Annotated in this window: 48 protein-coding genes, 2 tRNA genes, 1 rRNA gene, 1 other RNA gene and 2 pseudogenes (1 of these 54 running past the window's edge); 23 read left to right on the top strand and 31 right to left on the bottom strand. The window is 72.3% G+C overall.

All coding sequences use genetic code 11. The features are described 5' to 3' along the window. On the top strand, positions 1–1,066 hold the 3' portion of the coding sequence (locus AB0K07_RS23295) for an MFS transporter (RefSeq protein ID WP_363757517.1). Its footprint begins 206 nt before the window's first position; the window shows 1,066 of its 1,272 coding nt (coding positions 207–1,272); its start codon lies off the left edge, out of view; the stop codon is at positions 1,064–1,066. A gap of 237 nt (positions 1,067–1,303) precedes the next feature. Next, on the top strand, positions 1,304–3,055 hold the full coding sequence (gene leuA / locus AB0K07_RS23290) for a 2-isopropylmalate synthase (RefSeq protein ID WP_363757516.1): 1,752 nt from the start codon (positions 1,304–1,306) through the stop codon (positions 3,053–3,055). A gap of 43 nt (positions 3,056–3,098) precedes the next feature. On the opposite strand, the gene AB0K07_RS23285 is transcribed toward leuA, so the two are convergent. Continuing rightward, entirely contained in the window at positions 3,099–4,595 is a 1,497-nt protein-coding gene (locus AB0K07_RS23285) for an MFS transporter (protein ID WP_363757515.1), read from the bottom strand. Positions 4,596–4,765: 170 nt separating this feature from the next. On the opposite strand from AB0K07_RS23285, the gene AB0K07_RS23280 reads away from it, so the two are divergent. Together AB0K07_RS23280 and AB0K07_RS23275 are read left to right on the top strand one after the other, a co-directional pair. Beyond that, positions 4,766–5,359, top strand: coding sequence for an HNH endonuclease family protein (locus AB0K07_RS23280; RefSeq protein ID WP_363757959.1), 594 nt, complete (start codon positions 4,766–4,768; stop codon positions 5,357–5,359). Beyond that, a complete protein-coding gene (locus AB0K07_RS23275; protein ID WP_363757514.1) occupies positions 5,341–5,835 on the top strand; it encodes a hypothetical protein in 495 nt (164 codons plus the stop codon). The genes AB0K07_RS23280 and AB0K07_RS23275 overlap by 19 nt, the downstream gene beginning before the upstream one ends. Before the next feature lie 70 nt (positions 5,836–5,905). Here AB0K07_RS23275 and AB0K07_RS23270 read toward each other — a convergent pair whose 3' ends face one another. The 7 genes from AB0K07_RS23270 to AB0K07_RS23240 form a co-directional block, all read right to left on the bottom strand. Continuing rightward, entirely contained in the window at positions 5,906–7,006 is a 1,101-nt protein-coding gene (locus tag AB0K07_RS23270) for an oligopeptide/dipeptide ABC transporter ATP-binding protein (RefSeq protein ID WP_363757513.1), read from the bottom strand. Then, positions 7,003–7,989 (bottom strand): ABC transporter ATP-binding protein, encoded by a 987-nt coding sequence (locus AB0K07_RS23265; RefSeq protein WP_363757512.1) that lies wholly within the window; start codon positions 7,987–7,989, stop codon positions 7,003–7,005. The genes AB0K07_RS23270 and AB0K07_RS23265 overlap by 4 nt, the downstream gene beginning before the upstream one ends. A gap of 112 nt (positions 7,990–8,101) precedes the next feature. Continuing rightward, entirely contained in the window at positions 8,102–9,061 is a 960-nt protein-coding gene (locus AB0K07_RS23260; protein WP_363757957.1) for an ABC transporter permease, read from the bottom strand. A gap of 65 nt (positions 9,062–9,126) precedes the next feature. Further along, positions 9,127–10,134 carry an ABC transporter permease gene (locus AB0K07_RS23255; RefSeq protein WP_363757511.1) on the bottom strand — a complete coding sequence of 336 codons (1,008 nt, stop codon included), beginning with the start codon at positions 10,132–10,134 and terminating at the stop codon, positions 9,127–9,129. A gap of 98 nt (positions 10,135–10,232) precedes the next feature. Further along, positions 10,233–11,906, bottom strand: coding sequence for an ABC transporter substrate-binding protein (locus AB0K07_RS23250; RefSeq protein WP_363757510.1), 1,674 nt, complete (start codon positions 11,904–11,906; stop codon positions 10,233–10,235). A 245-nt stretch (positions 11,907–12,151) separates the two neighbouring features. Then, positions 12,152–12,745, bottom strand: coding sequence for a recombination mediator RecR (gene recR, locus AB0K07_RS23245; protein ID WP_363757509.1), 594 nt, complete (start codon positions 12,743–12,745; stop codon positions 12,152–12,154). A gap of 8 nt (positions 12,746–12,753) precedes the next feature. Continuing rightward, positions 12,754–13,062: a YbaB/EbfC family nucleoid-associated protein gene (locus AB0K07_RS23240; protein WP_007466279.1), complete on the bottom strand. Its 309-nt coding sequence runs from the start codon at positions 13,060–13,062 to the stop codon at positions 12,754–12,756. Positions 13,063–13,264: 202 nt separating this feature from the next. Between AB0K07_RS23240 and AB0K07_RS23235 the strand changes: the two genes are divergently transcribed. Further along, a complete protein-coding gene (locus AB0K07_RS23235; protein WP_363757508.1) occupies positions 13,265–13,945 on the top strand; it encodes a DUF998 domain-containing protein in 681 nt (226 codons plus the stop codon). Here AB0K07_RS23235 and AB0K07_RS23230 read toward each other — a convergent pair. Continuing rightward, positions 13,942–16,617, bottom strand: coding sequence for a DNA polymerase III subunit gamma and tau (locus tag AB0K07_RS23230; RefSeq protein ID WP_363757507.1), 2,676 nt, complete (start codon positions 16,615–16,617; stop codon positions 13,942–13,944). The two genes, AB0K07_RS23235 and AB0K07_RS23230, sit on opposite strands and share 4 nt — an antisense overlap. Before the next feature lie 181 nt (positions 16,618–16,798). Further along, an RNA gene (gene ffs / locus AB0K07_RS23225) (signal recognition particle sRNA small type) lies at positions 16,799–16,888 on the bottom strand. An 82-nt stretch (positions 16,889–16,970) separates the two neighbouring features. Here ffs and AB0K07_RS23220 point away from each other — a divergent pair. Continuing rightward, a tRNA-Ser gene (locus AB0K07_RS23220) sits at positions 16,971–17,055 on the top strand. Between the two features lie 218 nt (positions 17,056–17,273). On the opposite strand, the gene AB0K07_RS23215 is transcribed toward AB0K07_RS23220, so the two are convergent. Together AB0K07_RS23215 and AB0K07_RS23210 are read right to left on the bottom strand one after the other, a co-directional pair. Continuing rightward, the gene (locus AB0K07_RS23215; RefSeq protein WP_363757506.1) at positions 17,274–18,263 is read right to left on the bottom strand and encodes a hypothetical protein; all 990 of its coding nucleotides are present in this window, start codon (positions 18,261–18,263) and stop codon (positions 17,274–17,276) included. Positions 18,264–18,265: 2 nt separating this feature from the next. Beyond that, positions 18,266–18,775, bottom strand: a complete 510-nt coding sequence (locus AB0K07_RS23210; protein ID WP_363757505.1) for a SigE family RNA polymerase sigma factor — start codon at positions 18,773–18,775, stop codon at positions 18,266–18,268. A 292-nt stretch (positions 18,776–19,067) separates the two neighbouring features. Here AB0K07_RS23210 and AB0K07_RS23205 point away from each other — a divergent pair, with 292 nt between their 5' ends. From AB0K07_RS23205 to AB0K07_RS23195, 3 genes and pseudogenes are all read left to right on the top strand, one after another. After that, positions 19,068–19,517: a hypothetical protein gene (locus AB0K07_RS23205; protein ID WP_363757504.1), complete on the top strand. Its 450-nt coding sequence runs from the start codon at positions 19,068–19,070 to the stop codon at positions 19,515–19,517. A gap of 178 nt (positions 19,518–19,695) precedes the next feature. Next, a pseudogene (locus AB0K07_RS23200) lies at positions 19,696–19,866 on the top strand (class I SAM-dependent methyltransferase); the annotation flags it as partial. 52 nt (positions 19,867–19,918) lie between these two features. After that, on the top strand, positions 19,919–20,449 hold the full coding sequence (locus AB0K07_RS23195; RefSeq protein WP_363757503.1) for a hypothetical protein: 531 nt from the start codon (positions 19,919–19,921) through the stop codon (positions 20,447–20,449). Here the strand turns inward: AB0K07_RS23195 and AB0K07_RS23190 are convergent, their stop codons facing one another. Together AB0K07_RS23190 and AB0K07_RS23185 are read right to left on the bottom strand one after the other, a co-directional pair. Next, a complete protein-coding gene (locus AB0K07_RS23190; RefSeq protein ID WP_363757502.1) occupies positions 20,450–20,692 on the bottom strand; it encodes a flavin reductase in 243 nt (80 codons plus the stop codon). Then, positions 20,689–20,955, bottom strand: a complete 267-nt coding sequence (locus AB0K07_RS23185; protein ID WP_363757955.1) for a hypothetical protein — start codon at positions 20,953–20,955, stop codon at positions 20,689–20,691. The genes AB0K07_RS23190 and AB0K07_RS23185 overlap by 4 nt, the downstream gene beginning before the upstream one ends. A gap of 216 nt (positions 20,956–21,171) precedes the next feature. Here AB0K07_RS23185 and AB0K07_RS23180 point away from each other — a divergent pair, with 216 nt between their 5' ends. The 3 genes from AB0K07_RS23180 to AB0K07_RS23170 all read left to right on the top strand — a co-directional run bounded on the left by AB0K07_RS23180 (position 21,172) and on the right by AB0K07_RS23170 (position 22,421). Further along, a complete protein-coding gene (locus AB0K07_RS23180) occupies positions 21,172–21,939 on the top strand; it encodes a helix-turn-helix transcriptional regulator (RefSeq protein WP_363757501.1) in 768 nt (255 codons plus the stop codon). Beyond that, positions 21,930–22,121 (top strand): DUF397 domain-containing protein, encoded by a 192-nt coding sequence (locus tag AB0K07_RS23175; RefSeq protein ID WP_363757500.1) that lies wholly within the window; start codon positions 21,930–21,932, stop codon positions 22,119–22,121. The genes AB0K07_RS23180 and AB0K07_RS23175 overlap by 10 nt, the downstream gene beginning before the upstream one ends. A gap of 108 nt (positions 22,122–22,229) precedes the next feature. Further along, positions 22,230–22,421 carry a DUF397 domain-containing protein gene (locus AB0K07_RS23170; protein WP_363757499.1) on the top strand — a complete coding sequence of 64 codons (192 nt, stop codon included), beginning with the start codon at positions 22,230–22,232 and terminating at the stop codon, positions 22,419–22,421. Here the strand turns inward: AB0K07_RS23170 and AB0K07_RS23165 are convergent. Next, complete coding sequence (locus AB0K07_RS23165; protein ID WP_363757498.1) at positions 22,396–23,631, bottom strand: MFS transporter; 1,236 nt, start codon at positions 23,629–23,631, stop codon at positions 22,396–22,398. The two genes, AB0K07_RS23170 and AB0K07_RS23165, sit on opposite strands and share 26 nt — an antisense overlap. 154 nt (positions 23,632–23,785) lie before the next feature. Here AB0K07_RS23165 and AB0K07_RS23160 point away from each other — a divergent pair, with 154 nt between their 5' ends. Beyond that, positions 23,786–24,340, top strand: coding sequence for a hypothetical protein (locus tag AB0K07_RS23160; protein WP_363757497.1), 555 nt, complete (start codon positions 23,786–23,788; stop codon positions 24,338–24,340). A gap of 140 nt (positions 24,341–24,480) precedes the next feature. Further along, positions 24,481–24,927 (top strand): hypothetical protein, encoded by a 447-nt coding sequence (locus AB0K07_RS23155; RefSeq protein ID WP_363757496.1) that lies wholly within the window; start codon positions 24,481–24,483, stop codon positions 24,925–24,927. Positions 24,928–24,993: 66 nt separating this feature from the next. On the opposite strand, the gene AB0K07_RS23150 is transcribed toward AB0K07_RS23155, so the two are convergent. Further along, positions 24,994–26,625, bottom strand: coding sequence for a carboxylesterase family protein (locus tag AB0K07_RS23150; RefSeq protein ID WP_363757495.1), 1,632 nt, complete (start codon positions 26,623–26,625; stop codon positions 24,994–24,996). Between the two features lie 194 nt (positions 26,626–26,819). Between AB0K07_RS23150 and AB0K07_RS23145 the strand changes: the two genes are divergently transcribed. Next, the gene (locus AB0K07_RS23145) at positions 26,820–27,755 is read left to right on the top strand and encodes a TetR/AcrR family transcriptional regulator C-terminal domain-containing protein (protein WP_363757494.1); all 936 of its coding nucleotides are present in this window, start codon (positions 26,820–26,822) and stop codon (positions 27,753–27,755) included. Between the two features lie 50 nt (positions 27,756–27,805). Here the strand turns inward: AB0K07_RS23145 and AB0K07_RS23140 are convergent. Further along, positions 27,806–27,892: transfer RNA gene (locus AB0K07_RS23140), tRNA-Ser, on the bottom strand. 75 nt (positions 27,893–27,967) lie between these two features. Here AB0K07_RS23140 and deoD point away from each other — a divergent pair. Continuing rightward, positions 27,968–28,675: a purine-nucleoside phosphorylase gene (gene deoD / locus AB0K07_RS23135; protein WP_030328147.1), complete on the top strand. Its 708-nt coding sequence runs from the start codon at positions 27,968–27,970 to the stop codon at positions 28,673–28,675. A gap of 72 nt (positions 28,676–28,747) precedes the next feature. Here deoD and AB0K07_RS23130 read toward each other — a convergent pair whose 3' ends face one another. The 3 genes from AB0K07_RS23130 to AB0K07_RS23120 form a co-directional block, all read right to left on the bottom strand. Then, complete coding sequence (locus AB0K07_RS23130; protein WP_363757953.1) at positions 28,748–29,194, bottom strand: nucleoside deaminase; 447 nt, start codon at positions 29,192–29,194, stop codon at positions 28,748–28,750. A gap of 196 nt (positions 29,195–29,390) precedes the next feature. Beyond that, entirely contained in the window at positions 29,391–29,918 is a 528-nt protein-coding gene (locus AB0K07_RS23125) for a tRNA adenosine deaminase-associated protein (RefSeq protein WP_363757493.1), read from the bottom strand. A 396-nt stretch (positions 29,919–30,314) separates the two neighbouring features. After that, on the bottom strand, positions 30,315–30,701 hold the full coding sequence (locus tag AB0K07_RS23120) for a hypothetical protein (RefSeq protein ID WP_363757951.1): 387 nt from the start codon (positions 30,699–30,701) through the stop codon (positions 30,315–30,317). A 69-nt stretch (positions 30,702–30,770) separates the two neighbouring features. Here AB0K07_RS23120 and AB0K07_RS23115 point away from each other — a divergent pair, with 69 nt between their 5' ends. Together AB0K07_RS23115 and AB0K07_RS23110 are read left to right on the top strand one after the other, a co-directional pair. Further along, entirely contained in the window at positions 30,771–31,526 is a 756-nt protein-coding gene (locus tag AB0K07_RS23115; protein ID WP_363757492.1) for a M23 family metallopeptidase, read from the top strand. Between the two features lie 29 nt (positions 31,527–31,555). Further along, positions 31,556–32,626, top strand: coding sequence for a PHP domain-containing protein (locus AB0K07_RS23110; protein ID WP_363757491.1), 1,071 nt, complete (start codon positions 31,556–31,558; stop codon positions 32,624–32,626). 23 nt (positions 32,627–32,649) lie between these two features. Here the strand turns inward: AB0K07_RS23110 and AB0K07_RS23105 are convergent, their stop codons facing one another. After that, positions 32,650–33,630 carry a DMT family transporter gene (locus AB0K07_RS23105; protein ID WP_363757490.1) on the bottom strand — a complete coding sequence of 327 codons (981 nt, stop codon included), beginning with the start codon at positions 33,628–33,630 and terminating at the stop codon, positions 32,650–32,652. Between the two features lie 141 nt (positions 33,631–33,771). On the opposite strand from AB0K07_RS23105, the gene AB0K07_RS23100 reads away from it, so the two are divergent. Beyond that, positions 33,772–35,442, top strand: coding sequence for a DUF885 domain-containing protein (locus tag AB0K07_RS23100; RefSeq protein WP_363757489.1), 1,671 nt, complete (start codon positions 33,772–33,774; stop codon positions 35,440–35,442). Between the two features lie 63 nt (positions 35,443–35,505). Here the strand turns inward: AB0K07_RS23100 and AB0K07_RS23095 are convergent, their stop codons facing one another. The 6 genes from AB0K07_RS23095 to AB0K07_RS23070 form a co-directional block, all read right to left on the bottom strand. Further along, positions 35,506–36,972, bottom strand: coding sequence for a DUF6114 domain-containing protein (locus tag AB0K07_RS23095; RefSeq protein ID WP_363757488.1), 1,467 nt, complete (start codon positions 36,970–36,972; stop codon positions 35,506–35,508). Positions 36,973–37,049: 77 nt separating this feature from the next. Then, complete coding sequence (locus AB0K07_RS23090) at positions 37,050–37,673, bottom strand: DUF6230 family protein (protein WP_363757487.1); 624 nt, start codon at positions 37,671–37,673, stop codon at positions 37,050–37,052. Between the two features lie 408 nt (positions 37,674–38,081). Then, positions 38,082–39,248, bottom strand: coding sequence for a DUF3068 domain-containing protein (locus tag AB0K07_RS23085; protein WP_363757486.1), 1,167 nt, complete (start codon positions 39,246–39,248; stop codon positions 38,082–38,084). A gap of 68 nt (positions 39,249–39,316) precedes the next feature. After that, positions 39,317–40,138: a class I SAM-dependent methyltransferase gene (locus AB0K07_RS23080; RefSeq protein WP_363757485.1), complete on the bottom strand. Its 822-nt coding sequence runs from the start codon at positions 40,136–40,138 to the stop codon at positions 39,317–39,319. Then, positions 40,135–44,409 (bottom strand): alpha-(1->3)-arabinofuranosyltransferase, encoded by a 4,275-nt coding sequence (locus tag AB0K07_RS23075; protein ID WP_363757484.1) that lies wholly within the window; start codon positions 44,407–44,409, stop codon positions 40,135–40,137. The genes AB0K07_RS23080 and AB0K07_RS23075 overlap by 4 nt, the downstream gene beginning before the upstream one ends. After that, positions 44,406–46,076: a substrate-binding domain-containing protein gene (locus tag AB0K07_RS23070; RefSeq protein ID WP_363757483.1), complete on the bottom strand. Its 1,671-nt coding sequence runs from the start codon at positions 46,074–46,076 to the stop codon at positions 44,406–44,408. Before AB0K07_RS23070 ends, AB0K07_RS23075 begins: the two co-directional genes overlap by 4 nt. 258 nt (positions 46,077–46,334) lie before the next feature. Here AB0K07_RS23070 and AB0K07_RS23065 point away from each other — a divergent pair, with 258 nt between their 5' ends. Then, the gene (locus tag AB0K07_RS23065; RefSeq protein ID WP_363757482.1) at positions 46,335–47,489 is read left to right on the top strand and encodes a glycosyltransferase family 4 protein; all 1,155 of its coding nucleotides are present in this window, start codon (positions 46,335–46,337) and stop codon (positions 47,487–47,489) included. Between the two features lie 55 nt (positions 47,490–47,544). Here the strand turns inward: AB0K07_RS23065 and AB0K07_RS23060 are convergent, their stop codons facing one another. Next, positions 47,545–47,712: a hypothetical protein gene (locus AB0K07_RS23060; protein ID WP_158609830.1), complete on the bottom strand. Its 168-nt coding sequence runs from the start codon at positions 47,710–47,712 to the stop codon at positions 47,545–47,547. After that, a complete protein-coding gene (locus AB0K07_RS23055) occupies positions 47,709–49,427 on the bottom strand; it encodes a hypothetical protein (RefSeq protein WP_363757481.1) in 1,719 nt (572 codons plus the stop codon). The genes AB0K07_RS23060 and AB0K07_RS23055 overlap by 4 nt, the downstream gene beginning before the upstream one ends. A gap of 137 nt (positions 49,428–49,564) precedes the next feature. Here AB0K07_RS23055 and AB0K07_RS23050 point away from each other — a divergent pair, with 137 nt between their 5' ends. Beyond that, complete coding sequence (locus AB0K07_RS23050) at positions 49,565–51,787, top strand: hypothetical protein (protein WP_363757480.1); 2,223 nt, start codon at positions 49,565–49,567, stop codon at positions 51,785–51,787. Further along, positions 51,784–53,195, top strand: a pseudogene (locus AB0K07_RS23045) (polysaccharide biosynthesis protein). Before AB0K07_RS23050 ends, AB0K07_RS23045 begins: the two are co-directional and overlap by 4 nt. On the opposite strand, the gene nudC reads toward AB0K07_RS23045, so the two are convergent. Further along, the gene (nudC, locus tag AB0K07_RS23040; protein ID WP_363757479.1) at positions 53,089–54,018 is read right to left on the bottom strand and encodes an NAD(+) diphosphatase; all 930 of its coding nucleotides are present in this window, start codon (positions 54,016–54,018) and stop codon (positions 53,089–53,091) included. The pseudogene AB0K07_RS23045 and the gene nudC overlap by 107 nt on opposite strands. A gap of 182 nt (positions 54,019–54,200) precedes the next feature. On the opposite strand from nudC, the gene AB0K07_RS23035 reads away from it, so the two are divergent. Next, entirely contained in the window at positions 54,201–56,021 is a 1,821-nt protein-coding gene (locus AB0K07_RS23035; RefSeq protein ID WP_363757478.1) for a VanW family protein, read from the top strand. Between the two features lie 428 nt (positions 56,022–56,449). Here the strand turns inward: AB0K07_RS23035 and rrf are convergent. Beyond that, positions 56,450–56,566 (bottom strand): 5S ribosomal RNA (gene rrf, locus AB0K07_RS23030). Positions 56,567–56,711: the final 145 nt, after the last annotated feature.

The raw sequence follows: 56,711 nt of genomic DNA, 5'->3' as shown, positions 1-56,711 counted from the left end.
GCTGGGCACGGTGCCACTGGGCGGGCTCACCGACCGGTACGGACCGCAGCGGGTCTGGGTGGTCGGGCTGGTACTGAACGCGGCCCTGTTCGCGACCTACCCGTTCGTGGGCGGCTTCGCCGGGTTCCTCGCCGTGGTGGTGGCGCTGGCCGCCGTCGACGCCGCTGTGGGCGTGGCCCGGCAGGTCTACTCGATCAATGCGCTCCCGCCGGCCGAACGGGTCACCGCGATGGCGTACCAGCGCTCGTCGCTGAACGTCGGCTTCGGGCTCGGCGCGGTGATCAGCGGTCTGGTGCTGGCGGTGGACACGATCACGGCGTACCGGGGAATGGTCTGGTTCATCTCGACGGTCTTCCTGGTGACAGCCCTCTTCGTGCGGCGGCTGCCCCGGCTGCCGCAGGTGGCCCGACGGGCGGAGCCGATGGGTAGGCTCGCCGTGCTCCGGGACCGCCCGTTCATGGTGGTGTCGCTGCTGTCCGGGCTGCTCACCGCGCACGGGGTGCTCTACCTGACGGTGATGCCGCTGTGGATCCTCACCCACACCGACGCCCCGAAGACGGTGATCGCCGGGCTGGTGCTGCTCAACACGATCCTGATCGTGCTGCTCCAGGTACGCGTCAGCCGGGGCGCGGACACCGCGGCGGGCGCGGCGCGGGCCTCCCGCCGGGGTGGGCTGCTGGTCGCCCTGGCCTGCCTGGTCCTGCCGCTCTCAGGGATGACCCGGGGCCCGCTCACCGTCGTGGTGCTGGTGGCCGCCGCGTTGCTGCTGATCCTGGCCGAGCTGATCGAGTCGGCGGGCACCTGGGGGCTCACCGCCACCCTGCCGCCGGCCGGCGAGCGCGGCGCGTACGTGGGGGCGCTCGGACTCGGCGTGCAGCTGCAGTACCTGGTCGCCCCGGCCGGACTGACCGCGCTCGGGGTAACCATCGGCGGATGGGGTTGGTTACCGACGGCAGCGATCTTCGTGCTGGTAGCGGTGGCGATCGTGCCCGCGGTGGCCTGGGCGCAACGGACGCCGAGGCTGGGTGCCGAGGCCCCGGAGCCGGACATGACCCCGGTCCCATAGTCCGGACCAGCCTTTCCACCCCTAGTTCCATCACGTAGGGTGACCTGGTCATGTGGCGGGCGCTTCTCCTCCTTAGCCGCCGCGACGAGGCCTGACCGGCCGGCACCTCGTCGCGGAGTCGCATCGCGCCGTCCAGCACATCCGAACTTCCTCTCGGCACCGCCGCGCACCGTCGCCCGGCACCTCGCCGACACCTTCCGATCTGCTGACGCCACATGTTCCAGGGAGCACTCTGAGATGGCTCAACCTGTCACCGACGCTGAGACCGATCCGATCGCCCGGCAGCGCCCCAGCCGGATGCCGTACCACCGCTACCAGCCCTACCGCGAGCAGTACCGGGTGGACCTGCCGGACCGCGTATGGCCCACCCGGCACGTCGACGCCGCCCCCCGCTGGTGTGCGGTGGACCTCCGCGACGGCAACCAGGCGCTGATCGACCCGATGTCGCCGGAGCGCAAGCGCCGGATGTTCCAGCTGCTGGTGCAGATGGGCTACAAGGAGATCGAGGTCGGCTTCCCGTCGGCCAGCCAGACCGACTTCGACTTCGTCCGGCAGCTCATCGAACAGGACATGATCCCGGACGACGTCACCATCCAGGTGCTCACGCAGTGCCGGGAGCACCTGATCGACCGGACGTTCGAGTCGCTGCGCGGTGCGAAGCGGGCGATCGTGCACTTCTACAACTCGACCTCCACCCTCCAGCGCCGGGTGGTCTTCGGCCTGGATCGGGACGGCATCACCGACATCGCCACCTCCGGCGCCCGGCTCTGCCAGAAGTACGCCGAGATCCACACCCCGGACACCGACATCTACTACGAGTACTCGCCGGAGTCGTACACGGGCACCGAACTGGAGTACGCGCTGGAGGTCTGCTCCCGGGTCATCGACGTCATCGACCCGACGCCCGACCGGCCGCTGATCATCAACCTGCCGGCCACCGTCGAGATGGCGACGCCGAACGTCTACGCCGACTCGATCGAGTGGATGCACCGGCACCTGCCGCGCCGGGACAGCCTGGTGCTCAGCCTGCACCCGCACAACGACCGGGGCACCGGCGTGGCCGCCGCCGAGCTGGGCCTGCTCGCCGGCGCGGACCGGATCGAGGGCTGCCTGTTCGGCAACGGCGAGCGCACCGGCAACGTGGACCTGGTGACGTTGGGGCTCAACCTCTTCTCCCAGGGCATCGACCCGATGATCGACTTCTCGAACATCGACGAGGTCCGGCGCGCCGTCGAGTACTGCAACCAGCTGCCGGTGCACGAACGCCACCCGTACGCCGGCGACCTGGTCTACACCGCCTTCTCCGGCTCCCACCAGGACGCCATCAAGAAGGGCTTCGACGCCCTCACCGCCGACGCCAAGGCTGCCGGCGTACCGGTGGACGAGCACGCCTGGGCGGTGCCCTACCTGCCGATCGACCCGAAGGACCTGGGCCGCACCTACGAGGCCGTCATCCGGGTCAACTCGCAGTCCGGCAAGGGCGGCGTCGCGTACATCATGAAGAGCGAGCACCAGCTGGACCTGCCGCGCCGGCTCCAGATCGAGTTCTCCGGCGTGGTGCAGCAGGTCACCGACCACGACGGCGGCGAGGTCGACCCGGCCGCCATGTGGGAGATCTTCGCGACGCACTACCTGCTCGACCACCAGCCCGACCCGGCGGTCCGGCTGGCCGGCTACACGATCCGTACCACCGACGGCAAGGTCGAGATCGACGCCGAGGTCGGTGTGGGCGCCGAGCAGCGGTCCCTCGCCGCGGTCGGCAACGGCCCGATCGACGCGTACGTCAACGCGCTCCAGTCGGTCGGGGTGGGCGTCCGGGTGCTCGACTACCACGAGCACGCGCTCTCCTCCGGCGGTGACGCGCAGGCCGCCGCGTACGTGGAGTGCGAGGTGGACGGGCGGGCGGTCTGGGGTGTCGGCACCGACGCCAACATCGTCACCGCCTCGATCAAGGCGGTCACCAGCGCCGTCAACCGCGCCCGCAGCTGAGCCGACTGCCTCAAGGGAAGGGCCCCCGGTCGGGGGCCCTTCCTCATTTCTTCGGGGGTGTCGCGGCGGGTAGGGAGTGGCAGGGCTGCGACGGCGGGGCCGCCCGGGCCGGCCGGTGGACCAGGACGAGGGCCAGCACCCCGCCGGCCAGCAGCAGGCCGGCGCACCAGACCATGGCGCCCCGGAACGCGTCGGTCAGCTCGGCCTTCTGCTCGTACCCTCCGCCGGAGAGACCGACCAGCAGCGGCAGTGCCGCCACCGCGAGCAGGCCGCCGGCCCGGGACGCGGCGTTGTTAAAGCCGCTGGCCACCCCGGAGAACCGGTCCTCCACGGCGGCCAGCACCGATGCGGTCAGCGGCGCCACCACCAGGGTCAGCCCGAGGCCGAAGAGCAGCACCCCGGGCAGCACGTCCCGCCAGTACGACGCGCCCGGGCCGACGCCGCGCAGCAGCAGCAGGCCGGCGGCGGCCACCACGGGCCCGACGGTCAGCGGCAGCCGCGGGCCGATCCGCGCCGACAGCGCCCCGGCCCGGGCCGACCCGATCAGCAGCAGCACCGTCATCGGCAGCAGCGCGATCCCGGTGCGGAACGCGGACCACTGGACCACGTTCTGCAGGAAGACGGCGAAGAAGAAGGTGAAGCCGCCGAGCGCGGCGTAGACCACCACGGTGAAGATGTTCAGCACCGAGAAGAGCCGGCTGCGGAACAACCCGGTGGGCAGCATCGCGGTGTCGCCGCGTCGCCGTTCCAGCAGCACGAAGGCGATCGCGGCCAGCACCCCGACCAGCGCCGCCACCAGCACCGGGGCGGAGGCGAAGCCGCGCGCCGGCGCGTCGATCAGGGCGTACGTGACGCCGGCGAGCGCGAGCGCGCCGAGCAGCGCCCCGGCCACATCGAACCGGCGTCGGGTCCGGCCCGACCCCTCGGTCCGGGAGGCGTTCTCGTCCCGGCTCTCCGGCACCCAGCGCAGAGCGGCCAGCAGCACCAGCACGGCGATCGGCAGGTTGAGGAAGAAAATCCACCGCCAGGACAGCGCGTCGATCAGCCAGCCACCGATGAACGGACCCAGCGCGGTGGACACGCCGGAGAGCCCGGCCCAGGCGCCGATCGCCCGGCCCCGGTCGTCGGGGTGGAAGCTGGCCTGGAGCACCGAGAGCGACCCGGGGGTGAGCAGCGCGCCGCCGGCACCCTGAAGGAACCGGGCCGCGATCAGCCAGGTGGTGCCCTGGGCCAGTCCGCAGAGCACCGACGCGGCGGTGAACCAGACCACCCCGACAAGGAACACCCGTCGTCGGCCGAAGCGGTCGCCGAGTGCGCCACCGAGCAGCACGAACGCGGCGAGCATCAGCAGGTAGCCGTTGATGGTCCATTGCAGATCCGCGACGTTGGCGCCGAGGTCCTGGCCGAGCTTCGGCAGCGCCACGTTGACGACCGTGCTGTCCAGGAAGACCATGCCGGAGGCGAGCACCGCGGCGAGCAGTGTCCCCCGGCCGGCGGCGGTGCCCATCCGCAGTGCCGGCGCCGGTACAGGTGCGGTCATCCCACCAATCTGCCTTGCAGCATGTGGGAGACGCCACGAAACGCCGAAACCATGCCCGGGTACTGTGCGCAATCGCCGGGAGACCGCAAGCTGGAGAGGTGTCGTCTGTGCGTACCAGATCAGGACCGCGCGCGGCGGTGGCCGCGCTCGCCGCGGCGCTGGCGCTCGGCATGGCCGGTTGCGTCCCGCAAGATGAGCCGGACACGCCGCCACCGAGTGCCGGTGGCAACGCCGCCGAACAGTTGGGCCAGCTGACGGTCGCCAGTGCCGGCTCGATGAAGGGCTACAGCCGGGAACACTTCCCGCACTGGCGGAACACCGGCAAGAACTGCGACGTGCGGGACACCATCCTCCAGCGCGACGGCAAGGACGTGAAGCTCTCCGGCTGCAACGTGGTCGGCGGGCGCTGGGAGAGCGTGTACGACGGCCGCAGCGCCACCGATCCCTCCGACGTGGACATCGACCACATGGTGCCGTTGGCCAACGCGTGGCGCTCGGGCGCCGACGAGTGGGACGACGCGAAGCGCGGCGATTTCGCCAACGACACCACGCGGCCTCAGCTCATCGCGGTTTCCGCGTCCTCCAACCGGGCAAAGGGTGACCAGGACCCGTCCCAGTGGAAACCGTCGAACCGGTCGTACTGGTGCAAGTACGCCGAGAGCTGGGTGACGGTCAAGCACCACTGGCGGCTGACGGTGACCAGTGCCGAGAAGGCCGCCCTGACCGACATGTTGGAGGGCTGCACATGGGCGAACAAGCCGTGACAGGCGTCGGGGCGACCCCGGCTCCGGAGAAGACGCCGGACGCGGGCGGCGACGACGCGGCGGCGGCGACCGGCAGCGCGCCGGCCGGGCCGTCGACCGCGGGCATGACCGTGGACGGCAGCACCGGCACCACCGCTACGGTGCCCGGCGCGGGGATGAGCGCGGACGGTCCCAACCCGGCCGACACCACGTCGCCGGGGGCCGGCATGGACGCGGACGCGGCCAGCGGCGCCACCCGCACGGCGGACATCGTGCCGGGGCCGGGCGGGGTGATGACGGACGAGGTGGGTGTGGTGACCGGGGAGCTGACTCTGCGCACCAGCTACGCCGACGGCCGGGTCACGTTGGGCGTGCAGTACAAGGACGCGGACGAGTGGTACGCGGTGACCGGCGGCTCGGTGCCGCTGCCCGACCCGGCCGGTCTGGACGCGGTGCACGCCGTCGCGGTGGCCCTGCTGCACCGCCCCGAGGGCTGAGCCGCCCACCGACGCTCGTCGAGCCGCACCGCCCAGGGGCCGTCCTCCGACAGGACGGCCCCTGGCGGCGTCACGGGGTGGGGATCAGCTCGCCCGGCGGGTCGACCGGGCCGGTGCCCTCGGTCGGGCGGACCAGTTCCACCTCGACCTCGTGCGGCCGGATCCGGCCGGCCGCGATGTCCTCGGCGAAGTGGCAGGCGACGCGGTGCCCGCCGACCACGTCGCGCAGCGCCGGACGCTCGTCGGCGCAGCGGGTCGGCTGCGCCCACGGGCACCGGGTGTGGAACCGGCAGCCCGACGGCGGGTTGGTCGGCGAGGGCAGGTCACCGGCGAGCAGGATCCGCTCCCGGCGGTCCTCCACCAGCGGGTCCGGCACCGGTACGGCGGACATCAGCGCCCGGGTGTACGGGTGCATCGGCTCGCGGTAGAGGTCGTCGCTGGACGCCTCCTCCACCAGCCCGCCGAGGTACATCACGCCCACCGTGTCGGCGATGTGCCGGACCACCGCCAGGTCGTGCGCGATGATCAGGTACGTCAGGCCGCGCTCGTTCTGGAGGTCCTCCAGCAGGTTGAGCACCTGGGCCTGGATCGACACGTCCAGTGCGGAGACCGGCTCGTCGGCGACGATCAGCTCCGGGTCTAGCACCAGTGCCCGGGCGATGCCGATGCGCTGGCGCTGGCCGCCGGAGAACTCGTGCGGGTACTTGCCCAACGCGGACGAGGGCAGGCCGACCGCCTCCAGCGTCTCGCGCAACCGCCGGTTCGTCTCCGCCTTGTCGCCGGCCAGCCCGTGCGCCTTGAGCCCCTCCACCAGCAGCGACTCCACCGACTGCCGGGGGTCGAGGCTGGAGAGTGGATCCTGGAAGATCATCTGCATCCGACGGCGGGCCTGCCGCATCGCCTCGCCCTTGAGCGAGCGGACGTCGGTGCCGTCGAAAATGATCTCGCCGTCGGTCGGTTCGACCAGCCGCAGCAGACCACGGCCCAGCGTGGACTTGCCACAGCCCGACTCGCCGACCAGGCCGTACGTCTCGCCCTTCCGGATGCTCAGCGACACGCCGTCCACCGCGTAGACGTACCCGACGGTGCGGTCGAAGAGCAGGCCGCTCTTGATCGGAAAGTGGACCTTGATGTCACGCAGTTCGACCAGAGGTCCGGTCTGTTCGGTCATCGGACCGCCACCTCCTCGGAGACGGGGTTGTTGCAGCGGAGGTCGCCGCCGGTGGCGGTGGGCTCGAGCGGCGGAGGCCCTTCCAGGCACGCGTCCACGACGTTGTCGCAGCGCGGTGCGAACGCGCACCCCTCGGCCCACGGAATGTTGTCGGACACGGATCCGCGGATCGCGTGCAGCCGCTCTCCACGGGGTGAGTCGAGCCGGGGCACCGAGTTGAGCAACCCGTGCGTGTACGGGTGCCGGGCGTGCGCGAACAGCTCGTGCCGTCGTGCCCGCTCGACCACCTTGCCGCCGTAGAGCACGTTGACCGTGTCGCAGAGCCCGGCCACCACGCCCAGATCGTGCGTGATCATGACGAGCGCGGTGCCGGTCTCGTCGACCAACTGCTTGAGCAGGGTGAGGATCTGCGCCTGGATGGTCACGTCGAGCGCGGTGGTCGGCTCGTCTGCGATCAGCAGCCGGGGCTTGCAGGCCAGCGCGATGGCGATCAGCGCGCGCTGCCGCATCCCGCCGGAGATCTGGTGCGGGTACTCCGTCAGCCGCCGCTGCGGATCCGGGATGCCGACCGCGTCGAGCAGGTCCCGGGCCTCCCGCAGCGCCTGCTTGCGATCCCGGCCCTGGTGGCGCTCCAGCACCTCCGCGACCTGGATGCCGATCGGGATGACCGGGTTCAGCGAGGAGAGCGGGTCCTGGAAGATCATGCTGATCTCGCGGCCGCGCCGGTCGCGCATGTCGTCCGGCCGCAGCTTCAGCAGATCGGTGCCCTCGAAGAGCACCTCCCCGGTGACCTTGTTGCCCCGCTTGGGCAGCAGGCCCATGATGGCCAGGCTGGTCACGCTCTTGCCGCAGCCGGACTCGCCGACCAGGCCGACGGTCTGCCCCGGCTCCACGGTGAAGCTGACCTTGTCGACGGCGGTGAAGGGCCGCTCGCCGCGTCGCTGGAACACCACGCTCAGGTCACGGACGTCGAGCAGGCTCATCGGGTCACTTCCTCACTGCACTGGTGCTTCGCCCGCGACTGCGGAGCTCGCACGCTCACTCCTCGCGCTCGCCGCTGGCGCTCGTTGGTCGTGCTGCTCGCTCGCACCGCCGTCACCGCCGGTTCTTCGGGTCGATCGCCTCGCGCATCGCCTCACCCAGCAGGGTGAAGCCGAGCGCGACCACGATGATCGCGAGCGCCGGGTAGTAGGCCAGTTCCGGACGGACCTCGAAGTAGCGCTGACCGTCCACGCCGAGCATCAGGCCCCACTCGGCGCGGTTGATGTCCGGGTCGCCGAGGCCCAGGAAGGAGAGAGCCGCAGCGTCCAGGATGGCCACCGCGAAGGTCAGCGTGGCCTGCACGATCACCGCGGTCAGCGAGTTGGGCAGCATGTGCCGCAGCACGATGTTGCGCTCCTTGACGCCGAGCGCGCGGGCGGCGAGCACGTGGTCGCTCTCCCGCTGGGCCAGCATCGAGCCGCGCAGCAGCCGGGCAAAGATCGGCACGCTCACGATGGCAACCGCGAAGATGACCGTCCACTGGCTCGACCGGCTGGCCATCGCGACCAGGGTGATCGCGAGCAGGAGGCTCGGCAGGGCCAGCATCACGTCGGTGAGCCGCATCAGCACCACGTCGACCCAGCCGCCGAAGGCCCCGGCGATCGCGCCGATCAGCACACCGAGCGCGAGGCCGATGAGGGTCGCCAGCACGCCGACGAAGAGCGTCTGCCGGGCGCCGTAGATCATCCGGGAGAGGAAGTCCCGGCCGAGCGGGTCGGAGCCGAGCGGGAACTCGCTGCTGGCGCCCGGGATCGTGTCGACGGTGAGGTTCTTCGTCAGCTCGTCGAAGCGCTGCACCGGGTCGTGTGGCGCGATCAGCGGAGCGAAGATCGCCATCAGGACGAACAGCGCCACGATGCTGGCGCCGACGATGGCGACCGGGTTTCGCCGCAGCCGGCGCACGGCGTCCCGGACGAGGCTGATCCCGCCCCGGTCGGCCGCGCTCGCTCGGGCCAGCTCGTCCAGTCGCGCCTTCTTACGGTCGCCGAGCAGGCCGATGCTGCGCTCGCTCATGCCGGGGCGTGGCTTGTCGTCCCCGCTGCGGGGAGCCGGCGTGCCGGCCTGGGTGATCGGGTCACTCATCGCACACGCACCCTCGGGTCGATGAAGGCGTAGGAGAGGTCGACCAGCAGGTTGACCACCACGAAGACCAGCGCGGCGAGCAGGATGATCGCCTGGAGCACCGGGTAGTCCCGGCCGCCGCTGATCGAGTCGGTGATCAGCGTGCCGAGGCCGCCCCAGTTGTAGACCTTCTCGGTGAGCACCGCGCCGGAGAGCAGTGCGCCGGTCTGCAACCCGATGGTGGTGACCACCGGCAGCAGCGCGTTGCGCAGAATGTGCCGGCCGCGGATGGTGCGGTGCCGCAGGCCCTTGGCCTCGGCGGTCCGTACGTAGTCCTCGTTGAGCACGTCGAGCACGCTGGCCCGGGTGATCCGCACGATCACCGCGAGCGGGATGGTGGCGAGCGTGATCGCCGGCAGGATCAGGTGCCACAATGCGTCGGCGCTGGCGTCGAACTCGCGGGTCAGCAGGCCGTCGAGGACGAAGAAGCCGGTGACGCTGGTGTTGTCCAGACCGGTCGTGAGTCGCCCGGACGGCGGGAACCAGTGGATGTTCTGCGTGAAGACGTCCTTGAGCAGGTAGCCCAGGAAGAAGATCGGGATCGAGATGCCGAGCAGGGTGCCGGCGATGGTGAGGTTGTCCAGGGACCGGCCCCGCCAGCGCGCGGCGAGGTAGCCCAGCGGCACTCCGAGGCCGACCGCGATGATCATCGCGGCGACGGCCAGCTCGATCGTGGCCGGGAACGCCCGGCTGATGACCTCGGTGACCGGGTCACCGGTCCGGATCGAGTTGCCGAAGTCGCCGGTCAGCACCCGCTGCATGAACTTGCCGTACTGCACCAGGATCGGCTGGTCGTAGCCGAGCGCCTTGGTCAGCAGGGCGCGGCGCTCGGGCGTGGCCCGCTCGCCGAGCAGCGCCTCGACCGGGCCACCGGGCAGGTTCCGCAGCCAGATGAAGATCAGCGCCGACAGCGCTATCAGGGTCACCACCAACTGCAACAGGCGGCGGACTATGACTCGCAACATCTCTCACACACCAGACTCTCGATGGTCGCGCGATCGGCCCGGGCCGGGAGGAGCCCCGGGCCCGGGCCGATCACGCCTGCGGCGTCAGCCGACAAACGTCACTTGCTGACGCTGACCGTGTTGAACCGCTCGTCGGTCAGCGGGCTGGCAACCAGACCCTTGACATCCTTCGTGACGACGATCGCCGGCGGGGCGTGCCAGACCGGCACGGCCGGCAGCCACTTGGCGGCGATGTCCTTGTTGACCTGCTCCCAGGCCGCCTTCTTGCCGGCGTCGTCGACCGTGGCGTCGGCCTTGGCGATGGCGTCGAACATCTCCGTCATCGCCTGGTCGCCGAACTCGGCCTTGCCGCGGCCGAAGAACGTGCCGACGAAGTTGCCCGGGTCGTTGTAGTCACCGGTCCAGCCGAGGATGTGCAGGTCGTGCTTGCCGAACTGCTGCACGTCGTCCTTGAAGCCACCGTTCCACGGGCGAGGAGTTCCGTTGACCTTGATGCCCACGGCCTGGAGGTCGTTGGCCAGGACGGTGAAGATCTCCTGCGGGTTCGGCATGTACGGCCGGGAGACGTCCGGCGGGTAGTAGAAGTTCAGCGTCAGACCCTCGGCGCCGGCCTCCTTGAGCAGCTGCTTGGCCTTCTCCGGGTTGTACTCGTACTTCTGCACGTCCGGGGCGTAGCCGAGCACGGTGTCCGGCATGAACTCGTCGGCGACCTTGGCGCCACCCGGGCCCTTGGTCTGCACCAGCTGCTGGCGGTTGAGCGCGTAGGCGATCGCCTGCCGCACCCGCAGGTCCTTCAGCTTCGGGTTCTTCTGGTTGATGCCCAGGTACAGGATGTTGAACGCCGGGCGGTTGATGACCTGGAAGCCCTCACCCTCGAGCGCCTTGCGGTCGGCCGGGGCCGGGAAGTCGATGCCCTGCACGGTGCCGGCACGGAGCTCCTGCTTGCGGGTGCTCTCGTCCTTGATGATCTTGATGATCATCTTGTCCACCTTGGCCTTCTCGCCAAAGTAGTCCGGGTTCCGGTTCAGGGTGATCTCGTTCTTGGCCTTGTCCCAGCCGCCGAAGGTGAACGGACCGGTGCCGACCGGGTGCTCGTTGGCGAACGCGCTGTACGAGAACGAGTCACCGCTCTGCGTGACCGTGTTGGCGTCGTACTTCTTGAGCGCCTCGGGGCTCGCGATCGACAGCGAGGTCAGCGCGAAGGCACCGGGGAAGGCGCCCTTGTACTTGTTCAGGGTCAGGACGGCGGTTCCGTCGTCCTTGGCCTCGCACTTGTTGTAGATCGACTCGCCGGCGCCCTCGGCCTCGTTCTTCGCGAACCCGCCGAAGGTGTCCATGTAGTAGATCATCTGGGACTGGGCGGCAGCGCCCTTCATGTTGTACCAGCGGTCGAAGTTGAAGCAGACCGCGGCGGCGTTGAAGGGCGTACCGTCGTGGAACTTCACGCCCTGGCGGAGCTTGAACGTCCAGACCTTGCCGTCGGGGTCGTGCTCCCAGCTCTCGGCCAGGCCGCCCTGAAGCTCGGCGGTGCCCGGCTTGTGGCTCACCAGGGTGTCGAACATCTGCCGGACCGGCCGGAACGACTCTCCGTCATCGTTGAAGATCGGATCGAAGTTCTTCGGGTCACCGGCACCCGCGAAGATGAAGGTGCCGCCAGTCTTGGCCTCGCCACTGCCGCCGTCGCGCTCGCTCTCCGCGCAGCCGGCCGCGCCGACCGCCAGAGCGGCAACGGCCGCGATGGCCACAGCCGTTTTAAGCCTTCTCGCCTGCATCTCTCACCTCTGTCATGCGCATGACCACGCCGAGTTGTGGCTCGGTCCGTGTGCGGGAGGCTATGACATGTCACACGAGAAGCGGAACGGGCGTCAGGCAATCGCTATCAAGCCGACACCTTGCGCGGGGGTCTGACAGTCGACGGCACGGTGAATGCATGGAGCGACACATCGATCCGCGGGGCTCTCGACACCGCGACGGGGGTGGCGCCGTCGACGACGACACCACCCCCCGGGGGTACGAATCAGACCGCCCGACGCCCCTCGAACGCCCGACCGAGGGTGATCTCGTCGGCGTACTCCAGGTCGCCGCCGACCGGCAGCCCGCTGGCCAGCCGGGTCACCGCGATCCCCATCGGCTTCACCATCAGCGCCAGGTACGTGGCGGTCGCCTCGCCCTCGGTGTTCGGGTCGGTGGCCAGGATCAGCTCCCGCACCGTGCCGCCACTCAGCCGGGTCATCAGCTCCCGGATGCGCAGATTGTCCGGACCGATCCCCTCCAGCGGATTGATCGCGCCGCCGAGCACGTGGTAGCGGCCGCGGAACTCACCGGTCCGCTCGATGGCCACCACGTCCTTGGGCTCCTCCACCACGCACAGCACCTCGTCGGTGCGGCGCGGGTCGCGGCAGATCCGGCACTGCTCCGACTCGGCCACGTTGTAGCAGGTCGTGCAGAAGCGCACCAGCTCCTTGACCTTGCGCAGCGCGCCGGCCAGCCGGTTGACGTCGGCCGGATCCGCCGAGAGGACGTGGAACGCGATCCGCTGAGCGCTCTTCGGGCCCACCCCCGGCAGCCGGCCCAGCTCGTCGATCAGATCCTGGATGGCACCTTCGTACATCTGCCGGCTCAGAAACCGGGCAGGCCGAGGCCGCCCATGCCACCGGCGACCGGGCCCATCTTGCGCTCGGTCAGCTCCCGGGCCGCCTCGGCGGCGTTGTGCACGGCCGCCACGACCAGGTCCTCCAGCGTCTCCACGTCATCCGGGTCGACGGCCTTCGGGTCGATCTTGATGGCCTTGAGCTCACCGGAGCCCGACACGGTCGCGGTGACCAGCCCACCGCCGGCGGTGCCGGTCAGCTCGGCCTCGGCCAGCTCCGCCTGGGCGGCGGCGATCTGCTGCTGCATCTTCTGCGCCTGCTTCAGCATCTGCTGCATGTTCGGCTGTCCACCTGGGCGCACGGATGGCTCCTTCTCGCACTCGTCTGTCGGCCGCCGCCCAGCCTATCCGCTGGGACCGACCCCGCCCCGCCCGGCGCGTCCGCCCACGCCGGAGCACCAGGGGTACGCCTACCACTACCCCGAACCGGCCATCTGCGGGTAGTGCGGCGAAGACCGCCGGCCTGGTCTGCTCGACGGCATGAACCTCAACCGCACCGGGCGGCTCGGCGCGCTGTGCTGGGTGGCGGCCCTACCGGTCTTCCTCGTCGCCAGCCTGGTCACCGGCCTGCGCTGGCGTCACCCGTCCTACAGCTGGGCCACCCACAACATCAGCGACCTCGGCAACGTCCACTGCGGCATCTGGGACAGCAGCCGGCCCCGCCACGTCTGCTCGCCCTGGCACCCGCTGATGAACGCCGCGGTGCTGGCCACCGCCGTGCTGCTCGCCGCCGGGCTCCTGCTGACCTGGCGGATGCTCGGCCGCGGGAGCCTGGTGCGGTCGGCCCAGACGCTCCTGCTGCTGGGCACCGCCGGGTACGCGCTCGCCGCCGCCTACCCGGCGGACGTCGACGAGAACCTGCACGTCCTCGGCGCCTTCCTGATCATGGGGCTGGGCAACCTCGGCCTGCTGCTCGCCGGGTTCGCGCCGGGCACCACGCTGCTCGGCCGCTGGCGGCGACTCACCCTCGCCGCCGGGCTGACCGCACTGGCCGGGACGGTGCTGTTCTTCGCCCAGCAGGGCGTCGGGATCGGGGTGGGCGGCATGGAACGGGTCGCCGTACTGCCGTTCCCGCTGTGGGCGTGCTGCCTCGGCGTCCTGCTCGCCGAGGCCCCCGCCAGCCGGCCGCGACGCACCCGGTCGGCAGCGCGGAGCGGCTAGCGGGCGTCGACCTCGTCGATCTTCTCGGCACCGAACGTCTCGCGGAGCAGCCGGACCGCCTGCTCCTCGCTCGACTCCCGGGCGGTCTTCTCGTCGATGACCTCGTCCAGCGGCTCGTCGCCGGGGTCGAAACCCTCGTAGGTCGACGTGGCCGCCGGCGCCGCGCCGCCGGCCCGGCCGCCGCGCACCGGACCGTCGAAGTCCGGGTCGTAGGGCGGTTCGCCGGCCCATTCCGCGTCCGCCGTGGGCCGGGCCGCCGCTCCGGTACGCGGACCGCGTCCCGCCGCCGCCGCTCGAGCCGCGGCGATGGCGCTGCTCACCGGGGCGCCACCGGCTGCCGCCGGCTGCCGGGCCGCCGGCGTCGGGTTGGCCGCCCGCGGGTTCGGTTGACCGCCACCGGCCACCGTGCCGGAGCCACCGCCGTTCGACCCGCCGCCGGGTCCGCCGGCCCTGCCCGGGGCGGTGCCGTTCGCACCGGTCGGAACGGACGGGCCGGTGCCGGTCCCGTCGGCCCCACCGCTGGTTGACGCGGTCGCCGAGCCGGAACCGCCCGGGGCGGCGCCGGAATCGCCCGCACCGCCCGGCCGGGCGGCCTCCGGCCAGTCGTCGTCTTCCGTCGATTCGGCGGCGGCGGCGGGGGCACTGCCGCCGGGGCGTGCCGCTTCCGGCCAGTCGTCGTCGGCGTCGGCCGGCGCGGCGGATCCGCCGGACTGGCCGCCGCCCTGCCGTCCCGCACCGTGGCCGCCGGACCCGTTCCCGCCGGGCAGGTCACCCCGGGCACCCGGGGCCGTCGCGTTCGTGGGGCTGGGCGAGGTGTCCGCCGGGGTGGGGGGCGCGGCGGGTCGGGCCGGCGCGGCGGCCTGCGTACGCGGCGGGCCGGACAGCGACACGCCACCCCGCTCGCCGGCCACCTCGCAGCGGATCTGCCAGCGTCCGCCCAACTCCTCGTAGAGCGCGTCGGTGAGCACCGCCGAGTGGTCGGCCATCATCTTGGCCAGCACGGTGGACTTGACCGTCAGCACCAGCGTGTCGCCGTCGAGGTCGCGTACCACCGCGTCGCGCATCAGGGCGGCGATCCGCTTGTTGGTCCGGTTGACCTTGCCAACCACGTCGGGCCAGACCCGGCGGACCGCGACCGCGTCCAGCGCCGCGCCCGGTGCACCGGGGCGGGGCGGCTCGGGCGTCGCCGGGTCGGGCAGCACCGCCGACGGCGGCACCACACGACGGGGGGCCGGCGAGAGGGGTGCGGCCCGTTCGGCGGTCGCGGACGCGCCGGGTGACGCCGGGATCGGCGAGTCGGCGGCCGGTGCGCTCGGGGCGGGAGCGGCCGGGACCGTGGTGCTCGTGGCCGGGGACGCCGCCGGGTCGACCGTCCACGGGGGCGCGGAGGTCGGGACGGCGGCGGGTGCCGGGGTGGCGGCAGCCGGGACCGGAGCGGGCTGCTGTGGGCGTACTCCCTGGTTGGTGGCCGGCGCGGAGCCGGCGGCGGCCGACGGCGCGTCGGTGCCGCTCAGGGTGAGCCGGCGTTCCATCCGCTCCAGGCGCTGGAGCAGGCCACCGGTGGAGTCGTCCGCGCCGGGCAGCAGCATCCGGGCGCAGATCAGCTCCAGCAGCAGCCGGGGCGCGGTGGTGCCGCGCATCTCCACCAGGCCGTCGTGCACGATGTCGGCGCAGCGGGACAGCGTGCCCGGGCCGAGCTGCGAGGCCTGGGCGGCCATCCGTTCGATCTGGTCGGCCGGCCCGTCGATCAGGCCCTTCGCGGCGGCGTCCGGCACCTGCTGGAGCACGATCAGGTCGCGCAGCCGCTCCAGCAGATCCGACGCGAACCGGCGCAGGTCGTGCCCAGCCTCGGCGACCCGGTCGACGGTGGCGTACGCGGCGGCGCCGTCCCCGGCGGCCAGCGCGTCGCACATCTCGTCGATCAACGCGGCGTCGGTGACCCCGAGCAGCGCGACGGCCCGGGCGTAGCTGACCCCCTCCGGACCGGCGCCCGCGATGAGCTGGTCGAGCACGGAGAGGCTGTCCCGCATGCTGCCCGCACCGGCGCGCACCACCAGCGGAAAGACCGCCGGCTCGACGGTGACCCCCTCCGCCTCGCAGAGCTGCTCCAGGTACGGCCGGACCACCTTCGGCGGGAACAGCCGGAACGGGTAGTGGTGGGTCCGCGACCGGATCGTGCCGAGGACCTTCTCCGGCTCGGTGGTGGCGAAGATGAACTTGACGTACTCCGGAGGCTCCTCGACCAGCTTGAGCAGGGCGTTGAAGCCCTGGGTCGAGACCATGTGCGCCTCGTCGATGATATAGATCTTGAAGCGGCTGCGGGCCGGCGCGAAGAACGCCTTCTCGCGCAGGTCCCGGGCGTCGTCGACGCCGCCGTGGCTGGCCGCGTCGATCTCGATCACGTCGATCGAACCGGCTCCGTCGGCGGTCAGCGAGCGACACGACTCACACTTGCCGCACGGCTCCGGGGTCGGCCCCTGCTCACAGTTGAGCGAGCGGGCCAGGATCCGGGCGCTGGAGGTCTTGCCGCAGCCGCGCGGGCCGGAGAAGAGGTAGGCGTGGTTGAGCCGCCCACTGCGCAGCGCCTGCGACAGCGGCTCGGTGACCTGCTCCTGGCCGATCATCTCGGCGAAGGTACGCGGCCGGTACTTGCGGTAGAGCGCCAGCGTCACTCGTCCCGCCTCCTCTCGACCGAGCCATTCTGCGCCGGTCGGGCGCGGGTGACCACCCACCCCGCCGGGGCGCAAGGGCCTTCGGGATTGATCGACTCGGCTTCCTGGAAACTGCGGCGTCCGCGTGATCGGAGCACCGCGACATCACGGATGCCGAGTGGATCAACCGGCCCACAGACAAAAAGGCCTCCCGTGCACCCGGCAGAGCTCGCTTATCCTTGCTGCCTTCCGGCCCTGGGGAGGTTCACGAGATACCGCCGCACGGGAGGTGCCGCCAAGCCTACCCGACCGTCCGTCGATCTTCAGGGGGTGGTGGGGTGGCCGGGCCGGCAGGGGCCTGTATCCTGGCTCGCGGAGGATTCGCCTAGAGGCCTAGGGCGCACGCTTGGAAAGCGTGTTGGGTTTACACCCTCACGAGTTCGAATCTCGTATCCTCCGCTCGCCTGAGCAGCACGAACGCCCGGCAGGTCCGCAAGGACCCGCCGGGCGTTCGTCTTGTGGTCTCAGTCCGCCGCCACGACCACTCCCGTCGCGCCGTCGTCAGGCTCCGTGTCCTGCTCGGTGGCGCCTCCAGTCGGTAGAGGCCGGCACCGGAGGGACGGCACGAGGACGCCAGGGCCGGCGGACGGACCGGCCCTGGCGTCGATGTGCAGGGGTCAGAACCTGCCGTTGGCCACGTCCGCCAGGGTCACCCGGGTCACCGTGTAGTTGACGGTCACGCCCACGCTCTCCCCGACGTACTTGATCGGCAGGCCGGTCTCGGCGTTGATGATCAGGCTGTCAATGCCGCCGCCGCTGATCGCCGGGCCGGCGGCAAGGGTGAGCACCGCCTGGCCGTCGACGGTGCCCCGCTCGACCCTGACGTCGGGCATCTGCCCCAGCAGCCGCAGCACCCCGGCGCGGACCGTCGGGCTGCCAGCGCCGGCCTTCAGCGCGTCCAGCGAGTTCCCCCACACCCAGTTGTCGGTCAGGTTCCCCGAGTTGGCCGGGTCCCCGCCGGTGATCTTGAGCTTCTTGTCGATCGCGGGACCGGACGGCTTGACGCCGGGCGCCGAGAGAGTTGGCGCGGTCTTCGGGTCCTTCACGTACGCGAGCGCCATCCTCTTGCGGGCCTCGTTGAGGTCGCCCTTGGCCGCGTACTCCGCCGCCGCGACCGCCTTCTTCCTCCCGGCCTCATCGTCGCCGCCCCCCTCGGCGTGCTTGCCCTGCACCCGGGCCGGGAGGGCACCGCGGGTCTTGGCGAAGTAGAGGTCGCCGTTGTCGGCGAACAGGTCCCAGACGTCGACCTTGAGGCCGTCCGTGTAGACCTGGTCACGCAGCACGAGCGTCGCGTCGCCCTCGGGCTGCGGGGCGGTGGTCAGATAGCCGACCAGATGCATCAGCGGGGCGTTCTCGGCGGTCGCACTGGTCGCCGCCGAGTTCGGGGCGGCGAGGTTGGGCGACGGGGCCTGGGTGCCGGTGGTGAGCACGGCGACCGCCGCGACCGCGGCGGCGAAGCCGGTGCCGGCGGTCGCGCGCCACGCCAGGCGGCGGTGCCGCAGCTTCCGCCCGCGGCTCTCGATCTGCTCGAGGTCGGGCGCGTACGGCCGGTCCCCGACGATGCCCTGCAGAGTCGCGCTCAGACGTGCCTCGGTGTCGTGTGGCATGGTCAGATGTCTCCTCGGTTCAGTACGGACTTGAGCTTGATCAACGCCCGGCTCGTCTGGCTCTTGACGGTGCCCTCGCCGCACCCGAGGGCCGCTGCGGTCTCCCGCTCGCTGAGCCCCTCGAGAAACCGCAGGACGACGGTCGCCCGCTGCCGCGCGGGCAGCGACTGCAACGCCTGGAGCAGTTCGGCGCGGTTCACGACCTCGTCGGACATGTCCGCGACGGTGCTGTCGATGTCGGGTTGCACCGTGGTGTTCCGGTTCCGGCGCCAGCCGCGTCGCGACTCGTTGATCAGGATGCGTCGCACGTACGCGGACGGGCTGTTGGCCCGCTGGACCCTGCGCCAATTGCTGTATGCCTTCGCCAGGGTCTCCTGGACAAGGTCGTCGGCCAGGTACCAGTCCCCGCACAGCAGGTACGCCGTGCGGTGCAACGATGCGGCGATCCCCTGGACGAAAACCCGAAAATCCTGCTCCGCGTCGCTCGCCGTCCCGGCTGGTCGGTGCTTCATTACGGTCGTCACATGGGGGGAGACACCCGTATGGGCGCGGACGTTGTCAAGGTGTCGGATCTTTCTCGGGCTCCGCACGTCTGGCGCTCTCGGCGAACCACGCCCGGCGCTCCGAAAGCCCAGGTCCCATGGTTTCCAGACGACCCGATCGGGGCTCGGCGGCCCATCCGACCCGCACCTGATCATGCATTCCAGGTTCGTCCAAGGTTTCGGCAAGGCGGCACCGCCAAGCTCGAGCCAACCGGCGCCCATCGAGGGGCCGGAGCAGGCGAAGCAGAGGAGTGCGACGGACATGACACGGACCCTTGCCAGGCGGGTACTGCTGCCGCTGGCAGCCGCACTGACCGCGATCCTGGTCACCACGAACCCGGCGGCCGCTGCCGGCAACGACGACTACACGGTCTACACCGACCCTTCCTGGCATGGCGGTGCCGTCGACTTCATCGACTACGGTCCCGGCGCGCCCGGCGGCGGCGACAACGACGACTACCTGGTGATCCGCGACATCGCCGCGGACGGCCACGGGGTGCAGGTCTGGGCGTGGCTGCACGGGAAGTACCTCGGCACGAAGTACAACGGCGGCGGCGCCTGGAGTTCGGTGATCTACGACCCGTACAGCATCTTCCCGAACAACGTCGCGAAGAACGAGGTCATCGGGATCAAGATCTGCCTGGTCGACGGAAAGGACAACCTGATCCAGCCGAGTTGTTCGAACGTGGAATGGCCCAGCATCGACGGCTGACAGCCCCACCAGGGGTCGAGGGGCCGGTGCCCTTCGGAGGTACGTGAGCAGCTCCGAGAGTGCCGGCTCCCGACCACCGCCCGGATCCTGTGGTCTCATCGACGTCGTGGCAGCGACAGCGTGGGCGTGGGACGAGACGTTGTACGCGGGCAGTGCTAGCCACTACAGCATCGGCCGCATGCCCTACCCGCCCCGGCTCGCCGAGACTGTCGGCAAGGAACTTGGCCTCGACGGCACCGGCCGACTGCTGGACGTCGGCTGTGGCCCTGGATCGGTCACGCTCCTGTTCGCGCCGCTGTTCGAGGCGGCGGTGGGTGTCGACGCCGACCAGGACATGCTCAGCGAGGCTCGACGCAGAGCAAGCGAGTTCGGGGCCACCAACATCGAGTGGCGGCACCTGCGTGCCGACCGACCTGGGCACGTTCCGAGTGGTCACGTTCGCCCAGTCGTTCCACTGGATGGACCGGCCACTCGTGGCCCGTCGCGTCCGCGACATGCTCGCACCGGACGGTGCCTGGGTCCACGTCGGCGCCAACACGCATCAGGGCGTGGCCGACGACGAGACGCTGCCGTACCCGCGTCCGCCGTGGCGGCAGATCGACGACCTGGTCGCCAGCTACCTGGGGCCGGTCCGCCGGGCGGGGCAGGGGTGGCTGCCCGCCGGCACCCCCGGCGGGGAGGAGGAGATCATGCGGCAGGCCGGCTTCACCGGCCCCACCCGCATCGAGGTCGCCGGAGGAACGGTCACGGAACGCGGCGTCGACGAGATCGTCTCGGCGGTGTTCTCCCTGTCCAGCTCGGCACCGCACCTGTTCGCCGAACGGCTCCCCGCCTTCGAGGCGGATCTGCGTCGCCTCCTGTCCGCAGCGACACGAGATGGCCGTTTCGCGGAGCGGAGACGAGCGGTCGCCGTGGTGATCTGGCGCCCCTGACTAGCCGCGAGCGCGGGCCCAGGAGAGGAAGCGTTCAGCCAGCCGTGCCGGGTCCGTACGGGTGAGCTGTTCGCCGGCCTCGGCCTGGAGCGTCGCCAGGTAGACCAGCAACGCCACCCGGTCGCGCCGGTACTCGGCGAGCAGCCGCAGCTTCGCCGCCGAGCAGGGCCAGGCGATGCCGCACGCCTGGCAACGCCAGGTCGGGCGGCTGGGCAGGTGGCCAGGCGAACGGCGGGCCCTCATCCGATCGTCACAGAGCCACGCCGTACCGGCCGCCGGGTGATAGTCGGGGGCGGCGGTGTGGCCATCCACTGCACCCCCTCAACCAGGACGTACAGCGACCGCCGCGCTACCGCGTCGCCCTTCGAGTCCAGCTCGTACGCGTCTATCCAGAGCCACCCTTGGTAGGTCGGCCAGTCGAGGACCCGAATCACGCGGACCACGATCGGCCGGACGTACTGCGGGCTTGCGGCGCGGGTCAGGCGCAGGAGATCGCCCGACCTCATCTGCGGCTCCGGCTCGTCCCGCACGTCTCCTCCTTCTCGCTGGGAGGGGCCGCCCCTGAGTGCTCGCCCACGAGGCGGCCCCGGCACGAACGCGTCCGCCGGGTTCAGTCCCTACCGGTCGCGCCGTCTACAAGCACCCTGCGAAGCGTGACGAGACATCAACAGCCCGTAGAAGATATGGTCGACAGACATTCGGAACATCCGACGGGAGACGCCGTGAACGACGCCTTGCGCGCCGCCCTTGGCGACACCGGGCACACGATCGAGTCACTCGCGGAGCAGGTCGGGGTAGATCCGAAGACCGTGGCGCGATGGGTGAACGAGGACCGCATTCCGCACCCCCGACATCGGGAGCTGGCGGCAGGTGCTCTCCGGCGGCCCATCGGGGACATATGGCCGGACACTGCGAGACGTCGGGACCTCATTTGGTTCCGACCCTGGCAGGAGATCGAGCGTGAGGCTGTCGCGCTGCGCTCGTATCAGTCGGTGGTGCTGCCAGGTCTACTCCAGACGGAGGCCTATGCCCGAGCCGTGCTCGCCGGCTCCGACGTCATCGCCCGGGGGGACGTCGAGCGTCACCTGGCCTCTCGGCTCGCCCGGCAAGGCATCTTGTCGCGCGACGACCCGCCGCTTTTCACCGCCGTGGTTGACGAAGCCGTGCTGCGGCGGCCGGTCGGCGGGCGGGCGACGATGCGTGAGCAGCTTCAGGCACTGCTCGTCGCGTGCGAGGCCCCACACGTCCGCATGCACATCGTGCCGTCGTCGGTCGGTGCGTACGCTGGGCTGAACGGTCCATTCGTGATCGCAGTGGGCCCGGAGCACCGGACCGCGGGCTACCTCGACAATCAGCTTCAGGGCCAAGTTGTCACCGACGCCGAAGACGTCGCGGCAATACTGACGGCCTGGGAGAACGTGCGCGGCGAGGCGCTGTCCCACTGGCAATCGGTGGACCTACTGACGGAGGTGGCGAAGACATGGAACTGACCGGCGCCCGGTGGCACAAGAGCAGCCGCAGCAGCGGCAACGGCGGCGACTGTGTTGAGGTCGCGGACAACCTGCCCGGCGTCGTCGCCGTCCGCGATTCGAAGAACCCTTCGGGGCCGGCGCTGACCTTCACCCCGGCTGCCTGGCGCGCGTTCGTCGCCCAGGTGGCCGAGCGGGCCTGACCGGCCACAGAAACCCTCAGTCCCACGCCCGAGGCGTGTGCTTCGCATCTGAGCCAGGCAGACGCAAGCCCGGGTGCGATCAGTCGATCTCACGGAAGTGGCGGAGACATGGAGCTGAACGGCGCCCGGTGGCGCAAGAGCAGCCGCAGCAGCGGCAACGGCGGCAACTGCGTCGAGGTCGCCGACAACCTGCCCGGTGTGGTGGCCGTGCGGGACTCCAAGGACCCGGCCGGGCCGGCCCTCACCTTCGCGCCGGCGGCCTGGCGCGCGTTCGTCACCCAGCTCGCTCGGCGGGCCTGACCGGGACCGACGCGTCCGGTCCGTCCGGCGGGGCGGGCGGGGCCCGCAGGGACCAGAGCGCAAGGGGTACGGCGGCGACCGCGGCGGTCAGCAGGATCAGGCGGTGGTCGACGACTTCGAGCAGGCTCGCGCCCGCCAGCAGAGCCACGGTGGACGGGCCGAACGTCAGCGTGTTGACCGTGGACGCCACGCGGCCGACCAGCTCGCCCGGCGTCTCCCGCTGGACCGCCGTCCAGACGGTGACCAGCACCAGCGGCACGCCCAGCCCCACCGCCAGCCCGCCGGCGACGACCAGCCCGACCGAGGTCGTGGCACGCAGGGCCAGCCCGACGGCGAAGACGGCGACCGCCCCGGCCACCACCCGCCGGTCGCCGAAGCGGCGCAGCAGCGACCCGGCGGCCAGGCCGCCGAGGAGGGACCCGACGCCCTGCACGGTGGCGAGCACGCCGTTGAACTCGGGCGGCCGTCCCAGGCCGGCGTCCACCACGGCGTACGCGACGGCGCCGTTGAGCCCCATCAGCACCATGGTGAGCGCGGCGCAGCCGACGACATGCCGCAGCGTGCGGTGCCGGCGCAGGTGCCCCCACCCGTCGGCGAGCTGCCGACTCCACCGCTTAGCGGGCCCGGGTGGCTGCTCGCGGACCCGCAACGACCAGAAGACGACGCCGGCCAGCACGAAGGTGGCCGCGTCCAGCAGGACCACGGGATGCGCGCCGTACGCGGCGAAGAGCCCCGCTCCGGCCAGCGGGGCGAGCAGCTTCATCCCCTCGTTGATCGTGGTCCGCAGTCCGTTGAAGTCGCCGAGCAGCGGGCCGGGAACCACCGCCGGCACCAGCGCGGCCTCGGCCGCGTCGGTCAGCACGAAGGTGATCCCGTACGCGGTCATCACCGCGAAGATCAGCCACACCCGGGTCGCCGAGTCGACCAGCAGCAGCACCGGCAGCAGCGCCGCCATCACCGCGTGCAGGACGATCAGCAGTGGCCGTCGGCGGAACCGGTCGGCGAGCAGCCCGAGCAGTGGCCCGACCAGGGTGGGCGCCCACACTCCCAGGGTCACCAGGGCGGCGAGGCTGCTCGACCCGCTCAGTTCCTTCACCCAGATGCCGGCCACCAGCAGCATCGCCGCGGTGCCGAAGCCGGACACCAGCACCCCGCCGAGGTAGCGGCCGGCGTCGCGGTCGGTCAGGACCCTGGCCGTACCCCAGCTCATCGCACCTCCCCCGCCAGCGGCAGATTCTGCCCGAGCGGTGGCCGCGGTGGGTGCCCGCGCCGGCCGGCGGGTACGGTCCGGGGATCGACGGCGGCGGGCCCGGATTCCGTCGTACACATGTTCTATCCACAGGCTGTGGACGGCGGAGGGTTCGATGGGTTACCAGCTCAGCGCGGTGGTCGCGGACGCGGACCTGCTCCGCGAGCACACCGCCGAGCTGGATCACGCGGTCCTCGGCGAGCTGCGCCAGGACTTCGCGTTGCTCCCGGTGACGCCGCAGCTGGTGGTGGAGCTGACCGGGTCGCTGCCGGATTTCGCGGTGGACGACCGGAGCGCCGAGCACCCGTTCGGCCTGATCCTGTCGCCGTCGCTGGTCGAGCTGGTGGCCCGCTGGTCGCGGTCGGGGCCGGTGGCGTACCTGGAGGCGGAGTTCGGCGGCGGCGCCGGCTACCAGTCGGCGGCGGTGTGGCTGGGTGGCGCGCTGTCCTGGGGTCCACGGTTCGACGACGTGCTCGACGCGCCGCGAGCACAGTGGCCGATCAACATGGCGCTCACCCGGCTCGGTGTCGAGCCGGGTACGTGGATCGACCCGTTCGCCGAACTGGGGTTGCACCTGGAACGAAACACCGACGGGTGGCTGGCGCACGGACGGCGTCGACTCAGCGCCGACTACTGGGACGAGCTGGTCGAGCAGTGGGAAAACCAGTAATCCGGCGGCCGGCAGCAACCTGAACGCCCGGGTTCCGTTGGGGACTGGGGGATTCCATGAAATTGCGGCAATTAGCGTTTATTGCCACGCTGCTGACGGCTGCCTCGATCGCCGGAAGCGGCGTGCCGCCATCCGGGCCGATGCCGGACGGCCGGCCCGCCGGCAGCGTGGAGGTCATCGACCTGAACGGCCTGCGCAACGTCGAGTTCGGTGACACCGAAGCCGAGCTGACCCGCCGGGGCATCCTGCGTACCGACCTGGACGCCTGCGGGCCGATGCTCGCCGGCCACGACACGGTCAGCCCGGTCTTCGTCGAGGACAGACTGGTGCTGCTCTGGGTCGGCGAGCCGATGCGGACACCGGAGGGCATCACGGCGGGCTCACCCGTCGACCAGGTCTGGGCCCGCTATCCGTCGGTCACCCGGCTGCGCGCTCCACACGGGACATTCCGGCTCGACGGGCTGCTCGCCCGCCGCGGCGACCGCGCGTACCTCTTCCTGCACGACGGACACACCGTCCGAAAAACCATCGCCGGGTACGCGGACTGGGCCCGCCGCCTCTTCGACGAGGGCGCCGGCCCCTGCTGAGCCCAGCGTCGAGCGGATCGGTCCGCAGTGGACCGACCCGCTCGACGCGCCGGAGCAACGACGGTGTCAGCCGCGGACCGACCGCCAGAAGTCGTACGAGTGGGTGGCCGCGAAGTCCGTCGCACCGGAGCCACCGACGCCGGCCAGCACCCGCACGTACGGCGAACCGCCGCGGAATCGGGGCCAGTCCACCCGGCCGGCCCGCGCGAAGTCGCTCCAGACCCGAACCATCTCGTCGGACAGCCGCCGCTGGGTGGGCGTGAGCGCCTCGGCGTAGTCGACGGTGAACAGGTACGGCAACTCGGCGCAGTGGTACGCGCCGGTGGGGAAGGTCGACTCGGGCCCGTCGGTGAAGAACGGCGCGTCGTCGTCGGCGAACTCGTAGGCGTACGTCGGCACCCGCCGGGAGAACATCAGCGCCGCGGAGTAGATCGGCTCCGCGTACTCGTGGTCGGTCAGCACGGCGGCCAACGTCTCGCTGGCGGATCGCGCGTCGTCGCCCGGATAGCGGGCCAGCACCTCTTCCGCCCGGTCACCGAAGGCCGCCCGGACCTGCCCGCGGTACTGCTCGTCGCTGAGCGGGCACGACTCGGGCTGCTGCTCCGGCTCCGGCGGCGTCGGGCAGTTCATCCCGCTGCCTTCCATCCCCCACACCAGGAGCCGGGACTCGTCCCGGTTCATCCCGGTCAACACCGGCACCGGGTGCAGTCGCCCGGTGGCCAGCGCGTCCGCCGGGTCCACCGGCAGCGTGCGGCCGTCGACGACCGGGCCGAGGTCGACACCGGCACCCGGAAAGCCGACCGCCTCGATCAGCCGGGCGGGGTCACGCCCGCGCAGGCAGGCGCCGACCGTACGGGAATCGTCGCACCCGACCGCGAGGGCGACCTCGTCGGCGGCGGCAGTTGCCGCGGCCCGCGTCTGCACCGGGTTGGCGCACGAGTTGCTCTGCATGATCGCCCGGTGGAAGAGGCCGGCGGAGGCCGGCGCGGCCAACTGCGCACAGACGCTGGTGGCCCCGGCGGACTGACCGAACAGGGTCACGTTGCCCGGGTCACCGCCGAAGGCCGCCGCGTTGCGCCGCACCCACCGCAGCGCCGCCTGCTGATCCTGGAGGCCGTAGTTGCCGACGGACCCACCCCGGTCGGCCAGCGCCGGATGCGCCAGGAAACCGAGCGCGCCGAGCCGGTAGTTCACCGTCACGACGATGACGTCACCGCCGGTCGCCAGCCGCTGCCCGCCGTACACGTCCCCCCTGCCGAACCGGAAGTCGCCGCCGTGCAGCCATACCAGCACCGGGCGGGGCTTCCGTGCGGAGGTGCGCGGCGTGGTGACGTTGAGGTAGAGGCAGTCCTCGGACTCCGAGGGCTCGTCCATCGGCAGCCCCTTGAGTTGGGCGCAGGCGTCGCCCGGGCGGCTCGCGTCCCGGACGCCGGTCCACACCGGACCGGGTCGCGGCGGGACCCAGCGCAGCGCGTCCAACGGCGGGCTCGCGTACGGGATGCCCTGGAAGGAACGGTGGTCCGCCGCGACGGTCCCCCGCACCACACCCTGGTCGGTCCGCACGAGGGCCCCGCTCCGGCCGCCCGCCTCGCCGGGGCCGGCGGCCACCGTCGGCGCGAGCAGCGCGACCGCGCCCAACGCGGCCACCCACCGGGACACCCGAGACCGGCGGGTGGGCCGGTACGGAATGCTGGTCATGGTCTCCCCCATTCGTCGTGGCCGGTACGGCGTACGCACCGTGCTGCGGCGAGCATGCCGACCTGGCGAACACTCGGCCAGAGAGCTCTAGTGCGCAGAGCCATGGGGATGTACGTGGCGACGTGACACCATTGGGGACGGCTCCGGGCGCTCTAGTGCGCTACGGTCACAGTCCGAGCGGCGGGGAGGCGACCGTGACGCAGATCGACGAGTCCGCGCCCCCGTATCTGCGCATCGTCGGGGAGCTGCGACGGCGCATCACGGCGGGCGAGCTGGGCCCCGGCGACCGGGTGCCGTCCACCCGGCAGATCGTCCGGGAGTGGGGGGTCGCCATGGCGACCGCCAGCCGCGCCCTCACCGTGCTCCGGCAGGACGACCTGGTCCGCGCGGTGCCCGGTGTGGGCATGGTGGTGACCGGCCCGGAGCCGACCACGGCCGTTCGGGGCGTACGGGCCGACGCCCGGCGAGGGCCCACCCGAGGGGTGACCCGCGACCAGGTGGTGCGGATCGCCACCCAGATCGCCGACTCCGAGGGGTTGGCGGCGCTGAGCATGCGGCGCATCGCGACCGAGCTGGATGTGCCGACCATGTCGCTGTACCGGCAGGTCCGCGGCAAGGAGCAGCTTCTGCTGCTGATGGCGGACGCGGCCTTCGCCGCCCATCGGCTGCCCCAGACGTTCCCGCCCGGGTGGCGAGCCCAACTGGAGTCGCTCTGCCGGCTCCAGTGGTCGATCTACCGGCGGCATCCCTGGCTGGCCCAGGTCATCTCGCTGACCCGTCCGCTGATGGCGCCGCACGCCGTCGCGCACACGGAACGGGCCCTGCGCGCCCTCGCCGGGCACGGTCTGGACCAGCACACCCAGCTCCACCTGGTGGCCGCGCTGGCCAACCACGTACGCGGAACGGCGGTCAACCTTCAACAGGGGGCCGAGGCGGAACAGGACACCGGCCTGACCGACGACGAGTGGATGGTGGCCCAGGCCGAGGTGTTGGCCGCGCTGCTGACCGCCGGCGAGTTTCCGCACCTGGCCCGGCTCGCCCGGTCGGAGATCGACCTCAACGCCGACAGCCTGTTCGAGTTCGGCCTGCAACGGCTGCTCGACGGGGTGGAGGAACTGCTCAAACGGTGAACGCCCGGCCGATCCTCGCGGACCGACCGGGCGTTTCTGCATTTCAGGAGCGGTGGCGGAGGGATTTGAACCCTCGGAGGGCGTTAACCCTCACACGCTTTCGAGGCGTGCTCCTTAGGCCGCTCGGACACGCCACCGCCGACGAGGGTACAGGACCACTGGTTCCCACTCCGAACCGGTATCGCCCGAGCCGGCCTGGCAGGATCTTTGCCATGAGTACGCACATCGGCGCGAAGCCGGGCGAGATCGCCGAGCGGGTCCTGATGCCGGGTGACCCCCTGCGGGCCAAGTGGATCGCGGAGACCTACCTCGAGGGCGCCACCTGCTACTCGACGGTCCGGGGCATGCTGGGCTTCACCGGCCGCTGGAACGGCGTCGAGGTCTCCGTCCAGGGCTCCGGCATGGGCATGCCGTCCGCCTCCATCTACGCCCACGAGCTGATCAACGAGTACGGCGTGAAGACGCTGATCCGGGTCGGCTCCTGTGGCGCCCTCAGCACCGACCTCCAGCTGCGCGACGTGGTCGCCGCGATCGGCTCGTCCACCGACTCGAACATGAACCGGATGCGCTTCGACGGCCTGATCGACTACGCGCCGGTGGCCGACTTCGGGTTGCTGCGTACCTCGGTCGAGGTGGCCGAGCGGCGCGGCATCAGCATGCACGTCGGGCCGATCCTGGCCGCGGACGCCTTCTACACCGACCGGCCGGACCTCTACGACACCCTCGCCGACTACGGCGTGCTGGCGGTGGAGATGGAGTCGGCGGCGCTCTACACGATCGCCGCCCGGTTCAAGGCCCGCGCGCTGACCGTGCTGACCGTCAGCGACCACATCAAGACCGGTGAGAAGACCACGTCGGAGGAGCGGGAGCAGACCTTCAGCCAGATGGTCGAGATCGCCCTGGACACCATCATCGCCTGACCCTTCGTCGTACACCCCCGCCCCGTCGTCCGTCCGGACGGCGGGGCGGCCTGGCCTACGTCTGCCTCCGGGTCAGCGGAAGAAGGCGCGCAGGACGGCTGCGGTCTCGGCCTCCAGGACGCCACCGTAGACCTCGGGGCGGTGGTTGAGCCGGCGGTCGCGCAGCACGTCCCACAGTGAGCCGGCCGCGCCGGTCTTCGGCTCCCAGGCGCCGAAGACGACGGTGGAGACCCGGGCCAGCACCAGTGCTCCCGCGCACATGGTGCACGGCTCCAGGGTGACGACCAGGGTGCAGCCGTCCAGCCGCCACCGACTGGCCCGCTCGGCGCCCCGGCGCAGCGCCAGCACCTCGGCGTGCCCGGTGGGGTCGCCGGTCAGCTCCCGCTCGTTGCGCCCGGTCGCCAGTTCGGTCCCGTCCGGGCCGTAGAGCACCGCACCCACCGGTACGTCGTCCACGTCGGCGGCGCCCGTGTCGCCGACGGCGGGGCCGGTGACGGCGACCTCCAGGGCCCGGCGCATCCACAGCTCGTGCCGCTGACGCCGGCCGACCTCGCCCGGGTCGGCCAACCCCTCGTGGGCGCCCGGTCCGGCGCGGCCCACCGCGCCGGGTGTCGGCTGCCCCGGCCGGATCGTCTCCAGCTGGGGATCGGTGGCGTCGGCGGGCTCCCCGCCGCCCGCGGGCGGCATCCCACCGTCCGTTCCCGATCCGGTGGGATCAGACCTCACGCAGGTCCTCGACCTCGTCGGCGCAGCCGAGCACCTGGCAGATCTCGGCGGTGACGTCGGCCGGCAGCATTCCCTCGTGCGTGCACAGGCTCAGCAGTCGCTGCGCCGGTATGCCCAGGTTGGCCAGCAGGTCGGCGTCGCCCACCGGGTCGGCCTCCGGGTCGACGGCGGGCTGCTCGCTCTCCTCGTCGCCGCCGGTCACCGGGCGCGACTCGTCGCCGTCGTCGAGCCCCGTGACCGAGGTCTTCAGGTCACCGACCAGCAGCGAACCCAGCCGGGACTCCTCGGCGTACGCGGAGTCCGATCCGAACACCCGCAGGTCCTCACCCTCGTCGAGGCGCAGGATCACCAGGTAGGCGTCGTCCGCCTCGACGAAGAGCAGCGAGATGTCGGCCTCCTGGTCGACGTCCCGCAGCCGGTCGGCGACCTCGTCGATGTCGGTGGCGCCGCGCAGGCTGACCTCGGCGGCGCTCCAGCCGCTGTCGTCGCGCACCACAGCCGCAGCGAAGTACGACACGGTCCCCCCAATAGCCCTCGGCACAGCGCCGACTCGTTACGCGTGCACGTTAGCCGGTCGGGTCGGCAGGCGACCGGTCAACGCCCCGAAGGGCCGGTCATTCCTGACAAAGTCGGATCAGCCGGCTACCCGACGGCGGGTGGCGATGAGTTGGCGCAGACGCTCGGTGCGCAACCTCTGGGGCCGGTTGCGCTGGCGTACCGCCCGGGCCCCCGCCAACTCGGCGAGAAGCTGCAGGCGGCGGCGGCTTCGATCGGGATCCTGCCGCGGGGTGGTCCAGGCCATAGTGCCGAGCGTGCCGAGTCTCGGCGGCCACGTCAAGACGGCGTTCGCTGCGCACTCAACCGGGCACGCGGCGCAGTCACCGGCGACCCGAACCGGGGCGTGGAAGCCCGGTCACCACAGGGGCCAGTCAGCACCGGTAGCCCAGCGGACCGCCACCACGGCGGCGGCGATGCTCCAGCCACCGGCGGTGACGATGGCCACCCCGGTGGCCACGCCCCGGTCACCGAAGCGGACGAGCACCAGGGCGGTCGACCAGGCCAGCAGCCCGGCCACCACCGTCCACCACGCGTAGCTGGCCACGTCGGTGCCGAGCAGACCGAAGAGCACCAGCCAGGCGGCGGCCGCGCCACCGCCGGCAGCGACACCGCCGCCGGTGACCGGGTGCGGTTCGCGGTAGGTGGGGCGGGTCGGTGGCCCGGCCGGAAAGAGCCCCGAGGGGGTACGCGAGGCAGGGCGTGCGGGGGCGCCGGGATCCGGGTCGGGACCGGGCCGGGCGATGGTCACCGTCGCTGCCCTCCCTCACGCGCGTCGCTCGTGCCCACGGTACCGGTCTGCCAGGATGACCGGATGCCCTCGCCGACGTTCGGCCGCCGCACGCGTCCGGCGTACCCGATCCTGCTGCTGCTCGCCCCGGTGCTCGCCGCCGGCTGCGCGACCACCCGGCCGGGAGTGCCGCCGGACGGCGCCGCGCCGACGCCGCCGGCGGCCTGGGCGACCGCCGATCAGCCGGCGGTCACACCGACGGCGAGCAGCCCCGCCCGCCCGGCGCCGTCGTCGGCCGGGCCGTCGGCGACCGCACCCCGCGTCGGGCTGCGGCACGTCTTCCCGGTACGCGCCGACGACGTCGCGTACCACCCGACGCACGGCGCGTACCCGGCGACGGACCTCTTCGCCGACTGTGGTGAGCCGTTCGTCGCGGTCACCGACGGGACGGTGCTCGAGGTGAGTCGCACCGACCGGTACACCAAGCGGGGGCCGCAGGGGCCGGAGAACGGCGGCCTGTCGGTCGCACTGCTCGGCGACGACGGGGTGCGCTACTACGGCTCGCACCTCAGCGTGGTGGCCAGCGGCGTCGACGCCGGGGTCCGGGTGCGCGCCGGGCAGCAGCTCGGCAAGGTGGGCCGCACCGGCAACGCGAACAACGTCTGCCACGTGCACTTCGGCATCTCCCCGCCGTGTACGGGCAGGGACGGCTGGTGGATCCGGCGCGGGGTGCTCTGGCCGGCGCGCTACCTGGACTCGTGGCGGCGTGGCGGCAATCGGGAACCGGCCGCCGAGGTGACCGCGTGGCAGCGCAGACACGGCTGCCCGAAGGCTCCCTGACAGACCCCGCAACGGCTAGGTTCGGTCAGATGACAGCCCGGGACCCCATTGCCGACCTGCGCCGGATCGCGTTCCTGTTGGAGCGGGCGAACGAGGCCACGTACCGGGTGCGGGCGTTCCGGTCCGCGGCGAAGGCGCTGGCCGGCCTGCCGGCGGCCGAGGTGGCCCAGCGCGCCGGCAACGGCACCCTCACCGAGCTGGCCGGGGTCGGTGACGTCACGGCCCGTTGCGTGGCGGAGTCGCTGGCCGGCGAGGAGCCGGTCTACCTGCGCCGGCTCGTGGCCACCGAGGGCAGCGACCTGGACGCCGAGGCGACGGCGCTGCGCACCGCGTTGCGCGGCGACTGTCACACCCACTCGGACTGGTCCGACGGCGGCTCGCCCATCGAGGAGATGGCGCTGGCCGCGGTGGAGCTGGGTCACGAGTACCTGGTGCTGACCGACCACTCGCCCCGGCTGAAGGTGGCGCGGGGGCTGACCGCCGACCGGCTGCGCCGTCAGCTCGACCATGTGGCGCAGGTCAACGCGGCACTGCCCGAGGGCTTCCGGATCCTGACCGGGATCGAGGTGGACATCCTGGCCGACGGCTCACTGGACCAGGACGAGGAGCTGCTGGCCCGGCTGGACGTGGTGGTCGGCTCGGTGCACAGCGGCCTGAACGACGAGCGGGCGAAGATGACCCGGCGGATGCTGACCGCGGTCGCCAACCCCCACCTGGACATCCTCGGTCACTGCACCGGTCGGATGGTGTCGTCCCGCCCGGTCGGGGTGACCGGGCCGGGCGACCGGGGGCACCGGGCCCGGACCCGGGGGGAGAGCGACTTCGACGCCGACGCGGTCTTCGCCGCGTGCGCGGAGCACGACACCGCCGTCGAGATCAACTCGCGGCCGGAGCGGCAGGACCCGCCGAAGCGACTGATCCGCCGCGCCCTGGAGGCCGGCTGCCGCTTTGCGATCAACACGGACGCGCACGCGCCCGGTCAGCTCGACTGGCAGCGGTTCGGCTGCGAGCGGGCCGCGCGCTGCGGCGTCCCCGCCGACCAGGTGATCAACACCTGGTCGGCGGAGCAGCTGGTGGCCTGGACCGGCAAGCGCTCCTGACCCGGCCCGCGAGCGGGCGAGCCTCAGCGGCTGACCGGCTCGGCAGCGGGGGCGGCGGGCGCGCCGACGCCGACCACCGGCCGGGGCTGCCGCCGACCGAGCACGCCCTGCGAGACCGCGACCCCCAGCAGCACGATCAGCGCGCCGACCGGCTGGTGCCAGTTGAGCCGCTCATCGAGCGCCACGGCCCCGATCAGCACCGCGAAGATGGGGATCAGGTAGGTGACGGTGGAGGCGGTGCTCGCACCGGCCACCCGGATGTTGCGCATGTTGATCACGAAGGCGAGCCCGGTGCCCAGCGCGCCGAGGGTCAGCACGCTGGCCACGACCTTCGGCGACAGGTCGGTGGGCAGCGGCGGCGCGCCCGCGACGAACGGGGTGACGACGGCCAGCTGGCCGGCGGCGAGCAGCAGCTGTGCCGCCGAGAGGGACAGGCCGGAGTGCGTGCTGCCGGCGACGAACCGCTTCTGGTACGGGATGGCGAGGCCATAGCAGGCGGCCGCGCCGAAGCACATCAACTGCCCGGTGAAGTGCGCCCCGCCGATGCCCTCCCAGACCCCGAGCACCACGAGCACGCCCAGGAAACCCAGCCCGAGCCCGACCGCGCGGCGCACGGTCAGCCGCTCGGTGCGGAAGACCAACACCGCCAGCGGCAGCACGATCAGCGGGGTGGTGGCGTTCCAGATGCCGGCGAGCATCGACTCGACCCGCTGCTCGCCGTAGCCGAAGAGGGTGAACGGCACGGCCACGCCGAACGCGGCGACCACGAAGAGATGCGCCCAGACCCGGGGCTCTCGGGGCAGCCGGTCGCGCAGCACCGCGAGCACCACCAGCAGGGTCAGCGCACCGGCGACGACCCGGTAGAGGGTGAGCTGGACGGGGTGCAGCTCGGCCACCCCGACCTTGATGAAGAGGAAGCTGGAACCCCAGATGGCGGCGAGTGCGATGAATCCCGGCAGCCAGGCACGCAGCGGTGCCTTGTCAGGAGTGATGTCGGTGTTCACCCCTGACACTCTGCCGCAGAGGTACGACAAAGTCGTGCGACTTTCGGACATCATCTCCGCCCACCACGGTGCGGCCACTCAGCGGCTGAACACGACAAACGTCGTCGACAACGGGGCGGGGTGGTCACGTAGGGTCGCAACGTGGGACGAATTGATGAACTCGCCAACCGCTACGTGGCCGAGTGGGCGCCGTTGAGCCCGACCGGCGCCACCTACGTCGGCATCGCCGGCCATGACGACCAACTGGACGACCTCTCGCCCGAGGGTTACCGGGCGCGCGCGGACCTGACCCGCCGGACGCTCTCCGAACTGGATGTGGCCGAGCCGGGCACCGAGGCGGAACGGACCGCCAAGGAGGCCATGCAGGAACGGCTCGGCCTCGACCTGGCCCGGTACGAGGCGGGCGAGGCCACCAGCGAGGTCAACGTGATCGCCAGCGGGCTGCACGACATCCGCATGGTGTTCGACCTGATGCCGACCGCGACGGCCGACCAACAGGCGAACATCGCCGCCCGGCTCAACGGCTTCGCCGGCGCGCTGGAGGGCTACAAGAGCACGCTGCGCGAGGCGCTCGCCGCCGGCCAGGTCAGCTCGAAGGTGCAGCTGGTCGAGGTGGCCAAGCAGTGCGACATCTGGGTCGACCCGAACGGGGACAACTTCTTCCACGGTCTGGTCGAACGGCTGGGCGCGGACGGGACGCTCGGTGCGGAGCTGCGCCGGGGCGCGGCGGCGGCCACCGCGGCGACCGCCGAGTTCGGCCAGTTCCTGCGTGCCGAGCTGGCCCCGCACGGGCGGGACAAGCAGGCCGCCGGCCGGGAGCGCTACGAGCTCGCGTCGCAGTACTTCCTCGGCGCGAAGGTCGACCTGGACGAGACGTACGCCTGGGGCTTCGCGGAGCTGGCCCGCCTGGAGGCGGAGATGCGAGTCGTCGCCGCGCGGATCGCGGGTCCCGGTGCCAGCGTCGACGACGCCGTGGCCGCGCTGGACTCCGACCCGGCGCGGACCATCCAGGGCAAGGAGGCGTTCCGGGACTGGATGCAGGCGCTCGCCGACAAGGCGATCAGCGAGCTGCACGGCACCCACTTCGACATTCCGGAGCAGGTCCGCCGGATCGAGTGCTGCCTCGCCCCGACCAGCGACGGCGCTATCTACTACACCGGGCCGAGCGAGGACTTCTCCCGCCCCGGCCGGATGTGGTGGGCCGTGCCGCAGGGCATCACCGACTTCTCCACCTGGCGGGAGGTGACCACGGTCTACCACGAGGGCGTGCCGGGTCACCACCTCCAGGTCGCGCAGACCGCGGTCCGCGCCGACCTGCTCAACCGCTGGCAGCGGCTGCTCTGCTGGGTCTCCGGGCACGGCGAGGGGTGGGCGCTCTACTCCGAGCGGCTGATGGACGATCTGGGCTACCTGGAGGACCCGGGCGACAAGCTGGGCATGCTCGACGGCCAGGCGATGCGCGCGGCCCGGGTGATCGTCGACATCGGCATGCACCTGGAACTGGAGATCCCGAAGGACAACCCGTTCGGCTTCCACCCCGGCGAGCGGTGGACGCCCGAGCTGGGCTGGGAGTTCATGCGGGCGCACTGCCGGGTGCCGGACGAGAACCTGCGCTTCGAGCTGAACCGCTACCTGGGCTGGCCGGGGCAGGCGCCCTCGTACAAGGTCGGTGAGCGGATCTGGCTCCAGGCCCGCGAGGACGCCAAGGCCCGCAAGGGCGCGGACTTCGACCTGCGGGAGTTCCACCGGCAGGCGTTGGACCTCGGCGCTCTGGGCCTCGACCCGCTGCGCAAGGCGCTGGCCCGGCTCTGAGCCGTACCGGCTCCGGACGCCGGCGGTACAACCCGTTCCGCCGGCGTCCGTGGCCGTGAGCGCTCAGCCGAGCGTCAGCGCCAACGACGGCCGGGCGGTCAGCGTGTCACTGGTGACGTACGCCAGGTCGATGACCGGCTCGGTGAACGTGACCGGGATGGGCAGGGTGACCGGTATGCCGTCCGGCAACGGCAGGTCCGGGGTCAGAGTGACCTTGACGCCGAGCAGCCGGCCGACGAACCGGGTGGCGTAGAAGGCCACGTCACCGCGCACGGTCAGCCGGTCGGTCGCGTACCGCTGGTTGCGCCCCTCGGGGCCGTCCGCGCGGAGCAGGAAGTCGTCGGTCACCGCCTCGCGCATGCTGAACTTCAGCACCTTGACGTCACCCTTCTCGGACCGCAGCTCGGTGGTGCCCTCGAAGCGCAGCCCGGTCATGGTGACCTTGGAGCCGGTGAGCTTGGACGGCTGCTGCGCGACCTTCGGCAGGGTCGGGTCGGCGGCGAGACGCGGCAGCGGCTTACCCGGCTCCACCCTGCCCGGCTTCGCGGGACGGGTCGGCGTCGGTGACGGGCAGTCCGTCGCCCCGGGGCCCGTGGCCGGCGGCAGCGTCGGCGTGCCGGTCGGCTTCGCCGACGGTGTGGCGGTCGGGCTCGCCGACGGCGTCGCGGTGTCCTCGCGATCTCCACCGGTGAGGAGATCGCCGAGCCCGTCCAGGATGTCGGTGATCAGGTTGCCGTCCTCGCTGCGCTCCGGCTCCGGGCTCGGGCTGGCCGTCGCCGAGGGCGCGCTGCGGCTGGGCGACGGGGTGACCGGCCGCGACGGGGTGGGGCAGACGGTCACGGCGGGTCGGCCGGGGGCGGCCTGCACGGGTCGGGGCTGGGTGGCCAGCCCGGCGGCGGCGACACCGAGCACCACCAGGACGATGCCGAAGGTACGCGGATCAGCCGAGCGTCCCGGCCACTCGGGCGGTGCGCCCGTGTCGGCCTGACCCGCTCGGGTCTCCGCGGCGTCGGCCTCGACCTCGGACCGCTCGGCGTCGGACCGCTCGGCGTCGAACCGCTCGGCGTCGGGCTGCTCGATGGTCGGCGGGTCGATGGCGGGCTGCTCGGCCTCGGGCGACTCGGTGGCCGGCGGCGCGGGCCGGGCGGGCGTCCAGGCGAAGGCGAGTGCGCTGCCGATCATGCCGAGCAGCAGACCGACGAAGAAGCCGCCGAGGTTGAGCCCGATCAGCGAGTAGACGGTGGTGACCGCCGCGACGATCGAGTAGAACAGCCGCTGCGCCGGGCTGAGCCAGAGCAGCAGGCCACAGGTCACCAGGATGACCGGGATCAGCAGCGAGAGCAGTCCGGTGGCTCCGCTGTGGAAGCTCAGTCCGTTGATCGTCATCCGGGTGGAGGCGAACATCTCCACCCCGGCCAGGGCGGTGAACAGACCGCCCCAGAACGGTCGGCTCCGCTGCCAGCGTCGGAAGGTCCGCCACGCCTGGGCCGGACCACCGGGCCGGGCGTGGGACGGGTTGGCGGTTGTCACGTACTCCTCCTGGCGGAGCGGGAACGGGGACACGGACGCGGCCCGCGGTGGTCGCCCACCACGGGCCACGGCTCATGTCAGAAGCACTCCTTGCCCTTGGCGTCGTCGCCCACGTTGACCTTCAGCCGGAGGCCGACCAGGTTGAAGGTGGCGGCGGTGGTGTACCGGGACACCTGCTGCAGGTTGGTGATGGTGACGTGGTCGGAGTTCTGGCCGAACGAACCCTTCTGCGCAGTCGGGTTCAGGTCCGTCGCGTCCCGGCCGATTTTGATGTTGGTGAAGGTCGCGTTGCCGTTCAGCGAGTCCATCGCGATCAGCAGGTCCTTCGCCCGGGCGGGTTCCTTGCCCTCACCGGCGTTGATGGTGAGCACCACCGGCAGGCCGGGCAGGTCGGCGCGGACGGACTGGCAGAGGCTGTACAGCTCGGCGGTGCTGATCTCGGAGAGGGCGATCGGGTGGACCTCGCCGGCCTTGCCGTCCTTGCCCTTCTCCCGAACGACGCCGCCGTACTGCTTGAAGCCGTCGCCTTCGAGGCGCTCGGCGCCGATCTTGAACGTCTGCCCGGACACGGTGATGTCGGAGGCGACCGCACCGGTCGACATCCCGAACAGGATGGCGCCGGCGGCGGCCGTGGCGGGCACCATCATGGCGGCGAACCGCCGCCACCGGGTGCGGCCCTGATTGTCAAACCGATCCTGCACGGGTTCCTCCTCAGGCGGATGCGCGCGGGTGGCCGGTTTCGGACTGGCGGCCCCGCACCGGGCCCGTCTCCTGTTACCGGCGGGTAACGATCGAGCCTGATCGTGCACCCGTTGCGGCGCGGCTCACAACCCCCTGATTACCCGGCGGTAACAGACTGGCGACCGGGCGGTGTCTCGCCGTCACGAAACGTGGAGACCATCGACCACAGGGGAATGTCAAAAGGCCACAAAACGGGAGATCATTACCGCCAGAGCAACGGAGAGTGACAATCATATAGACCGATTACAATCTGGTAACGGATGTAAAGTGCGCAGGTCGCGGGGGCAGCGTCGACACCCGCACCACATGACGAAGGGGTGGACCGCAGTGCGGCCCACCCCTTGGTCGTGCTTCCGGTCGTACGCGCGTCAGCGCTGCTCCACCCCGCCCGGCGCCGGGCGCTGGGTCGGGACCGTCGGATCCTCGGACTTCCAGTTCGTCGTTGCCGGCGGGATCTCGTCGGTCAGTGGACCGCCCTCCCGCTCGGGCTCGTCGTCCCGCACCGCCGGCTGGTCCACCCGGGTCGGCGTCGGGTCACCCGAGGGCACCGGGTCGGCCCGGTGACGCGCCTCGGCCGCCGGCGCGGTCCCGCCCCGGCGGGCCACCAGCAGACCGACGACGATCAGCACCAGACCCAGCACGGCCACGCCGATCGGGGCGTAGACGCCGAGGGTGGTGAGCTGGCCACGGCTCTCGTTGGCCCGCTTCACCGATGCCTCGATGGTGGCGTCGTTGTAGGTGAAGTCGGCCTTCAGCAGCGAGACCGGGGTGCCGACATCCGGCACCAGGGCCTTGCTCTGCACCTCACGCACCTTGACGTACGACCCGGTGACCGGGTCGACCCAGAGCGTCCGGGTGTTGCTGTAGGTCATCCTGCCCTGGGTCGCACCCGGAGCGAGGGCCCCCAACAGCAGCGCGACCCGGTCGGGGGCCAGGTTCAGCTGCTGGTCGGTGATCACCTGCTCGAACCGGTACGCCTCGAGCCCGTTGACGTCCTCCGTGCCCTTGAACTCGGCCGGCAGCGCCTTCCGCAGATCGCGGTCGAAGACGTCGTAGCTCCGCTTCTCGGTGTTGAACGGGAACTTGTAGACCTGGCCCGCGAAGTTCACCTTCTCCCGGGTGCCGGTGTCGTCGAGGTACTGACCGTCCCAGTTCACCGCCGCGCCGGAGACCCGGTCCAACGCCAGCGTGGCGCCGTACGCGTTCACCAGCTCCTTGGTGTCCGTGCGGTCGACGGTCTGACCGACCGTCCAGACCACCGTGTCGCCCTCGAGGTCGCCACTCAGCTCGGCGGTCTGCTCGCGGTTCGGCGTGACCAGGACGGTGGACTTGAGATCTCCCTGGTTGATCGCGATGGCGCCGTTGGCGATCTGAAGGAAGGTGGCACCCTTCGCCTCGGCGACGGACGTCGACGCCTCCAGATCGTAGGGCAGCTTGGTCATCGCGGGCTTGACGACGAACACCAATCCGGCGGCCAACGCCAGGAGCAGTACGCCGCCACCGAACAGCACGGCACCTATGGCGCGGTGCTTCATGTTTCCTCCCTGGAGGAGCTAATTTCGCCGCTATCGATCAGTGATGTGGCCGCGAGGTTACTACCTGGTCACATCGCAACGCGACCCCCGGTCAGCTCTGTTTTTTCCGCCGCCCCGCCCGGTTCCTGACCGGTTCGCCGCAGGACGAGCACGAAGTTCCAGGCCACGACCTCGCGTACGCCGGGCACCCGGACCACCCAGCGGGCCCACCACGGGTGGTAACGCGGCAGCGCGTCCAGCACCTCGACGTCACCGCTGCCGCGCGCCCAGCGCAGGGCGTCCGAGATGGACACCGGAAAGAGCGTCTCGCGGTAGCGGTTCTTCGGCGGCCGGCCCATCCTCCGCTGGTAACGCCGACGGGCCCGGTCGCCGCCGAGGTAGTGCCAGGGTGCCGTCTCGTGCCCGCCCCACGGCGACAGCCACGGGGTGAACGACACGAAGAGCACACCACCCGGCCGGGTCACCCGGGCCATCTCGTCCAGCATCCGGCTCGGCTCGGAGACATGTTCCAGCACGTTCGAGGAGAACGTCACGTCCACGCTGGCGGACCGGACCGGCAGCGCGGTGCCGCTGCCCCGCAACATGCCGGCGACCGAGTCCCCGGCGGCGGAGAAGTCGCCGACGTCCGGGTCGAGGCCCACGTACCGGGCACCGGCGGCGCGGAAGGCGGAGGCGAAGTACCCCGGCCCGCCTCCGACGTCCAGCACGGTCCGCCCGGCGAGCGCGGTGTAGCCCGCCACCTGACGTACCGAATCCCCGGCCAGCAGACCGTAGAAGTGGTCCGGGTCGGTCTGCTCGACCAGGAACGCCCGGAACAGCGTCACCGAGCGGCCCAGTGTGGCGAACCGCCGGCGGGCCGCCCGGTCGGCCACCCCGTCTGCTGTGGTCATCGCGCCATCGTCCCGTCCTCGTCCTCGTCCTGGTCCCTGGTCCCGGCCGCGCCGGGCCCACCGTCGTCCGCCGGCGGCGGCGGGTCCGTCGCCAGCTCGCCGCCGCCCGGCGACCCCGTTCGCGCGGCCGGTGTGCCGGGCGCCGGGATCACCGCCGCGGTGACCGCACCGATCGCGACCAGCATCGCCGCCTGCACCCACGGGCCGTACGCCCACTCCTGCCCGTGGCCCTGCAACCGGCCCGCCACCGCGGTCACCGTGGCGACCGCCAGCCCGCCGAGCACCACCACCGGCAACGCCCGGACGGCGAGCTGCCGCAGCAGCATCGCGGCCAGCACGATCGCCACCGGCAGCACCCCGCCCAGGGCGGCGAGCAGCACCACCAGCAGGACGCCGATCGCCCACGCCGGGCCTTCGGCCGGAATCGTCCGGTCCACCCCGGCGCGACGGCGGACCGGCCACGCGGCCAGCAGGAGCACCACGAGCGCGGAGAACGCACCCGCCGCCAGAGCGCCCCGGTACGTCCGGTCCGGCGCGAAGACCAGCCGGACGTCGGCGGCGTCGCCGGCGGGCAGCACCCACGCCTGTTGCCAGCCGTCCACCCGGGTCGTGGCCAGCTTCCGACCAGCCAGGGTGGCCGTCCAGCCGGCGTTGGCGTTCTCCGGCACCACCAGCAGCGCCGCGCCACCGGCGGCCACGCGGACCCGCCGGTCGGTCGGGTCCCAGTCGAGCACCGTCACCTCGCGGTGGCGGGCCGCCGGCACCGCCGCCTCCGGACGCAGGGTGGCGTCCTGCACCACGAAACCGGCCGACGGTACGGTCGCCAACTGGTGCCCTCCCGCCGGGAGGTCCACCACCACCCCCGTGGTGCCACAGATCGTGACCGGCGCCGGCCGGCCGGCCAGCACGTCGGCGAGGGTGGTGGCCACCGCGGTCTCGTAGCGGTAGCCGTCCAGTTCGACGGCCGGTCCGCTGCCGCACCTCTCGGTGATCCGGGTGCCGCCGGACACCGGTCGGAGCAGGTCGTCCAGCGCCGGGATCTCCACCTCGGCGATGCCGGCGGTGGCGGTCCAGCCGTTACCGCGCCGGTCCGCGACCCGCGCGGCGGTCTCCCGGACCACGATCTCGATCTGGTCCGTCCGCACAGCCGGGAAGCGGACCGTCCCGTCCGCGGCGACCGGCAGCACCCGGCTGCGGCCCGGGGTCCGCACCTCGACCTGGGTGGGCAGCGAGCCGACCGGCAGCTCCGCGGGCCGTAGCCGCACCTCGGCGAGGCGTCGCTGCCCGGGCCACCGCAGCCGCAGCGTGGGGCGGAGGTCGCCCGTGTCGGCCAGCCAGGCCGTCCCCGGGTCGCCGTCGACGGCCGCGTAGCCGGCGACGGCCGGATCGCCGGTCAGGTACGAGGAGACGGTGGCCACCACCGGAACCCCGCTCAGGGTGAGCTGACCGGCCGGTCGGGGCACGGCGGTGAGCGCCAGTCGGTAGTTGCCCGGGGTGGTGCTGCGGAACACCCGATCGACGCCGAGCGGTTCCTCGCCGGCACGCGCCAGGAAGCGGTCGCACCGCACGACCGAGCCGGCCGGTCGGGTTCCGGTACCACCCGCCGACCCGGTGCCCGCGTCCGAACCGGCGCCGGGAGCGGCGGCCGGGAAACAGGCGGGCCGGTCGGCCGGGCCTCGACTGAACGACCACGCGACCGGCCCGTCGAAGCCGTTGGGCAGGTCGTTCGGCGCCCGGAGGGCGCGGCGGGCGGTGGTGCCGGGAATGGTGAGTTCCCGGATGCCGACCCCGCCGTCGCGTCGTTCCCCGGCGACGCCCAGCACCGTGACCCGTACGCGGCTGGTGGATCCGGGCAGCGTGTAGTACGAGTGCCCACCGAGCGTGTCGGCCACCTCGTGGTCCACCGAGCCCCGATCGGTGGTGATCCGGAACCGGGTCACCGGCCAGCCCACCCCGAGGTCGTCGACGAACGCCAACGACACGGTGTCCACCGCGCGCGGGGTGTCCAGGTCCACCTGGAGCCACTGGCCGACCGGTCCGGCCAGCGGTGCCGAGTGCCACGCGGTGGCGTACTCGCCGTCCACGGCGGCGAACGGCAGGTGCGACGGGTCGGCGGGGGCGAGGTTGTCCACGAAGCTGGTCGCGGTGCTCGCGCTGACCTCCCGCACCCCCTGGTAGGTGGCGACGGTCTGGTGCCGCTTGCCCGGGAACGGCAGCAGGTCGAGGGCCACCCGACCCTGCCGGCCGGCTTCCGTGGCGGTCAGCGTCTGGCTGACGTTGTCCCGCACCCGGCCGATGTCACGCTCCCGGCGGCGCAGCCCGTCGGTGACGATCCAGCGCTCGTCTCCCACCTCGGCGCGGTCCCCGGCCAGCACCACCGGCCGGTCCCGCTCCACCAGCCCCTGTTCCAGCAGGGGCAGCAGGGACTCCGGACCGCCGCTGACGGTCGGCACGTCGTCGGTGAGCACCGCCGAGGCGGCCGGTACCGGGCGCTGCACCTCGTACACCTCGATGGCGGGCACCGGGCCGGCGTCGTCGTCCACCGGGCTGCCCGGCGTGGAACCGGCAGCGGTCGTGCTCCCGAAGGTCGCCACCCGTGCGATGCCCGGCGACCCGGTCAGCGCACGGCGCAGCACCGCGACCGGCGGAGCGTCCACCTGGCTCCGGTCGATGTCGTTGCGCAGCAGCACGTGCCGGAAGCCGGCACGGGCCAGGAAGTCGGCCAGCCCGGCCGACCCCCGGCCACCGGCCAGGACGGTCTCGACCGTGTCCATCACCCGGGTGTTGCCGGCCGAGCCGAGCGGAATCTGGTTCCGCACCGCCCAGGGTGCGCCGGCCAGCGCCTGGAGCGGCTCGTCGACCGTGCGCCCCCACTCGTACTGGCCGAAGCCGGACCCGGGCACCATCAACGTCCGGGCCAGCGCGTCCCGGTCCGCCAGCCAGGTGGCCGCGGACCGCCAGTGCGGCGGCAGGTCCGACCAGCCCGGCCCGGGTCGCAGCTGACCCAGCCAGGCCGGCGCGGCAGCGCCCAGGACCAGCAGCAGCACCGGTACGAGCACCAACGGTCGCAGCCGGATGCCGGGCCGGCGCCGGGCGGCGGCGTTGTGCAGCCGGGTGACCACCGCGTCCACGCCGTGCGCGAAGCCGAGCATCAGCGGCAGGCGCAGCACCGGGTCGAGTTTGTGCACGTTGCGGAACGGGGCCAGCGGGCCGTCCAGCAGCTCCCGGACCGGCCCCGAGAGCGGGCTGTCCAGGCTGCCGACGTAGCCCATGGTGAGCAGGGTCAGCCCGGCCAGGAAGCCGAGCACCAGGAAACGCCGTTCCGGCAGGAGGTTGCCGGCCAGCCCGGCCAGCCCGATCAACGCGACCAGCGCGGTCAGCGCCATCAGCACCGGGTGGTCGATCAGCAGCCAGCCCGCCGGCCACCACGGATCCCCCTGGACGATGTACGCCACCCACTGGTTGGTGCCCCGGACGGCCTGGAAGAGCGAGGCCACCCCGGTGGTCGTGGTGGACGACTCGATGTAGTCCAGGAACGGCAGGCTGTACTCGCCGAGCAGCAGCAGCGGCACGATCCACCACAGGCACACCGCGACGACACCGAGGCACCACCAGCCGACCAGGCGCAGGTGGGCCCGGTCCCAGCGACGGGTCAGCAGCCAGATCCCGGGCAGCAGCAGGGCCAGCAGGACCACTGCCGCGTTGATCCCACCCATGCCGAGCACGGCCAGCGCGGAGAGCGCCGCGGCCCGACGTGGCGAGCCGATCCGCCGGACCTGCACGAGAGGCAGCAGCACCCACGGCAGCAGCGCCGCGGCGAGCGTCTCCGAGGACAGGGCGCCGATCTCGGTGAGCATCCGGGGTGCGAGCGCGTAGCCGAGCGCCGCCGCGTACCGGGTCGGTTCGGTGCCGATGTTCAACGCCCGGGCCAGCCGGAGCAGCCCGTAGAACGCGACCGCCAGCAGGAGCGCGGTCCAGGCCCGCTGCGTGATCCACGCTGGCACACCCAGCAGCTGCCCGCCCGCGAAGAACGGCCCCATCGGGAAGAGGTAGCCGTACGCCTGGTTCTGCAGCTCGCCGGAGGTCGCCTCCGGGTTCCACAGGTGCAGCGCGCGGGTCAGGAAGTGGATCGGGTTCGCGGCCAGGTCGAGCTTGGTGTCGAAGGTGACCTGGCCGGGCCGCTGCCCGAAGGCGATCGCGACGAGCAGCAGCAGCGACAACGGGGTCCAGGGTGCCCCGCCTACCAGCCGGGGGACGTGCGGTCGGCTCATCGGCGGCAGTCCGGCGGCAGGCAGCTCAGGTCGGCGAGCGCGGAGAAGAAGATCTGCCGGATGCCGCTGGGCTGCTCGGTACGGAACACCCGTCCGCCGGTGACCTCGACGATCGCGGTCAGCTCGTCCGGGTCGACGTCCCGACCCAGCCCGATGAAGATGATCGGCAACGGCCGGCGGGGGTCCTGCAACCGGGTCAGCTCGGCCAGGAACTTCGCCCGGCCGATGCTGTCCTCGTCCTCGTTCCGCCCGTCGGTCATGACCAGCACCAGGTTGATCCGGCCGGGCGTCCAGTGCTGCCGGGCGTCCTGGTACGCGGCCAGCGTCGCGTCGTACAGCCCGGTACCCCCGCCGGCCTTGACCCGGACGGCGGCCAACCGGTCGGCGAGCCGGGCACGCTGGGCGCGCAGCGGGGCGACGGGCAGGATCTCCCGGTAGTCCCGGTCCCCGTCCACCTTCGTGGAGAAGACCCAGATCCCCAGCTCGCTGTTGTCCAACAGCAGACCGGCTCCCTCGCGGGCGGCCTTCACGGTCGCCGCGAGCCGGGTCTCGCCGGTGCCGGGCACCGGGGCGGCCATCGAGCCGGAGACGTCGATGACGGTGAGGATCCGGGCGCTGCGCTGCACGCCGCTCCAGCCGTTCAGCACCTCGGTGACCGTCTCCTCGGCGGGCAACGGCACCGGTCGGCGCTCCTCCGCCCGCAGTCGACCGTCGTCGGGAATGGCCGGAGGGAAGCCGGACGCCGTCCGGAAGCCGAACCCGAGCAGCGCGTCCCGGGACTCGACCGTGAGCAGGTTGGTCAGGAAGCCCGCGGCCGCGTCCCGGACGTGACCACGCGCGGCGGGCAGCACCACGTACGGCAGGTCCAGCGACGGCACGCCGATCTCCGGGTACGCGGCGACCAACCTGTTCGAGCCGGCCAGCGCGTTGTGGTCGAGCACGGCCTGCTCGCTGGCCGCGACCGCCTGGGCCTTGTTGGCCAGCCCGCCCCCGGGCGCCAGGGCGCCCCCGCCCTCGCCGGCGGGGAACGTCTCGCCCGCCAGCCGGCGCAGCACGGCCGCCATCGCGGCGGCCGGTTGCCGCTCACCGGCGACCAGCGCACGCACCCCGAGCAGCGCGGCGACCCCGGACGGGTCGGCGGCCGGGTCCGGCACTCCCACCGGAGTCGGACGGGCCTTCGGTCCGATCAGCGACGCCCAGGTCACCGGCTTCGCCGGCCACCCCAGCCGTCGCGCGGTCGGCTCGGTCACCGCGAGCACCACCGGGGTGCTCGCCACCGAGGTGCCCTCGCCGGGCACCTCGAAGGCCCCGCCGGCCCGGGCCCGGCGCAGCCAGAACGTGGATTCCGGCAGCCAGGCGTCGGCGACGTCCACCGCGTTCGCCAGGTCCCCGGCCACGGTGGCGGACTCCCGGGCCTGCACGTCGATCGACACGCACGGCTGCCGACCGACGCTGGCCCGCACGATCCGGTCCAGGGCCGGGGCGATCACCGGCGCGGCGGCCACCCGCAGCCGGACCCGCTCGGCGCACTCCGGCACGCCCCGGTCCGCCCGCACGTAGGCCACGCCTGCCCAGCCGGCCAACAGCAGCACCAGGGCCGCGCTGAGCAGCACCACCGGGGAGCGACGGAAGAGGGAACGCACCGGCGCGAGTCCGTCGCGCAGCACCGCCGGCCACCTCCTCGTCACGTACCGGCGCGTCCGTGCGCAGGTCTGGATTCATCGCGGCGGCCGGGCGGCGCCACCTGGACGCCAGCCGCCACACGCGGTTGCGCTGCACACCCTGCCAAGGTTTTCCGTCGCCGGCAAACCCCCTATCGACGAGCGGTTATCCGATCTTCGCTGCCGGTGCGACCCATTGCGCCCACCGGCCGGGCCGCCCTAGGGTGGCGCGATCGTGCTCACTTACTCATCGGTAGGAGCAGCGTGGACCCCTCCGTCGCCCCCACACGCCACGTCCTGTTCCTCAACTGGCGCGACACCACCAACCCGGAAGGCGGTGGCTCCGAGGTCTACCTCGAGCGGATCGCCGCCGAACTGGTCGCCATGGGCTACCGGGTGACCCTGCTCTGCGCCGCGCACGGCAACGCCGGTCCGGCGGAGACCACCGCCGAGGGCGTACGCGTGCTGCGCCGCGGTTCCCGGCACACCGTCTACGCCCGCGCCGCGCTGACCTGCCTCGCCGGCCGGTTCGGCCTGGGCCCGCTCGGCCGGCACGGCCGGCCCGACCTGGTGATCGACGTCTGCAACGGGGTGCCGTTCTTCGCGCCGCTGTACGCCGGCCGCCCGGTGATCGCGCTGGTGCACCACGTCCACCGGGAGCAGTGGCCGGTCGTCTTCGGCCCGTGGATGGCCCGGCTGGGCTGGTGGATCGAGTCGTGGCTGGCCGTCCGGCTCTACCGCCGCTGCCGGTACGTCACCGTCTCGGAGGCCAGCCGGGCGGAGCTGGCGGCGCTGGGGGTGGCCGCCGAGCGGATCGACGTGGTGCCCAACGGCACGCCCACGGTGACCGGCCCACCGTTGCCGCGCACCCCACACCCGTCGCTGCTGGTGCTCGGCCGCCTGGTCCCGCACAAGCGGGTGGAGATCGCGTTGCGCGCCGTCGCCGAACTGATCGGCGAGCTGCCCGACCTGGAGCTGGTGGTGGCGGGTCAGGGCTGGTGGGAGCAGCCGCTGCGGGAGCTGTGCGACTCGCTCGGCATCGCCGACCGCGTCCGGTTCACCGGCTTCATCAGCGAGGAGGAGAAGCACGCCGTGCTCTCCTCGGCCTGGGTGGCGCTCACCCCGTCGCTCAAGGAGGGTTGGGGGCTCACCATCGTCGAGGCCGCCGCGCGCAGCACCCCGACGGTGGCCTTCCGCTACGCCGGCGGGGTCGCCGAGGCGATGGTCGACACCGAAACCGGCCTGCTCGTGGACGACGAGGCCGAGTTCACCGCCCAGGTGCGCGAACTGCTCGCCGACGACGTGCGGCGCAAGGCGATGGGGGAGGCGGCGCTGCACCACGCGTCCCGCTTCACCTGGGCCGCGACCGGGGCCCGCTTCGCCGAGCTGGTGACCCATGCGACCGGCCGGGCCGGCTGACTCCGAGCACCACGAAAGGGCGCCCGCGACCAGCGGGCGCCCTTTCGTGGTCTGACTAGCGCGTGCCGTACAGCGGAGGCTCGGCGCCCTGCTCACCATTGACGTTGGTGGTGGCAGCCTCCTTGGCGGACGGGCTGAGCACATTCGCCAGACCGACGCTACCGAGCAGGCCGAGCACGACCCCGAGCACACCGACGGCGACGAACGCGGGCAGGTTCCTCATCCACCTTCTCCTTCCGCGGGACTCGCGTGCCGGGACGCTACCACGCGGTAGCGTGCGCGCGCAGTGCCCGAAAAACCGATGGCCAGCACCACCGTTCCGGCCAGCAGATGGGCGAGCCCGATCGGCCCGGGCCGGGTCGGCGCGGGCGGTGGAGACCAGCGCGGATTCTCGTACAGGGTCAACTCCGGTCCATCGTGGACGATCCGCAGTCCGGCCAGGGACGCCGGCGGCAGCGCCGGCCCCGCCGCCCGCTGGACCAGCACCCAGCGCGAGCCGGCCGCCGACACCGGCGCCCCGGCGGCGAGGAGGTCGCGGACCCGCGCGGCACGCGGGTCCTCGCCCGCCACCGCCAGCCCACCCACGCGCAGCGTGTCGTCGATCAGCACCGGCACGCCGAGGTACCGGGGCGCCGGGTCGATCACCACCTGGCCACGGTTCCACCCGTAGCGCTGGTACTCCTGGAACGGCAGGGAGATCACCTCACCGGGCCGCTGCTCGACCAGCCGGGCCACCGCGGTCCAGTCCGCCGGCCAGGCCACCGGTCGGAGCCGGCCCGCCGCGCCGAACGCCAGGTCGGGCAGGAGCGCCACCGGCAGCAGCGCGGCACCGACCAGCAGCACCCGCCCGGTGACCGGGTCGAACCGGGCGGCCAGCCGGTCCGCGAGGCGTTCCGCGCCGACCGCGCCGGCCACCGCCAGGGCCAACGCGTACGGGATGAGCAGCTTCTGACCGTCCCGGATCAGACCCGCGCCGGGCAGCGTCGCGACCAGCCAGCCGAGCAGATCCGCGCCGCCGGGCAGCGCGCCGAGCGCCGCCACCAGCCACGAACCGGCCGCGAGCAGGCCGAGGCGGCCGGCCACCGGAGCGGGCCAGCGCCGGAACAGCAGCGGTACGCCGTACCCGGCGACGGCCAGCACCAGCACGGTGACCAGTGGCACCAGCAGCGCACCCCGGGAGGCCGGCGTGGTCTGCCCGTTCCAGATGCCACCGGTGCCGGCGAGCGCCACCAGCGGCCCCGCCCAGTTCTCCGCCCGGGCCGCGAACGCCAGCACACCGGCCGGGTCCGACCTGCCGCTGCCGGTACTCGCGAACCCGGCCACCAGCCACGGCGCGTTGAGCAGGACCGTCGCGCCCAACGCGGTCGAAGCCGCACGGGCCGCCCCCGGATACCGTCCGGGCAGCAGCACCGCGATCGCCACCAGCGCGATCACTCCGCCACTCGGGGTGATCGCCGACGCCGCCGCGGCGAGCAGCAGCCGCGGCAGCGCGCCGGGCCGGCCGGTCCGTACCCCGATCGCCGCCCGGACCAGCCACGGCAGCGCGGCGTACGCGACCAGCAGTCCCCACTGGCCGACGAGCAGCCGCTCGGCCAGGTACGGCGTCCAGGCGTACCCGAGGGCGGCCACCGCCCGGACCGCGACCCGGTCGGTCGGCACCAGCCGGGCCGCGCCGAGCGCCGCGAGGTAGATGATCGCCGCCAGCACCAGCCGTTGCAGCAGCCACCCCGGCACCAGTTGGTTGGCCAGCGCCACCACGGCATCCTGCGGAACGGCCCGGGGCAGCGCCGACGCCGGGGCGATCACCTCCCAGCTCAACGCCTGCCGGGGCACGAAGACCATGTCGTAGCGGAGCACGTAACCGGGGAGCAGCAGCGGCGCCAGGACCACCGCCGTGACGGCGGCGGCGACGCCGTGCGGCACCATCCGTTCGCGCATCCTGACGACCCCACCCCGATCCGGCCCGACCACCCGTCGCGCTGGTGGCGGCCACTGTACGCGGACCACCCGTCGGCCCCTGAACCATCCGTTGACCTGATGGGGCGGCCCGTCATCCGTGTGGCAGTCTTCCCGCCATGGCATTGACCGGATCCGAGGTGGGCGCGGCGCGTGGCGAAACCGGCGGGGCCGGTGGACGGGTACGCACCGATCCGATCCGGCCCTTCGCCGTCACGATGATCGTGGTCAGCGTGCTGTGGCGGGCGCAGATCGCCTCCCGCGGTTACCTGGCGGCCGACGACTACGTGCTGGTCACGCAGTCCAGTGAATCGGCCCTCACCCCGGGCTTCCTGCTCACCCTCTACAACAACCACTTCATGCCGGGCGGCCGACTGCTCACCTGGCTGGTGACCGACGCCTTCGGGCTCACCTACTGGCCGTACGTGCTGTTGATGGCGGCTGGTCAGGCGGTGCTCTCCGTCGCGTTCTACCGGCTGCTGCGCGACCTGCTGCGACCGAGCCGGCTGCTGCTCATCCCGCTCGGGATGTTCCTGTTCAGCCCGCTGACGCTGGAGGCGACCTCGTGGTGGGCGGTCGGGGCGAACATGCTGCCGATGCAGCTGAGCATGGTGCTCGCCGTCGGCGCCCAGCTCAGGTACGTCCGCACCCGCCGCAAGCGGCACCTGCTGTCGCTGGCTCTCTCCGTACTGCTGGGTCTGCTCTTCTTCGAGAAGGCACTGCTGGTCGTACCGCTGGTCTTCCTCTTCACCGTCTGCTTCCTCACCGACGGCGGGCCGGTCCGCTCGGTGCTGACGGCGCTGCGTCGCTGGTGGCCGTCCTGGCTGGTGCTGACCGCGCTGGTCGGCGCGTTCGCCGCGGTCTACCTGCAGCGCGCCGAGTCGTCCGTGCGCCGGCCGGAGTCGTTGGGTGAGGTGCTGTCCTTCTGCACCCAACTGTTCGGTTCCACGCTCGTGCCGGGTCTGCTGGGCGGGCCCTGGGGCTGGCTGGGCGCGGGGGACGGGTCGCCGGTGGTCGCGCCGCCCGACCTCGGCCGCTGGATCGCCTGGGCGGTCTTCGCCGCGCTGATCGTGCTGACGGTGAAGCGGGACCGCAGGGCCACCCGGGCCTGGGTCCTGCTCGGCAGCTACCTGATCCTCGCCACGACGCTGCTGGCGGCCACCCGGCTCGGCTCCGTCTTCAGCGGCGTCGCCGGCGGCGTGCCCCGCTACGTCAGCGACGCCGTGGTCGTCGCCGCCATCTGCGTCGGTGTCGCTCTCGTCGGGGTTGCCCGACCGACGCCGACCGACGGCGAACCGACCGACGGCGAGGCGGCCCCGCCCGCCGGGGCTCCCGCACCGTCCGCTGACTCGGAGCCTGCTGCCGCACAGAGCACGGCAGAACCCGACGCGCCGCGCTCGGAGCCGTCGCCGGCCGCACCGCGCTCCGTCGTCGCGGCCTACTCGTCCCGGGCCGGTGTGATCCACGCCGAGGCCCCGGACGACCCGTACCACGGGCAGACCGCCGAGCCGACGACCGAGCCGGATCCCGAGTTCGATCCGGAGCCGGCAGCCGAGGCCCCGCCGACGGCGCGGCCCTCCGCGGCGCGCGAGCCGGACGTCCCGACGTCGTCCGCAGCCGGCGGACGGGAACCCCGGCCTTCGACACCTGTGCCGCCGGACTGGCTGGGGCCGGTGCCCGAGCGGTACCGCGAGGTCGTGACGGCTGGTCTGGCGCTCCTGCTGGTGGCCGCGATGTTCGGCACGGTCTGGACCACGTCGCGCTACGGCGACGAGTGGGCGAAGAAGTACGGGCGGTCCTACCTCGACACGGCCCGGATCGAGCTGGCCAGCGCCCCGCCCGGCACCGTCTTCTTCGACACGCCGCTCCCGAGCGAGGTGCTGTCGAATCTGTCCTGGCCGTACAACTACCAGTCCCGGTTCTTCGCCGCCGCCGGCTCCCGCCCGGAGTTCGTGGAGGACACGGAGAACGCCTCGATACTCGACGGCCTCGGACGGGTCCAGGTGGCCACCATCCAGGGCAGCAACGTCGTGCCCGGCCCGCAGGAGGGCTGCGGCTACCTGGTGCAAGCCGGTCAGACCGTCCGGATACCGCTGGACAAGCCACGGCACCACTGGGACTGGGTCGTCCGCATCGGCTACCTCAGCTCGGCCGATGGCACGGCGGTGCTGCGCTTCGGGCAGGGCAGCCACACGTTCCCGGTCAAGAGGGGCCTGAACCAGCGCTTCTTCGAGATCACCGGCGGTGACGGCGCGGTGGAGCTGACGGTGACCGGCGTGCCGGATCTGACGCTCTGCACGAACGAGATCACCATCGGCGACGTGGTACCGAAGCCCGAGTGACCACCGAGGAACCCCGGCTGGTGGCGGAACCGACCCAGCCCGGTGCGGCGAAGCGCCCCGCCCGCGACACGGGGGTCGTACGGCTCGGTGTCGCCGGAGCGGCCGTCACCGCCGCCACCATGCTGACCAACGGGTTGGCCTACCTGGTCCCGATGCTCGGTGCCCGCCAGCTGACCGCCTCCGACCTGGGTGCGCTGGCCACGGTGCTGGCACTCGGCGCCATCGCGGCGGTGCCCGGGTTCGGCCTGCAGATCGCGGTGGCGGCCCATCGCGCCCGGTCGGGGCCCAGCGGGACGACACGACTGGCGCTGCGCACCGCCGCGTTCACCGCCGGCGTGACCCTCGTCGCGGCACCGGTGCTCACGGTGGCGCTCCGGCTCCCGGTCGCGCTGACCCTGCTGCTCGCCCCGACCACCTTCGCCACGGTGCTGGCCGGTCGGTGGCTCGGCGAGCTCCAGGGTGACCAGCGGTTCCTGCGGCTCTCCGGCGCGATGACCGGGCTCGCCGCCGGCCGTTACGGCGGTCTCATCCTCGGGCTCGCCCTCGGCTGGGGACCGGTCGGCTCCCTGCTGCTCGGCACGCTGGCCGGCTTCGTCGTCCTGCCGCTGCTGGCCCGGCTCGCCGCGCCCGCCGCCCCCGGCGGTCCGGCCCTCGGCGTCCCCGGACCCGGGGTGGCACCAACCCTCGCCAACGACCGCGACCGCGCTCTGAGCGGCCGGCAGGTGCTGACGGCGTGCGGTGCCACCCTCGCGATGCTGGTCATCTCGTACGCCGACCTGCTCCTCGCCCGCCAACTCCTGCCGGCCAGCGGCTCCGGCGGCTACGCGGTCGGCGCGGTCCTCACCAAGGGCGCGCTCTGGGCGCCGCAGGTGGTCACCCTCCTGGTGCTGCCGCGGCTGGCCTCGGGCGACCGGCGGGCCCGGGCGCGCGCGCTGGGGCTGATCGTGGCCTGCGGTGCGGTGCTGGTGGCCGCCGCAGCGGTCGCCGGTGAGCTGGCCTTCCGGCTGGTGGGCGGGGCGGACTACCTGCACCTGGCCGGCGAGGCCCCGCTCTTCGCCGCCACCGGCGCCCTCTACGCGGTGGTGTTCATGCTGGTCAACGAAAGAGTGGCGACCGGTGCCCGCTGGCCGGCCGCGCCGCTCTGGGTGGCCACCGCCGGCCTGGTCGGTGCGGCCCTGCTGGTGGCGCCGCGCACGGTCGAGGGCGTGCTGAGCTGCGCGCTGGTCACCGCGGCGCTGACCGCAGCCGTGATGGTCTGGCTGGCCCGCCCCGCCCGTGGCTGACCCCCGGCGCCGCCCGGGTCAGTCGCCCGCTGCCAGCCAGGTGCTCAGCAACTGGTGATCGATCGAGTCGACCCGGCCGAGTGGACGACCGGCGGCGACCCGTTCGCGCAGCTCCGCCCGGCTGAACCAGCGCGCCTCCAACAGTTCCACGCCGTCCACCCGCACCTCCTCGGACGCGACGCGGGCCCGGAAGCCGACCATCAGCCCGGCCGGGAACGGCCACGCCTGCGAACCCTGATACGCCAGGTCCGTCACGGTGATACCGGCCTCCTCGGCCATCTCCCGCCGGACCGCGTCCTCCAGGCTCTCGCCGACCTCGACGAAGCCGGCCAGCGTCGAGTACGCGTCCGCCGCCGCGCCCGCGTGCCGGGCCAGCAGGCAGCGCTCCGGCACCCCCGGCCGATCGGGCGACACCACCAGCACGATGATCGCCGGTTCGATCCGGGGGAACAGCAGCCGTCCGCACTCCCGGCCGGTGCAGGTCCGGACGTGCCCGCCGCCGCCGGCCACGGCCGGCGCGCCGCACGTGCCGCAGTACCGCTGCTGCCGGTGCCAGTGCAGCAAACCCCGCGCGTACGCCTGGACGGCTGCCTCGTTCGGGTCCAACCGCCCGACCAGTGCGCGCACGTCGACGGCCCGTGCCGCACCGGCCATCTCGACGGCGGACTGCTCGCTGAGCGCGGAGAGGTCCGCGGCGAACAGCGCGACGTCCCCGTCCAGCCCGAGAAAGACGGTCTCACCGGCGGCGGACCGGACGAGGGACGCCCGTTCCGCGGTCAGCCGGACCGGGCCGTCGCCGTCGACGAGGCAGCGGTCCCGCCACAGCGGCAGCACCACGGTGGTCGCGTCGGTGAGCAGTGCGGTCAGCCGGGCCGGATCGGTGCGCAACTCGCCCGCCCGGTCCAACCACCCGCCGCCGTACGCCAACACCCGCTGCGCAGTGTCCACAGCGCCACCGTGCCACGTGTGCGCTCCGACGCGGACGCCGCCCCCCGCCTCGCGCGACACGCCGGGACGACACGCGGGACCGGCAGGGGTGGGCGCAGCCCACGGGTTGGCCCGGGCATTCGTTACCGTAGGTGTCCTCCGGGAGGGGGGACCTCCCGCGGCACCTGGCGATCGAGGTTGCAGTGACGCTGTACGGCGAAATACGTCCACCCGCCGACGACCGGCCCACCGTGCAGGTCACCGCGGTCACCTGGCCCGACGACGGCCCGGGCCCGGTCACGGCACCGCCTTCCGGCGAGCCGGAGGGCAGCCGGCGCCGCCCTCGGCGGGTGCGGATCCTGCTCGCCGCCGGCGTCACCGGCGTCGTGCTCGCCGCCGTGGCGGGCGCTGGCGCCTGGGCGTACGCCGGGGACGTCCCCCGCGGCACCAGCGTGCTCGGCGCCGAGCTGGGCGGCCGGAGCCGTACCGACGCCCACCGGGAGCTGCGTGCGGAACTGGACCGGCGGGCGGCGACCCTCGCCGCACCGCTGCGGGTCACCGTCGGTGGGCGCACCGCCGAGATCAACCCCACCGACGTGGGGCTGGGTGTCGACGTGGCCGCCACCGTGGCGGCCGCGGCCGAGGCCGACGCGCACCCGGTCAGCCGATTGGTCGGCTCCCGCACCGTCGACCCGGTCGTCACGGTCGACGTGGATCGGCTGGACGCGGCACTCCGTAAGGTGCTCGGCGACCAGGCCCGCCCGATGACGGTGCCGGCGATCACCTACAAGGGCACCACGCCGAAGGTGACCCAGCCCAAGCCGGGGTTGGCGTTCGACCCGCAGCGCTCGGCCGACGCCGTTCGCGCCGGCTGGCTGGCCGGCACGCCGGTCACCGTGCCGCTGGTGGAGAGCCAGCCGGCGACCACCGTCGAGGAGTTGGACCGCCTGGTCGCCGAACTGGCCGGGCCGGCGGTCGCCGCGCCGGTCACCCTGCGCACCGACAAGGGTTCGGTGACCATCCCGCCCACCGCCATCGCAAAGGGCCTGCGGTTCACCGCCGACAAGGCCGGCAAACTGACCCCCACGGTGGACGTCAAGCGGCTCCGCTCGGCGCTCGGCGACGACTTGAACGCCATCGAGGTGCCGCCGAAGGACGCGACGATGACCATCGCCGGTGGCCGACCGAAGGTCACCGAGGGGCGACCCGGGCAGCAGCTGGACACCGCCACCCTCGGTCGTGACCTGCTGGCCGTGCTGCCGAAGCCGGACGGCCGCGAGGTGACCGGCGAACTGAAGTCGACGCCTCCCGAGGTGACCGCGGAGAAGCTGGCCGGCCTCGGCATCAAGGAGCGGGTCTCCACCTTCACCACCCGGTTCACCGGCGGCATGGCCTCGTCGCGCAGCCAGAACATCGCCACGATCGCCAGGGAGGTGGACGGCACCATCGTTCTGCCCGGGAAGACGTTCTCGCTGAACGGCCACACCGGCGAGCGCGGCTACGCCCAGGGCTACCGCGACGCGCCGGTGATCCTGGACGGCAAGCTGGTGCCGGGTGTCGGGGGCGGCACCTCGCAGTTCACCACCACGCTGTTCAACGCCACCTACTACGCGGGGATGGAGGACGTCGAGCACAAGCCGCACTCGTACTGGTTCGACCGGTACCCGGCAGTGATCGAGTCGACCATCTTCTGGCCGAACCTCGACTTCAAGTTCCGCAACAACACCCAGTACGGCCTGCTCATCGACACCTCCTACACGTCGAGCACGATCACCGTGTCGATCTGGAGCACGAAGATCTACGACAGCGTGAAGACCGAGTACGGGCCACGTCGCAACATCACCACGCCGAAGCTCATCCACCTCGAACCCGGCCCGACGTGCATCCCGAGCAACGGCATCAACGGCTTCACGCAGGACGCCTTCCGGGTCATCAAGAAGGGCGGCGTGGTGGTCAAGCGGGAGAAGTTCACCTGGCGCTACGACGCGGAGCCCCGCTACGTCTGCGGCCCGAAGCCGTCCTGACGTCTCGCCCCTTCCGCGGTCGCCTCACCGGGGTCACCGCCCTGCCCATTGCGCCTGCCACCCCTGCGCCGGCATCGACGCCACGCGTGCTTCCTGCACCCTGATCTCGGCCCGGAACCGGTGCGCTGCGGGATGCCACATCTCCTCGAACGGGCCCATGACCTCACCACCGACACCACGACGACGCGCCACGAGCGGATCCCCAAGACCGCGGCCACGCAGCTCGCGAACACCAGAAGTATCAGGACGTCGTCCATCCGCCGAGCCTGAACGGCACCGCCAGGGCCGGCTGGCGAGTGAAGCGGCGACAGCCGTATTCCAGGCGGGCCCGGGAGTGGCCCACCGCCGTCAGCCGTCGATCAACCAGTTTCCCGACCCGGGGAACGCAGAAAGGGCCACCCCGTGGGGTGACCCTTTCTGGAAAGATTGTCCGGCGGCGTCCTACTCTCCCACACCCTCACGAGTGCAGTACCATCGGCGCTGGAGGGCTTAGCTTCCGGGTTCGGAATGTGACCGGGCGTTTCCCCTCCGCCATGACCGCCGTAACTCTATCGACATATCAAACAACACCACACATGTGGTCTGTTGTTCGTTCATCGAGAGTTGCACAGTGGACGCGTAGCAGCTTGGTAGTCAAGTCCTCGGCCTATTAGTACCGGTCAACTGAACCCGTTACCGGGCTTACATTTC

This window comes from Micromonospora sp. NPDC049301 (assembly GCF_040678715.1).
Lineage (GTDB): Bacteria > Actinomycetota > Actinomycetes > Mycobacteriales > Micromonosporaceae > Micromonospora.
This window is presented reverse-complemented; position numbering and strand designations above follow the sequence as displayed.

Coding starts and splice junctions, on each gene's coding strand:
- leuA (WP_363757516.1), top strand. CDS start 1,304: ATGGCTCAACCTGTCACCGACGCTGAGACCGATCCGATCGCCCGGCAG.
- AB0K07_RS23050 (WP_363757480.1), top strand. CDS start 49,565: ATGGCATTGACCGGATCCGAGGTGGGCGCGGCGCGTGGCGAAACCGGC.
- AB0K07_RS23170 (WP_363757499.1), top strand. CDS start 22,230: ATGGAGCTGAACGGCGCCCGGTGGCGCAAGAGCAGCCGCAGCAGCGGC.
- AB0K07_RS23115 (WP_363757492.1), top strand. CDS start 30,771: ATGCCCTCGCCGACGTTCGGCCGCCGCACGCGTCCGGCGTACCCGATC.
- AB0K07_RS23110 (WP_363757491.1), top strand. CDS start 31,556: ATGACAGCCCGGGACCCCATTGCCGACCTGCGCCGGATCGCGTTCCTG.
- AB0K07_RS23205 (WP_363757504.1), top strand. CDS start 19,068: ATGACACGGACCCTTGCCAGGCGGGTACTGCTGCCGCTGGCAGCCGCA.
- AB0K07_RS23280 (WP_363757959.1), top strand. CDS start 4,766: ATGGCCGGTTGCGTCCCGCAAGATGAGCCGGACACGCCGCCACCGAGT.
- AB0K07_RS23275 (WP_363757514.1), top strand. CDS start 5,341: ATGGGCGAACAAGCCGTGACAGGCGTCGGGGCGACCCCGGCTCCGGAG.
- AB0K07_RS23175 (WP_363757500.1), top strand. CDS start 21,930: ATGGAACTGACCGGCGCCCGGTGGCACAAGAGCAGCCGCAGCAGCGGC.
- AB0K07_RS23190 (WP_363757502.1), bottom strand. CDS start 20,692: ATGAGGGCCCGCCGTTCGCCTGGCCACCTGCCCAGCCGCCCGACCTGG.
- AB0K07_RS23185 (WP_363757955.1), bottom strand. CDS start 20,955: ATGAGGTCGGGCGATCTCCTGCGCCTGACCCGCGCCGCAAGCCCGCAG.
- AB0K07_RS23075 (WP_363757484.1), bottom strand. CDS start 44,409: ATGAGCCGACCGCACGTCCCCCGGCTGGTAGGCGGGGCACCCTGGACC.
- AB0K07_RS23285 (WP_363757515.1), bottom strand. CDS start 4,595: ATGACCGCACCTGTACCGGCGCCGGCACTGCGGATGGGCACCGCCGCC.
- AB0K07_RS23080 (WP_363757485.1), bottom strand. CDS start 40,138: ATGACCACAGCAGACGGGGTGGCCGACCGGGCGGCCCGCCGGCGGTTC.
- AB0K07_RS23240 (WP_007466279.1), bottom strand. CDS start 13,062: ATGCAGCAGATGCTGAAGCAGGCGCAGAAGATGCAGCAGCAGATCGCC.
- AB0K07_RS23265 (WP_363757512.1), bottom strand. CDS start 7,989: ATGAGCCTGCTCGACGTCCGTGACCTGAGCGTGGTGTTCCAGCGACGC.
- AB0K07_RS23235 (WP_363757508.1), top strand. CDS start 13,265: ATGAACCTCAACCGCACCGGGCGGCTCGGCGCGCTGTGCTGGGTGGCG.
- AB0K07_RS23150 (WP_363757495.1), bottom strand. CDS start 26,625: ATGACCAGCATTCCGTACCGGCCCACCCGCCGGTCTCGGGTGTCCCGG.
- AB0K07_RS23270 (WP_363757513.1), bottom strand. CDS start 7,006: ATGACCGAACAGACCGGACCTCTGGTCGAACTGCGTGACATCAAGGTC.
- AB0K07_RS23215 (WP_363757506.1), bottom strand. CDS start 18,263: ATGCCACACGACACCGAGGCACGTCTGAGCGCGACTCTGCAGGGCATC.
- AB0K07_RS23130 (WP_363757953.1), bottom strand. CDS start 29,194: ATGCGCCGGGCCCTGGAGGTCGCCGTCACCGGCCCCGCCGTCGGCGAC.
- AB0K07_RS23060 (WP_158609830.1), bottom strand. CDS start 47,712: ATGAGGAACCTGCCCGCGTTCGTCGCCGTCGGTGTGCTCGGGGTCGTG.
- AB0K07_RS23255 (WP_363757511.1), bottom strand. CDS start 10,134: ATGTTGCGAGTCATAGTCCGCCGCCTGTTGCAGTTGGTGGTGACCCTG.
- AB0K07_RS23260 (WP_363757957.1), bottom strand. CDS start 9,061: ATGAGCGAGCGCAGCATCGGCCTGCTCGGCGACCGTAAGAAGGCGCGA.
- AB0K07_RS23165 (WP_363757498.1), bottom strand. CDS start 23,631: ATGAGCTGGGGTACGGCCAGGGTCCTGACCGACCGCGACGCCGGCCGC.
- AB0K07_RS23250 (WP_363757510.1), bottom strand. CDS start 11,906: ATGCAGGCGAGAAGGCTTAAAACGGCTGTGGCCATCGCGGCCGTTGCC.
- AB0K07_RS23160 (WP_363757497.1), top strand. CDS start 23,786: ATGGGTTACCAGCTCAGCGCGGTGGTCGCGGACGCGGACCTGCTCCGC.
- AB0K07_RS23210 (WP_363757505.1), bottom strand. CDS start 18,775: ATGAAGCACCGACCAGCCGGGACGGCGAGCGACGCGGAGCAGGATTTT.
- AB0K07_RS23085 (WP_363757486.1), bottom strand. CDS start 39,248: ATGAAGCACCGCGCCATAGGTGCCGTGCTGTTCGGTGGCGGCGTACTG.
- AB0K07_RS23055 (WP_363757481.1), bottom strand. CDS start 49,427: ATGCGCGAACGGATGGTGCCGCACGGCGTCGCCGCCGCCGTCACGGCG.
- AB0K07_RS23155 (WP_363757496.1), top strand. CDS start 24,481: ATGCCGGACGGCCGGCCCGCCGGCAGCGTGGAGGTCATCGACCTGAAC.
- recR (WP_363757509.1), bottom strand. CDS start 12,745: ATGTACGAAGGTGCCATCCAGGATCTGATCGACGAGCTGGGCCGGCTG.
- deoD (WP_030328147.1), top strand. CDS start 27,968: ATGAGTACGCACATCGGCGCGAAGCCGGGCGAGATCGCCGAGCGGGTC.